Annotated in this window: 51 protein-coding genes and 1 tRNA gene (2 of these 52 running past the window's edge); 21 read left to right on the forward strand and 31 right to left on the reverse strand. The window is 70.7% G+C overall.

Going from position 1 to position 57,024, the window contains the following annotated elements; translation table 11 throughout:
* Positions 1-2,208 carry the 3' portion of an AAA domain-containing protein gene (locus tag UA75_RS24650; protein ID WP_198044204.1) on the forward strand. It extends 2,493 nt beyond the left edge of the window, so only the last 2,208 of its 4,701 coding nucleotides appear in the window; its start codon lies beyond the left edge, outside the window; the stop codon is at positions 2,206-2,208.
* A 112-nt stretch (positions 2,209-2,320) separates the two neighbouring features.
* On the opposite strand, the gene UA75_RS24655 is transcribed toward UA75_RS24650, so the two are convergent.
* Complete coding sequence (locus tag UA75_RS24655) at positions 2,321-2,800, reverse strand: winged helix-turn-helix transcriptional regulator (protein WP_269466408.1); 480 nt, start codon at positions 2,798-2,800, stop codon at positions 2,321-2,323.
* Positions 2,801-2,873: 73 nt separating this feature from the next.
* On the opposite strand from UA75_RS24655, the gene UA75_RS24660 reads away from it, so the two are divergent.
* A complete protein-coding gene (locus UA75_RS24660) occupies positions 2,874-3,734 on the forward strand; it encodes an SDR family NAD(P)-dependent oxidoreductase (RefSeq protein ID WP_198044205.1) in 861 nt (286 codons plus the stop codon).
* Between the two features lie 134 nt (positions 3,735-3,868).
* A complete protein-coding gene (locus UA75_RS24665) occupies positions 3,869-5,392 on the forward strand; it encodes a multicopper oxidase family protein (RefSeq protein WP_157434419.1) in 1,524 nt (507 codons plus the stop codon).
* 65 nt (positions 5,393-5,457) lie between these two features.
* Here UA75_RS24665 and UA75_RS34120 read toward each other — a convergent pair whose 3' ends face one another.
* From UA75_RS34120 to UA75_RS24680, 3 genes are all read right to left on the reverse strand, one after another.
* Positions 5,458-5,754: a hypothetical protein gene (locus tag UA75_RS34120; RefSeq protein WP_083690893.1), complete on the reverse strand. Its 297-nt coding sequence runs from the start codon at positions 5,752-5,754 to the stop codon at positions 5,458-5,460.
* Positions 5,687-6,166, reverse strand: coding sequence for a hypothetical protein (locus UA75_RS32175; protein WP_157434420.1), 480 nt, complete (start codon positions 6,164-6,166; stop codon positions 5,687-5,689). Before UA75_RS32175 ends, UA75_RS34120 begins: the two co-directional genes overlap by 68 nt.
* Positions 6,167-6,275: 109 nt before the next feature.
* The gene (locus tag UA75_RS24680; RefSeq protein ID WP_075742297.1) at positions 6,276-6,572 is read right to left on the reverse strand and encodes a hypothetical protein; all 297 of its coding nucleotides are present in this window, start codon (positions 6,570-6,572) and stop codon (positions 6,276-6,278) included.
* Positions 6,573-6,921: 349 nt separating this feature from the next.
* On the opposite strand from UA75_RS24680, the gene UA75_RS24685 reads away from it, so the two are divergent.
* Positions 6,922-7,842: a hypothetical protein gene (locus tag UA75_RS24685; RefSeq protein ID WP_075742298.1), complete on the forward strand. Its 921-nt coding sequence runs from the start codon at positions 6,922-6,924 to the stop codon at positions 7,840-7,842.
* Between the two features lie 317 nt (positions 7,843-8,159).
* Entirely contained in the window at positions 8,160-9,614 is a 1,455-nt protein-coding gene (locus UA75_RS24690; protein ID WP_075742299.1) for a WGR domain-containing protein, read from the forward strand.
* A gap of 98 nt (positions 9,615-9,712) precedes the next feature.
* On the opposite strand, the gene UA75_RS24695 is transcribed toward UA75_RS24690, so the two are convergent.
* From UA75_RS24695 to UA75_RS24710, 4 genes are all read right to left on the reverse strand, one after another.
* Entirely contained in the window at positions 9,713-10,078 is a 366-nt protein-coding gene (locus UA75_RS24695) for a hypothetical protein (RefSeq protein ID WP_075742300.1), read from the reverse strand.
* 1,480 nt (positions 10,079-11,558) lie between these two features.
* Entirely contained in the window at positions 11,559-12,869 is a 1,311-nt protein-coding gene (locus UA75_RS24700) for a cytochrome P450 (RefSeq protein WP_075742301.1), read from the reverse strand.
* A 432-nt stretch (positions 12,870-13,301) separates the two neighbouring features.
* On the reverse strand, positions 13,302-13,898 hold the full coding sequence (locus UA75_RS24705) for a TetR/AcrR family transcriptional regulator (protein ID WP_232251119.1): 597 nt from the start codon (positions 13,896-13,898) through the stop codon (positions 13,302-13,304).
* A 108-nt stretch (positions 13,899-14,006) separates the two neighbouring features.
* Positions 14,007-15,323 carry a serine hydrolase domain-containing protein gene (locus UA75_RS24710; RefSeq protein WP_198042851.1) on the reverse strand — a complete coding sequence of 439 codons (1,317 nt, stop codon included), beginning with the start codon at positions 15,321-15,323 and terminating at the stop codon, positions 14,007-14,009.
* 172 nt (positions 15,324-15,495) lie between these two features.
* Between UA75_RS24710 and UA75_RS24715 the strand changes: the two genes are divergently transcribed.
* Entirely contained in the window at positions 15,496-16,398 is a 903-nt protein-coding gene (locus UA75_RS24715; protein ID WP_075742303.1) for a LysR family transcriptional regulator, read from the forward strand.
* A gap of 98 nt (positions 16,399-16,496) precedes the next feature.
* Here UA75_RS24715 and UA75_RS24720 read toward each other — a convergent pair whose 3' ends face one another.
* Both UA75_RS24720 and UA75_RS24725 read right to left on the reverse strand, forming a co-directional pair.
* Positions 16,497-17,750, reverse strand: a complete 1,254-nt coding sequence (locus UA75_RS24720; protein WP_075744172.1) for an Nramp family divalent metal transporter — start codon at positions 17,748-17,750, stop codon at positions 16,497-16,499.
* A gap of 64 nt (positions 17,751-17,814) precedes the next feature.
* Positions 17,815-18,735, reverse strand: a complete 921-nt coding sequence (locus tag UA75_RS24725) for a dihydrodipicolinate synthase family protein (RefSeq protein ID WP_075742304.1) — start codon at positions 18,733-18,735, stop codon at positions 17,815-17,817.
* A gap of 330 nt (positions 18,736-19,065) precedes the next feature.
* Here UA75_RS24725 and UA75_RS24730 point away from each other — a divergent pair, with 330 nt between their 5' ends.
* Both UA75_RS24730 and UA75_RS24735 read left to right on the forward strand, forming a co-directional pair.
* Positions 19,066-20,118, forward strand: coding sequence for a LacI family DNA-binding transcriptional regulator (locus UA75_RS24730; RefSeq protein WP_075742305.1), 1,053 nt, complete (start codon positions 19,066-19,068; stop codon positions 20,116-20,118).
* A 275-nt stretch (positions 20,119-20,393) separates the two neighbouring features.
* Positions 20,394-21,146: an SDR family NAD(P)-dependent oxidoreductase gene (locus UA75_RS24735; protein ID WP_075742306.1), complete on the forward strand. Its 753-nt coding sequence runs from the start codon at positions 20,394-20,396 to the stop codon at positions 21,144-21,146.
* Between the two features lie 158 nt (positions 21,147-21,304).
* Here the strand turns inward: UA75_RS24735 and UA75_RS24740 are convergent, their stop codons facing one another.
* The 5 genes from UA75_RS24740 to UA75_RS24760 form a co-directional block, all read right to left on the reverse strand.
* Positions 21,305-22,129 carry a tryptophan-rich sensory protein gene (locus UA75_RS24740; RefSeq protein ID WP_232237409.1) on the reverse strand — a complete coding sequence of 275 codons (825 nt, stop codon included), beginning with the start codon at positions 22,127-22,129 and terminating at the stop codon, positions 21,305-21,307.
* Between the two features lie 60 nt (positions 22,130-22,189).
* Complete coding sequence (locus UA75_RS24745; protein ID WP_075742307.1) at positions 22,190-23,167, reverse strand: SDR family NAD(P)-dependent oxidoreductase; 978 nt, start codon at positions 23,165-23,167, stop codon at positions 22,190-22,192.
* A gap of 209 nt (positions 23,168-23,376) precedes the next feature.
* A complete protein-coding gene (locus UA75_RS24750; RefSeq protein WP_075744174.1) occupies positions 23,377-23,778 on the reverse strand; it encodes a VOC family protein in 402 nt (133 codons plus the stop codon).
* A gap of 693 nt (positions 23,779-24,471) precedes the next feature.
* Positions 24,472-25,362, reverse strand: a complete 891-nt coding sequence (locus tag UA75_RS24755; RefSeq protein ID WP_075742308.1) for an alpha/beta fold hydrolase — start codon at positions 25,360-25,362, stop codon at positions 24,472-24,474.
* Positions 25,359-26,048, reverse strand: coding sequence for a TetR/AcrR family transcriptional regulator (locus UA75_RS24760; RefSeq protein ID WP_075742309.1), 690 nt, complete (start codon positions 26,046-26,048; stop codon positions 25,359-25,361). Before UA75_RS24760 ends, UA75_RS24755 begins: the two co-directional genes overlap by 4 nt.
* A gap of 240 nt (positions 26,049-26,288) precedes the next feature.
* On the opposite strand from UA75_RS24760, the gene UA75_RS24765 reads away from it, so the two are divergent.
* On the forward strand, positions 26,289-26,717 hold the full coding sequence (locus UA75_RS24765) for a PPOX class F420-dependent oxidoreductase (RefSeq protein ID WP_075744175.1): 429 nt from the start codon (positions 26,289-26,291) through the stop codon (positions 26,715-26,717).
* 248 nt (positions 26,718-26,965) lie between these two features.
* Positions 26,966-27,958: a LacI family DNA-binding transcriptional regulator gene (locus UA75_RS24770; protein ID WP_075744176.1), complete on the forward strand. Its 993-nt coding sequence runs from the start codon at positions 26,966-26,968 to the stop codon at positions 27,956-27,958.
* Between the two features lie 349 nt (positions 27,959-28,307).
* On the opposite strand, the gene UA75_RS24775 is transcribed toward UA75_RS24770, so the two are convergent.
* Both UA75_RS24775 and UA75_RS34755 read right to left on the reverse strand, forming a co-directional pair.
* A complete protein-coding gene (locus UA75_RS24775; protein ID WP_075742310.1) occupies positions 28,308-29,399 on the reverse strand; it encodes a substrate-binding domain-containing protein in 1,092 nt (363 codons plus the stop codon).
* Positions 29,396-31,546 carry a heparinase II/III family protein gene (locus UA75_RS34755; protein WP_232237413.1) on the reverse strand — a complete coding sequence of 717 codons (2,151 nt, stop codon included), beginning with the start codon at positions 31,544-31,546 and terminating at the stop codon, positions 29,396-29,398. Before UA75_RS34755 ends, UA75_RS24775 begins: the two co-directional genes overlap by 4 nt.
* A gap of 102 nt (positions 31,547-31,648) precedes the next feature.
* Between UA75_RS34755 and UA75_RS24790 the strand changes: the two genes are divergently transcribed.
* From UA75_RS24790 to UA75_RS24810, 5 genes are read left to right on the forward strand one after another with little or no spacing between them, the layout of a single operon-like run.
* Positions 31,649-32,974 carry an ABC transporter substrate-binding protein gene (locus UA75_RS24790; RefSeq protein WP_075742311.1) on the forward strand — a complete coding sequence of 442 codons (1,326 nt, stop codon included), beginning with the start codon at positions 31,649-31,651 and terminating at the stop codon, positions 32,972-32,974.
* Positions 32,971-33,903, forward strand: a complete 933-nt coding sequence (locus UA75_RS24795; RefSeq protein ID WP_075742312.1) for a carbohydrate ABC transporter permease — start codon at positions 32,971-32,973, stop codon at positions 33,901-33,903. Before UA75_RS24790 ends, UA75_RS24795 begins: the two co-directional genes overlap by 4 nt.
* Positions 33,900-34,754 (forward strand): carbohydrate ABC transporter permease, encoded by an 855-nt coding sequence (locus tag UA75_RS24800; RefSeq protein WP_075742313.1) that lies wholly within the window; start codon positions 33,900-33,902, stop codon positions 34,752-34,754. The genes UA75_RS24795 and UA75_RS24800 overlap by 4 nt, the downstream gene beginning before the upstream one ends.
* Positions 34,751-35,767, forward strand: a complete 1,017-nt coding sequence (locus tag UA75_RS24805; protein WP_232237415.1) for a hydroxyacid dehydrogenase — start codon at positions 34,751-34,753, stop codon at positions 35,765-35,767. The genes UA75_RS24800 and UA75_RS24805 overlap by 4 nt, the downstream gene beginning before the upstream one ends.
* The gene (locus tag UA75_RS24810) at positions 35,764-37,806 is read left to right on the forward strand and encodes a DUF2264 domain-containing protein (RefSeq protein WP_075742314.1); all 2,043 of its coding nucleotides are present in this window, start codon (positions 35,764-35,766) and stop codon (positions 37,804-37,806) included. The genes UA75_RS24805 and UA75_RS24810 overlap by 4 nt, the downstream gene beginning before the upstream one ends.
* A 276-nt stretch (positions 37,807-38,082) precedes the next feature.
* On the opposite strand, the gene UA75_RS24815 is transcribed toward UA75_RS24810, so the two are convergent.
* The 7 genes from UA75_RS24815 to ggt all read right to left on the reverse strand — a co-directional run bounded on the left by UA75_RS24815 (position 38,083) and on the right by ggt (position 47,684).
* Entirely contained in the window at positions 38,083-38,790 is a 708-nt protein-coding gene (locus UA75_RS24815; RefSeq protein WP_075742315.1) for an RICIN domain-containing protein, read from the reverse strand.
* Positions 38,791-39,084: 294 nt separating this feature from the next.
* Positions 39,085-39,528, reverse strand: a complete 444-nt coding sequence (locus UA75_RS24820) for a hypothetical protein (protein WP_198044206.1) — start codon at positions 39,526-39,528, stop codon at positions 39,085-39,087.
* A gap of 112 nt (positions 39,529-39,640) precedes the next feature.
* A complete protein-coding gene (locus UA75_RS24825; protein WP_075742316.1) occupies positions 39,641-41,713 on the reverse strand; it encodes a beta-galactosidase in 2,073 nt (690 codons plus the stop codon).
* A 217-nt stretch (positions 41,714-41,930) separates the two neighbouring features.
* Entirely contained in the window at positions 41,931-43,262 is a 1,332-nt protein-coding gene (locus tag UA75_RS24830) for an ABC transporter substrate-binding protein (protein WP_075742317.1), read from the reverse strand.
* A 100-nt stretch (positions 43,263-43,362) separates the two neighbouring features.
* Entirely contained in the window at positions 43,363-44,292 is a 930-nt protein-coding gene (locus tag UA75_RS24835; RefSeq protein ID WP_075742318.1) for a carbohydrate ABC transporter permease, read from the reverse strand.
* Positions 44,293-44,296: 4 nt separating this feature from the next.
* On the reverse strand, positions 44,297-45,226 hold the full coding sequence (locus UA75_RS24840; protein WP_075742319.1) for a carbohydrate ABC transporter permease: 930 nt from the start codon (positions 45,224-45,226) through the stop codon (positions 44,297-44,299).
* Positions 45,227-45,854: 628 nt separating this feature from the next.
* Positions 45,855-47,684, reverse strand: coding sequence for a gamma-glutamyltransferase (gene ggt / locus UA75_RS24845; protein WP_075742320.1), 1,830 nt, complete (start codon positions 47,682-47,684; stop codon positions 45,855-45,857).
* 504 nt (positions 47,685-48,188) lie between these two features.
* On the opposite strand from ggt, the gene UA75_RS24850 reads away from it, so the two are divergent.
* Both UA75_RS24850 and xerC read left to right on the forward strand, forming a co-directional pair.
* Positions 48,189-48,262: transfer RNA gene (locus tag UA75_RS24850), tRNA-Ile, on the forward strand.
* 151 nt (positions 48,263-48,413) lie between these two features.
* Positions 48,414-49,655: a tyrosine recombinase XerC gene (xerC, locus tag UA75_RS24855; RefSeq protein WP_232251120.1), complete on the forward strand. Its 1,242-nt coding sequence runs from the start codon at positions 48,414-48,416 to the stop codon at positions 49,653-49,655.
* On the opposite strand, the gene UA75_RS24860 is transcribed toward xerC, so the two are convergent.
* Positions 49,629-50,873 (reverse strand): helix-turn-helix domain-containing protein, encoded by a 1,245-nt coding sequence (locus tag UA75_RS24860; RefSeq protein WP_075742322.1) that lies wholly within the window; start codon positions 50,871-50,873, stop codon positions 49,629-49,631. The two genes, xerC and UA75_RS24860, sit on opposite strands and share 27 nt — an antisense overlap.
* A gap of 234 nt (positions 50,874-51,107) precedes the next feature.
* On the opposite strand from UA75_RS24860, the gene UA75_RS34130 reads away from it, so the two are divergent.
* From UA75_RS34130 to UA75_RS24875, 3 genes are read left to right on the forward strand one after another with little or no spacing between them, the layout of a single operon-like run.
* Positions 51,108-51,650 (forward strand): bifunctional DNA primase/polymerase, encoded by a 543-nt coding sequence (locus UA75_RS34130; protein WP_075742323.1) that lies wholly within the window; start codon positions 51,108-51,110, stop codon positions 51,648-51,650.
* A complete protein-coding gene (locus UA75_RS24870) occupies positions 51,647-51,847 on the forward strand; it encodes a hypothetical protein (protein ID WP_075742324.1) in 201 nt (66 codons plus the stop codon). Before UA75_RS34130 ends, UA75_RS24870 begins: the two co-directional genes overlap by 4 nt.
* A 10-nt stretch (positions 51,848-51,857) precedes the next feature.
* Positions 51,858-52,223 carry a hypothetical protein gene (locus tag UA75_RS24875; protein ID WP_075742325.1) on the forward strand — a complete coding sequence of 122 codons (366 nt, stop codon included), beginning with the start codon at positions 51,858-51,860 and terminating at the stop codon, positions 52,221-52,223.
* Positions 52,224-52,486: 263 nt separating this feature from the next.
* Here the strand turns inward: UA75_RS24875 and UA75_RS24880 are convergent, their stop codons facing one another.
* The 6 genes from UA75_RS24880 to UA75_RS24905 form a co-directional block, all read right to left on the reverse strand.
* On the reverse strand, positions 52,487-54,259 hold the full coding sequence (locus UA75_RS24880) for an FtsK/SpoIIIE domain-containing protein (RefSeq protein WP_075742326.1): 1,773 nt from the start codon (positions 54,257-54,259) through the stop codon (positions 52,487-52,489).
* 127 nt (positions 54,260-54,386) lie between these two features.
* A complete protein-coding gene (locus tag UA75_RS24885) occupies positions 54,387-55,007 on the reverse strand; it encodes a hypothetical protein (RefSeq protein WP_075742327.1) in 621 nt (206 codons plus the stop codon).
* Positions 55,004-55,711 carry a DUF2637 domain-containing protein gene (locus UA75_RS24890; RefSeq protein WP_075742328.1) on the reverse strand — a complete coding sequence of 236 codons (708 nt, stop codon included), beginning with the start codon at positions 55,709-55,711 and terminating at the stop codon, positions 55,004-55,006. Before UA75_RS24890 ends, UA75_RS24885 begins: the two co-directional genes overlap by 4 nt.
* Positions 55,712-55,713: 2 nt before the next feature.
* Positions 55,714-55,920 carry a hypothetical protein gene (locus tag UA75_RS24895; RefSeq protein ID WP_075742329.1) on the reverse strand — a complete coding sequence of 69 codons (207 nt, stop codon included), beginning with the start codon at positions 55,918-55,920 and terminating at the stop codon, positions 55,714-55,716.
* Positions 55,917-56,270 (reverse strand): WhiB family transcriptional regulator, encoded by a 354-nt coding sequence (locus UA75_RS24900; protein WP_075742330.1) that lies wholly within the window; start codon positions 56,268-56,270, stop codon positions 55,917-55,919. The genes UA75_RS24895 and UA75_RS24900 overlap by 4 nt, the downstream gene beginning before the upstream one ends.
* A complete protein-coding gene (locus UA75_RS24905; protein WP_075742331.1) occupies positions 56,267-56,548 on the reverse strand; it encodes a helix-turn-helix domain-containing protein in 282 nt (93 codons plus the stop codon). Before UA75_RS24905 ends, UA75_RS24900 begins: the two co-directional genes overlap by 4 nt.
* Positions 56,549-56,720: 172 nt before the next feature.
* Here UA75_RS24905 and UA75_RS24910 point away from each other — a divergent pair, with 172 nt between their 5' ends.
* Positions 56,721-57,024 carry the 5' portion of a transcriptional regulator gene (locus UA75_RS24910; protein ID WP_075742332.1) on the forward strand. The gene runs 83 nt beyond the window's last position, so 304 of the gene's 387 nt are visible here — the first part of the coding sequence; it begins with the start codon at positions 56,721-56,723; the stop codon falls past the right edge of the window.

Raw genomic sequence — 57,024 nt, forward strand, 5'->3', positions numbered from 1 at the left:
CGTGGGGCGGCCGCCCGGCTCGAACTCGACGAGGCGGTGGAGCGACTCGCGGCCGCCGTCCCGGCCGATCAGCGCCCGCCGGAGCTGACCAGGCTGGGCCGGGCGCTCTCCGATGTCGACGCCGAGGGCTATGCCGTCGCCAGGCGGGCGCTGTCGGCGGCGCGGGAGCAGCAGGCCGCCCAGCTCCGCTGCGACGAGCTGTCCCACCGGCTGCGCGACTCCGCACCGGTGCTCTTCACCCGGTTGCGCGACGCGCCGCGCGACCCCGCCTGGACCGATCGGCTGTCGAGTTGGGAGCCGGGTTGGGCGCGGGCGTGCGCGCGGAGCTGGATCGACCGGCAGACCACCCCCGGCAGAGAGACCGAGCTGGAGAACGGGCTCACCGCCGCCGACCAGGACCTCGCCCTGGTGACCACCCGGCTGGTCGCCGCCCGCGCCTGGCAGGCCTGTCTCGGTCGGATGACCGAACACCAGGCACAGGCGCTGCGGTCGTATCGATCGGCGATGGGCAGCGTGGGTAGGGGGACCGGCAGGTACACCGAGCGGTATCGCCGGTCGGCGCGCGAGGCCATGCAGATCTCGCAGGCCGCCGTGCCCGCCTGGGTGATGCCGATCCGGCAGGTCCTCGACTCGGTGCCCGCGCAGCCGGACTCCTTCGACGTGGTGATCATCGACGAGGCCAGTCAGGTGAGCATCACCAGTCTCTTCCTGCTGTGGCTGGCGCCCAGGGTGATCGTGGTCGGCGACGACCGGCAGTGCACGCCGTCGGAGGTCGGCAGCGGCGCGCTGGACGCCGTCTTCGAGCGGCTGGACGCCGAGCTGCCGGATCTCCCGCACTACCTCCGTACCGAGTTCACGCCGCGCTCGAGTGCGTTCTCCCTGCTGCGGACTCGCTTCAGCCAGGTCATCCGGCTGCGGGAGCACTTCCGCTCCATGCCGGAGATCGTCGACTGGTCGTCGAACGAGTTCTACCAGGACGCCCCGCTGGAGCCGGTGCGGCAGTTCGGCGCCGACCGACTTCCGCCGCTGCGGTCCACCCACGTGGAGAACGGACAGGTCGAGGGCACCGGTCAGCGCCTGATCAACCGGCCGGAGGCCGAGGCGGTCGTGGACTCGGTGGTGGCGTGTCTGCAGGACCCCGCCTACGCGGGGCGGACCTTCGGCGTCATCGCGTTGCAGGGTCACGCGCAGGCCGAGCTGATCAACACGATGCTGCTGGACCGGGTCGACGCCGAGGACTTCGAGGAGCGACAGCTCCGAGTGGGCACTCCGCCGGACTTCCAGGGCGACGAACGTCATGTCGTCTGGCTGTCGATGGTGGTCGCGCCGGAGCAGCGGTTCAAGGCACTGACCCGTCGGGAGTTCCAGCAGCGGTTCAACGTGGCCGCGACGAGGGCGCAGGACCAGCTCTGGCTGTTCCACTCCGTCACCTCGGAGCGGCTGCGGAGCGTCGACCTGCGACGCTCCCTGTTGACCTACGTGGAGTCGACGGGATCGGTGCCGCTGCAGGAGATGCTCGCCGACGTCGACCGGACCGATCGACATCGCGCCTTCGACTCGCTTTTCGAGCAGCGCGTGTATCTCGACCTCGCGGCCAGGGGCTTCCACGTCACCCCACAGGTGGAGACCAACGGGAAGCGGATCGATCTGGTCGTGACCGGTCCCGCAGGCAGGCTCGCGGTGGAGTGCGACGGCGACGCCTTCCACTCGACACCGGAGCAGCGCCGGTCCGACCTGCATCGGGAACAGGAGTTGAAGCGCTGCGGCTGGCGGTTCTGGCGGGTCAGGGAGTCCACTTACCATCTCGATCCGGTGGTCGCCCTGCAACCGCTGTGGGCGAAGCTGGAGCGGCTCGGGATCACCCCGTTCGGGCCGGTCCCGTCGGACGGCGCGAGCGGCGAACCCGCCCCCGCCGCAGGCACGGAGTCCGACCGGAGCGCAAGCGCCGAAGCAGACCCCGAGCTGGATTCGGCCGCTCACCAGGACGCCGCCGCCCGGGCCGCGCAGGAACCGGGCGGCGCCCAGAAGACCGCGCCGAACGTGGGGCCGAGGGCGCGGTCCGGGCCCGGCGGCACCACCTGGCGACGGGCCAGGGAGCGGGACGAGCCCGAGGACGTCGGCGCCTGGGAGACGGAGATCGACGAGCCGCCCCGAATCGTGGAGGGGCAGGTCGTCGAGAGCCGGGTCGTCAGGGTCGTCGAGACCTGAGCGGACACCCCTCCGGTGCGGTTGTCACCGTCGGCCCGTCGCCCCCGCGAAGGGCGCGGACGAGGGGCCCGGCCTGCGGGGCGACCGGACGTCAGGCCGAGGGCGCGGCCGGTCAGCCCTCGTCGTCGACGCCTCGGCTGCGCGCCGCCGCGATCTCCGGGCCGTGCTCGAAGGCCCAGTCCGCCAGCGCCGACAGCGGGACGAGCAGGGTGCGACCCAGCGGGGTGAGGCTGTACTCGACGCTCGGCGGCACCGTGGGGGTCACCTCGCGGTGCACCAGCCCGTCTTGGACGAGGGTGCGCAGGGTACGGGTCAGCATCCGCTGGCTGATGCCGTCGACGGCACGGTGCAGCTCGTTGAACCGCCGAGGCCGATCGCCGAGCAGGACGATGACGAGGACGCTCCACTTCTCGCCGATCCGCCGCAGCACGTCGCCCACCGGACACACCGCGGGCTCCACCGGGCCCATCGGGACCGTCAACCCGCCGACCCACGGGAGCGGCGCGGCGCCCGTCGCGTCAGCCGCCGACATCGCGTCCTCGGCAGGCACATATCGCTCGTGAGCAGGCACATCGGTGTGCGTTACTGACATCAGAATGCCTTCTTCCCTGGTCGTCGACGATTGCCGATGATGCGATCACATCAGAATTCCTCAGGAGGATCTCGTGGTCGCACCGACCGGCAAGACCGTCGTCGTCAGCGGAGGCACCGACGGAATGGGGCGTGCCGTGGCGCTGGACCGGCTCCGCCGCAGTGACACCGTGGTGGTGTTGGGAAGCAACGAGGCGAAGGGCCGGACTCTCCAGGAGACCGCAGGCGCCGACGCGAGCAGGCTGCGCTTCCTTCGGGCCGATCTGAGCCTGATCGCCGAGAACGAACGGGTGATCGCGAACATCGCCGACCATCATCGGCGAGTCGACGCGCTGGTCCTGTGCGCGAACCGGCAGAGCCCACGACGGCAGGAGACCGCCGAGGGCCTGGAGTTCGTCTTCGCGCTCTACTACCTGAGCCGCTATCTGCTCTCCTACGGCCTGCGCCCCCAGTTCGAGCAGGCGGAGGCCCCGGTGATCGTCAGCATCGCCGGGGTTGGGCTCACCGCAGGCTCGATCGACTTCTCTGACCTGCAGCAGACCAGCAAGTACAACGCGATCAAGGCTCAGCTGCAGGCAGGTCGGGCGAACGACCTGTTGGGCGTCGCCTTCGCAGAGCAGGCGGAGAGCCGCGCACGTTTCGTCATGTATCACCCGGGCTTCACCCGAAGCGGCGATGTCTCGGTGCTCGGACCGGTGACCAGGACGGCGATTCGAGTGCTCGCCATGGTCGGGGCCCGCTCCGTCGACAAGGCGATCGCCCCGGTGCTGGGCTTCCTGGACGAGCCGCCGCAGGCGCCGCTCACCGCGCGCGACCGGCACAAGACGGTGCCGTCGAGCCTGCCGACGCTCGATCCGGAACGAGCCCGCAGGCTCGCGGCCCACACCGAGGCACTGCTCGGCCGAGTACGCGGGTCCGGGGAGGCCCTGAGCTGATCAGCCTGCCGTCTCAGGGTCGTCTGGGGGACACTCCCCGTGGTCGCCGAGCGGATCGTTCGGGAAGATAGTCCATACCGATTAATCCGTTCTACCGTGATCCAGGAGTGACTCGACGAGATGAAGGTCGATCGATGAACGCACGCGTGAGACGGCGCCGGTTTCGCATTCTCAAGATCCTCATCGGATTGAGCCTGGTAACGGGCCTCGTGGTGGGCGCGGGGGCCCTTGTCCTGTGGTCCACCGCCGTGGTCGACACCGCAGACGAGATGGAGTTCGACACGCCGTTGTCGGTGCCGCCGCTGGCGGAGTCCACGGTGGACGGCGAGGGGCGCCGGGTATTCGACCTGGAGGTTCGCGAGGGCAGCCACGAGTTCACCGCAGGCCGATCGACACCCACCTGGGGAGTGAACGGCGATTACCTCGGCCCCACGCTGCGGGCGAGCCGGGGCGAGGAGGTGCTCGTCAACGTCACCAACGACGTCGGCGAGCCCACGACCCTGCACTGGCACGGGATGCACCTGCCCGCGCGGATGGACGGCGGGCCGCACCAGATGATCGACCCTGGTGAGACGTGGTCGCCGACCTGGCGGATCGAACAGCCCGCCGCCTCGCTCTGGTACCACCCGCACCTGCACGGCTCCACCCAGGAGCACGTGTACCGGGGCGTCGCGGGGATGTTCCTGCTCGACGACGAGCGGTCGGGTCAGGTCGGCCTGCCCGACGAGTACGGCGTCGACGACTTCCCGCTCGTCGTCCAGGACAAGAAGTTCGCGGCCGACGGCACGCTGGACACCGACGAGGGCATGGTCGCGCCCAGCGGGCTCCTCGGCGACACCGTCGCGGTGAACGGCACCGTCGGCGGCTATCTCGACGTGACCACGGAGAAGGTGCGGCTGCGGCTGCTCAACGGCTCCGGCGGCCGGTTCTACGACTTCGGCCTCGCCGACGGCGGCACGGTGACCATGGTCGCCTCCGACGGCGGGCTGCTGCCCGCTCCACTGGAGATCGATCGGGTGCTGCTCTCCCCCGGTGAACGCGCCGAGATCGTCGTCGAGATGGCGCCCGGCGAGGAGAAGGTGCTGCGCAGCCACCCGACCGACCTGGGTCTGGGCGCCTGGGACAGCCGATTCACCGGGGCCGAGGACACGTTCGACCTCGTGCAGCTTCGGGCGGCCGAGTCGCTGGCACCCTCGGCGGAGATCGCCGCCGAGCTGGCGCCCGCACCCGATCTCCGTGCGGAGGACGCGAGCGAGACCAGGCGGTTCCGGCTCAGTGGGAACAACATCAACGGGCGGCGGATGGACATGGACCGGATCGACGAGGTCGTCACGGTCGGCGACACCGAGATCTGGGAGGTCAGCAACTCCAACGGTGGGACCCCGCACAACTTCCACGTGCACGACGTGCAGTTCCGAGTGCTCGACCTCGAAGGGACACCGCCCCCACCCGAACTGAGCGGCTGGAAGGACACCCTCTACATCAGGCCGAACACCACGGCCCGGATCGTGATGCGCTTCGAGGACTACACCGATCCGGACTATCCCTACATGTTCCACTGTCACCTGCTCCAGCACGAGGACCGGGGCATGATGGGCCAGTTCGTGGTGGTGGAGGAGGGCGGCTCGGCGGGCACCCCGCCCGCCCACGACCACTGACCGCAGGCAGGTGGCGCCGCGCCGGGTCTCGACAGGTTCACGAGGTCGAGCCCGGCGAAACGCCGTCACCGCCGCGAGCGAGCCGCGTTCCGTGCCTGGACCACCAACGACAGGCCCTCCTCCGCGGTGCGCTCCGCGAGCCGGAACTCCTCGGTGCTCGACGCCGTGGCCAGGATCGCGCCGGTGCTGTTCCAGCGTTCCCGTGCTCGGCGGGCCTGCACGGCACCCGCCGAGGCGCGGTCCGCACCGCTCGTCTCAGCGGCGGCCAGCAGGTCGACCTGGTGGCCGAGCCGCTCATAGCGCGATCGAGCACGGGCCTCGGCGCCCGCCGTGCTCCGGCCTGCCCACCAGCGGCCCGCCACGGGCGCGACCGCGCCGAGCAGCAGCAGGACACCACCCGACACCCACACCAGCAGGTCCATCAGTGCCGCCCGCCGCGACGGCTGCGTCGGCGAGCAGCCGAGTCCCGGCGGCGTCCCGCGCGGCGATCTCGACGGTGACCAGCAGGGCACTGAGGCGGGTGATCTCCGCCAGTGCCTCGGCCCGCAGCGCCCGCAAGGCGCTCGCCTCGGATCGGCGACGGCGCATCGCGGCCCGTGCCCACCACAGCAGCGAGCCGCCGCCCAACGCGAGGGCACTGAGTCCGAAGACCCCCGGCGCGAGCCGCTCGAACACCTCCCTGGTCAGGGCCGGCTGCACCTGCGGCCTGCCGAAGGGCTCGCCGACCCGGAGTTCGCCGAGCCGCAGCAGGAACTGATGGAGCAGCCCGTCCATGGGGGCGCCCAGAGCGCGAAGCCGCTCTCCCACTGACCGAGGGCGTAGTACCGGGCGGCGTCGACCTCCGCCTGTTCGGGACCCGCTGCCTCCAGCCAACGGCCGTAGATCACCACCACCAGACCTGCCCCGCGCCGATGAGCAACAGGCAGGCGACGAGCAGCGAACCGCCGGATCGCCGTAAGCCGCGCCGCATGGCGAAACACCCCCGGGCATCGTGACCAGCACGGACGCTGACCGCCAAGGAGAGTAGGCGGTCGGCGGCGGTGCCACGGGCGCGGAGTCCGAGTCGTGACGTGCCGAGAGTGAGGCGTCGACCCTTGATCGCCGTCGTGGTGTGCGGGATCTGCCCGTCGAGGAGACCTCGTGACCGTGCCGCCTCGGTGTCGGCGAGTCCTCGGCCCACCCCCTCACTCCTGGTCGGCGCGCCGTCCGTTCCCGACGGGAGGTCATCCGGTCAGGGATGAAGTTCACCGGTTCGTCGGGGGCAGCCGCTGCGTTCGGCGGGTCGTTCTCCCGGCGGCGGTCGCCACGGGCCTGAGTCGCGTGCCGGTCGGCAGGCGGGGCGGCCCTCCGTGCGACCGGGCCGCAGACCCCGGCCCACCAGCGGACATCTCGGATACGCGCGGCGTCAGCGGGTCGGGACGTCCCGTCGAACCGGGCGGCCGCGCGCACCGAAGCTCGCGCAAGCCGGCGACGCGGCGGCCGGACCGACTCGACCGGCGACGACGACGGCCCGACACGAGGCTGAACAGATGAGACGACGGTTCCTGCTCGTCGGAGCGCTGCTCATGCTCGCGGTCACAGGCATCGAGGTTCCGCCTGTCGCCGCGCAGACCGCTTCCGGCCACACGGCAGACATCACGGTGAGCCCCACCGGCATCACCGCGCCCGACACGCTGCCCACCGGCAGCGTCACCCTCGACGTCAGCACGAACGATCCCGACGGCGCCTGGCTGGTCCTCGTCCGGCTCAATCCGGACATGCCGTTGGAGACCTACCTCGACAACCTGCGGACGGCCTACGGAGACGACGAGGAGGCCGCCCTGGTCGCCAGGCGATCGATCGCGGCGGGGGTGCAGATGCTGGGCGGGGCGATCCTGTCCGACATCCCGGCGTCGGTGACCACGATCGTGACCCCGGGCGTCCACTACCTGGTGGACATCCAGGACGCCACCGAACCCGACCTCGCCGAGCGAGTGCGCCCGGTGCGCGTCGTGCCGGTGCGGGCGGAGGACGTTTCCCAGCCCCAGCAGGCCCCCGCGCTGCTCACCATGGTCGACACCGAGGACGGCCCACGATTCCGGGTGCCGGAACGGCTGGTCGCGAACCGGCCGATCATCATGCTGAACCGGGGTGATCAGCCTTACGAGGCGATTCTGGCTCCAGTGCGCCCCGGCACCACGCCGGAGGACCTCGACGAGTTCTTCGGGAGCCTCGACGACAGCCGGCCTGCGCAGACACAGCCGCCCTTCATCGGTGACGGGACCGGATCGTCGCCGCTTTCCCCCGACCGACTGATGACCTTCGAAGCGGAGCTGCCGCCGGGCGACTACGCGATCATCAGCTGGGTAGCGGACCTCGCGACCGGCCGGATCTCCTCGGCGCTGGGCCTGCACGCCCTGGTCACCATCGTCGATCCCGCAGCCGAGGCCGCTGCGGAGTCTGCCCCGTAGCCCTCCGGCGGCCGACCGAGGACGGCCGAGGCGCGTGACCGCGACGACCGGCCGTCGGTCCCGTCCGGACGAGAAGAGTCCCGTACGGAAAGGACGGGCCTGCTCGGACCGCCTCGACGACACGTAGGACACCGCCGCACCCGACACCCTCGTGTGATCACCACGCGCGAGGGTGTCGGCACGTGGGCATCCGTTCGGGTTCACTCGAACTGATCACCGCTGTCGGTCACCAGACCTACTCTCTTGCCACATCGACCGCGAGGGGGTGGGAAGTCAGCCGACCTCGCCGGAACGACAGCAGCGAGGGAGCATCCATCATGCCCAGCAGTGCCGCGCACGCCGACCAGGTCACCTACCTGGAACTGTCCGAGGACGGCGGCGGCGCACACAAGTTCTACGAGGTGCGCGTCGCGGGTACCGAGGTGACGATCACCTACGGGCGGATCGGGGACACGGGTCAGATCCGGTCCAGCTCCTTCCCCTCCCACGAGAAGGCCCTGGCCGCAGCGGCCCGCAAACTCGCCGAGAAGAAGCGGAAGGGCTACGGGCCTGCGGTGCGCGGTGTCCGGCAGCGCCGCGCGGTCACCCGACGCGAGATCGTCAGCACCAGGTCATCGGCCAACCAGGCGCCGGTCCTGTGGCGGTTCGACTCCGGAGCGGCCGCCTTCGGCATCTACGTCGACGACGATCACGCCTGGGTCGGCAACCAGTCCGGCGACGTCTACACCCTCGCCCACGACGGGACCGTGACCGGCCGGTTCGGCCTGCCCGACGGTGTGAAGTGCATCGTCTCCGACGACTTCTGGATCTACGCGGGCTGTGACGACGGTCGGGTCTACGACCTCGGCGGCAAGGTGCCGCACGTCGCCTACGAGATCGCCGACGACGTCGACATCTACTGGCTCGACATCAACGACGGGGTGCTCGGCGTGTCCGACCGGCTCGGCGGTATCACCACCGTCGACCACGAGGACGAGTTCCAGTGGCGTCGCCGGAGCCTCGGCAGCGGCGGCTGGATGGTGCGCTGCGACGACGACGGCGTCTACCACGGCCATGAGAAGGGCGTCACGCGCTACGGATCGCGCGACGGCGAGCAGATCTGGCACACCTCGACCGTCGGACAGGTGCTGTTCGGCTGGCAGGAGGAGACCGAGGTGTTCGCGGGCACCTCACGCGGCTGGGTGCACGCCATCGCCAAGCATGACGGCGCCGAGCGCACCCGATACCGCTGCGACGCCGCCGTCTACTCCTGCGCGACCTCACCAGACGGTCGCTTCGTCTTCGCAGGCGACAATCACTCCTCCATCTACTGTTTCGCCGCCGACGGCACCCGCCTGTGGAAGCTGGGCACCGGCTGCGGTTCGGCGTTCTCCATGCAGTACCACCAGGAACGTCTCTACGTCGTCACCACCCACGGCACGCTGGCCTGTATCGACGCCGCCGAAAGTGCCATCAGCGACGCAGAGGACGGCCACCTGCCGATGGCCGCCGACATCAAGGCGACCGGCTGGGAACGGGTCACCCCGGCAGCGCAGGTCGAGACGGTGACCGTGGCGCAGGCCCGCGGCGCGGGCGGTGTCGAGGTCGAGTGCGTGCAGGACGGCAGCCGCACGCGAATCCGGGTGACCTCCCCGGGATTCGACCCCACCTGGCGCGTCCAGTTCCCCAAGAACATCCGGGTTCCCGGCGCTCGTTACCTGGTCACCGAGGTGCTGCCCTCGGATCGAGGCGGCTTCTACCGCGCGAGGGGCGAGATCCGGCGGCTGCTCTGACGTCGATCGGCCGCGCCGGGGCCACCATCCGGCGCGGCGGCCGGACGCGGGTCCGTCCCTGCTCCTCGGCGGGGCGGCCGAGCGCACCACAACGGGGCTCACCATCGCCCGCCTCGCGTCCGTGGCGGCCGATACTGGCCTGGCAGGTACACGCCGTCATGCGCACGGGTCGGTTGGCGGGGCGCGCCCCTGGTCCTCGGATCGGGCAGCGAGAGCAGTTCCAGCACCGCGTCCTGGAAAGTGCCGTCGAAACTCCAGATCACCCGTCCGATTCCGCCCTGGGCGGCGTCCTCGGATCGCCAGGCCGTGGCGTCGTCCTCTGATCGGACATGTAGTGCGTCGATATGACCGGGCCAGCCGAAGGTGGCGACCAATGTGAAGGGAACGGCGGCGTCCCCCGGTGCACGCGAGAACTGGAAACCGCGTTTCATCAGTTGATCGAGAAGATCATCTACCGGAGCCATGCGAACTCCTGAATATCGTGACGCGGGGTCGGATAAGCAGCCACGTTCATCGACCGAGTGCTCGGCACACGGGCACGATGAATCGCGACAGGTACTCCGAAGCGGCCTCGACAACGGTCGATCAGTCGTTTCATCAGAACATCGTCGCTGGTCACAGACGTGACCGGCTCGCTGATGAAAGTAAGGTCGACTCGTGCGAGACTGCCGGGAGCGCTACTCGACGACCGGCGAAGACTTTACCGATAAACGGCGGCACTCAGTTCTGGAGCACCCACACCGTACGCGGGAAGGGGCAGCAAGCAGCGACCCTGGACGAGGGCGGCCGGGCACCGGGACGTCCGGCCCTCGAGATGCCGACAATGCGGCGGTGTCACAAAGCTGAGGAGGGCCTACGACGATCACCCGGCGAGAGACCGCTCTCGGCGGGATCGCTCTTCATCGCCACGGGGTTCACGCGAGGAAGGGCACACCAGAGAGCACGGAGAAGTCTGACCGGAATCGAGCACCCCGAGTATGCCCTATCAACCGGCCGATGGTCTACACCTGCGAAGTGAAATGCACCGAATTCGTGGTTCACCAGCAGATTCTCGGTCCGACTGGAACGCGGACATCGGGAGAATCGGGGGCCCGCGTTTCCATTGCAATCGACAGACCTGCGTTCGATCGATTGTGGAGCACCGGACACCTGGCCCGCCGATGAGATCACCTACGACCGGCCGCAGGCGGTCCCGCACTGGTCACCAAGGCCCTCCACCAGCGAATAACGGCACGTGATCACGCCGGTCGACGGGTTCGGGCGAAGACCGAGTACGACCGACTTCCGCCCGCCGCACTCGTCCGCCGAGAGATGAACACAATCGCGATCGCATACATTCGCCGCAGTGATCGGTCGCCACGGTGATCGAACCCGCAGTGATCGAACCCGCAGTGATCGGCCATAGCAGGCCGAGAGAGCCCCCATCGACCGGGCCGCGGCGATCGGCCTGCCGCCGACCGTCGAGCGGCACCGCGACGCGGCCTCATCGACCGTCGAGCCCGACACGCGGAGATCGCGACGAAGACTCGTCTGCCGCCGCAGGACAACGCGAGACGGTCGATACCGGGCACCGAGGAGCGGCGTCCCGGGCGGCCCGAGGCGGCAGGCCCTCCTCCTGCCGTGGCGACGCGGCGGAGTCCAGGCCGTCGGGCCCGGCCCGGCCGACCAGCCGCGTCGACCCGCCTCGGGCCGCCACTCCCCCTTGGAGCCTGTTTCTCATCCCCGCTTTCGGAGTTGCGCGGGGCCTGCGTGGCGATCTGCGGCGTCGTCGTCGCCTCACCATGACTGGAGTCATGGCTCGCGCCTGTCGCCTGGCAGCTCGTCCACGCCGATCCCCGCTCACGGCGGAGGATGAAGAACAGGCTCTCAGCCGGCGACGCGATCCCACCCCGTCGGCGCCCTTCCGGGGTGTCCGTCCCCTGCGGGTCGCGTCGCCCGATGCCGTCAACTCCTGGTGAGCACCTCGACCGGGATGCCGTCCCTGGGGCGCAGTGCCGCGAAGCTGACGGGGCGCACGCGGCCTGCGACGGGACGCAGGGTCGTCCTGGCCAGCAGCCGAGCGAGCATGACCGTCAGCTCGGTGGTGGCCATCGTGGAGCCGAGGCAGCGGTGTGCACCGCCGCCGAAGGGCAGGAACTCGTGCGGTCCCGGCTTGCGGTGTCCCGGTTCCGCGGGGTCCCACCGCTGCGGACGAAAACTCAGCGGCTCCGCCCACACCTCGGGCAGCCGGTGCGTCACGTACGGGCTGAAGATCATCAGCGGGCCCGCGTGCACCGTGCGTCCGGCGAACTCGAAGTCTTGAACGATCTTGCGCGCCGAGATGACGGCGGGCGGCCACAACCGCAGCGTCTCCTGGACGACACCACCGAGGTAGGTCAGCCTGCGCAGGTCGTCACGGGTGGGGACGCGGTCGCCGAGCACCGAGCGCACCTCCTCGGCGGCCCGTTCCCAGACGCCGGGCACGGTCAGCATGGCGTGCACCGCCCAGCCGAACACGCCGCTGGTGGTCTCGTAGCCCGCCGCGATCAGCGAGGCCGTCTGATCGCGGATCTCGACGTCGCTCAGCGCGTCGCCGTCCTCGCCTCGGCCGTTGACGAGGGTGGCCAGCACGTTGTCGTCACCGTCGACCTCGCCGCGCCGGGTCCGGGCGATCTCGGCGTAGATGCGCTCGTCGACCACCGCACGGTCGACGACCGCCCGGCGCCACGCCGCCGTCCGAAACCGGCGCCGCAGGGCCAGCACGGTCGGCAGGTCGTTCATCAGCGACAGCAGCGACTGGAGATGCCGACCGAAGAAGTCGGCGTCGGCGGCGAGCCTGCGGCCGAAGAGCGACTCGATCGTGGTGCGCCGGATCGCCGCGCGGAACTCCTGGTAGGCGTCCACGGTCTGGCCGGGATTCCAGGCGTCCAGCGTCGCGTCCGCATGGGCCGCCATGATCGACAGGTAGCCGTCGATCTGCCGGTGGTGCAGCGCGGGCGCCATCAGTCGGCGACGACGGCGGTGGACGTCACCGTCACTGAGCAGCAGCGAACTCTCGCCGTTGACCGGCACGAGCACCTCGAACGCCTCCCGCGTCCGGAAGAGCCCGGCGTTGGCGAAGATGAAGGAGTTCGCCTCCGGTCCCATCAGATACACGAATCCCCGCCGACCGACGCCCGCCCGCATCAGCGGTCCGAAGCGCCGATGCATGGCCGCCAGTGTGTCTCCCGGCCGGTAGCCGATCGTCGGCCCCGACGCCCCCGTGATCTCCGACATCACGCATTCCCCCAGCCCGTTCCGCTACAGATGTAGCAATCACGATACGGGAGGGCGCCCGCGCCGAGGACGGGAACCCGAGTTTCACCGGTGGACTCCGCCGTGCGGCCGATCGCCGGGGAGTGCTGGCGGCCGGGCCGACGCGTTGGCCCGGCCCGGTCCGGAACGCACTGCGGTCTCGGTTGCGCTCAGCCCTGAGCGGGCTGTCCTCTTCGGAGCTGTGCGTCGATCGGCCGGGCAGTCGGGGTCAGGAGCGAGCGCCTCCCGGCGCCGAGTCGATCAGCGCCTGCCCGACGCCGGCAGGCCGTGCCCCTGCCTGCGGCAGCGCGGGAGACCCGATCGGCGACGCACGGAGCAGGGCGCCTGCGTGGCGAACTCCCGCCGAATGAGCCGGGGACGCCCGAGACCGGCCTGGTCGGGTCGCCCTCGCCATCAGGGCACGAATCCTCGCAGCATCACCTCCACCGAACGGCGCAGGCCGGCTCGTTCGGCGCCGCCGAGGAACGGCCGGGCCAGTGCGGAGTAGAGGATTCCGTCGAGGCCCGCGAGCAGCACCCGCGCCGCCTCCTCCGGCTCGGTGACCCCCACCTCCCGCATCCCGGCGGCGGCGCGGACCACGAATCGACGGCTGGCCGCCTCCAACTCGGTGGACAGCTCGCTTCGTCGCATCGCGTCCAGATACAGCTCCATCCTGGCGAGCGTGCGGGATCGCGCCGGACCCAGCCAGTGCGCGAGCAGGTCGGTGTAGACGTCGACGATGCGGGCCTGGTCCTCGGCCGTGGCGACGCTCCACCCGGTGGTCGGGATCTGCTCCGCCCAGGCCTCGTCCAGCTCGACCAACCGGTCCAGCACCCCCGACAGCAGGGCCAGCCGAGTGCGAAAACAACTGCTGGTGCTGCCGACGGGCAGCCCCGCCTTCGCATCGACGGCCCGATGGGTCAGCCCGCGCAGCCCGTCCGCGGCGATCACCTCGATCGCCGCGTCCGCGGCACGCTGTCTTCGTGGTCGGTTCCTCGTGGTGCTCGTCACCGGCATCACGATGCTGCCGCGTGCCCGTCGAGGGCAAGTCCGGCCGGGCGCCGGCTGCCGCATACCTCGCGGCGACCAGCCGAGGCGGACGGAGCCGACCGGCCGTGCTCAGTCCAGCGCGGCGAGGACGAGACTCCGGATCGCCCGGTGACACCGCGTCTGGAGCGGCTCCGACAGCGTGTGGGTGAAGAAGACCACGCCCAGATCCTCGCGCGGGTCCGCCCACCAGGTGGTGCCCGCCGCTCCCGGCCAGCTGACCTCGCCGACCGAGCCGAGTCCCGCCGCCCCGCCCGAGGCGGTCCGCACCGCCAAGCCGAGGCCGAAGCGGTGTCCTGGACTCCATCCCGGCTGTTGGAGCTGCCGCACGTCGGTCGTCTCGTCGAGCTGATCGGACAGCATGTGCTCGACGGTCTTGCGACCCAGCAGGCGTCGCCCATCGACCTGCCCACCGCCCAACAGCAGCCGGATGAACCGCAGATAGTCCCCGGCGGAACCGACCAGGCCCGCGCCGCCGGAGTCGAACCGGGCAATCGACAGATCGGGCAGTTCCTGCGGCCTTCCCGTCAGCGGGTCCAGCGGCGCGGCCGCCGCGTAGCGCTCGCGCTGCCCGGCAGGCACGCCGAAGGTCGTCGACCGCATGGCCAGCGGGTCCAGGATGCTCTCGTGGAGGAAGTCGCCGAGCGACATCCCGGTGACGGACTCGATGACGAAGCCGGTGAGGTCCAGCCCCCACCCGTAGTGCCAGCGACGTCCCGGCTCGTGCAGCAGCGGCAACGCCGCCAGGCGATCGGCGAACTCTTCTCCGGTGAGGTCGGTCATCCCGCCGCCGACCGCTTCGGCGTAGAGGGCGTGCACCGGAGTGTCGTCGAGCAGTCCCTCCGGAATCCCCGCCGTGTGTCGCAGCAGGTCACGCACGGTCGGTTGGCGTTCGGCCCGCCGGGTCGGGATCGGCATGCCCTCGGCCCGGCCGCCGGGCGTGGCAGCCGAGTCGGGAAGGTCCGCGACTCGCCGATCGCGGAACTGCGGCAGGTACGTCCCGACCTCCGCGTCCAGATCGAGCCGACCCTGCTCGACGAGGGTCAGTGCCGCCGCCGTGGTGAGCGGCTTGGTCATCGAGGCGATCCAGAACAGCGCGTCGGTCGTCATCGGGATGCGGCGAACCGGGTCGCGGTGGCCGACCGCAGCCGACCAGACCAGTCCCTCGCTGCGGACGATGCCGACGACCGCACCGGGAATCCGGCCCGCCGCCACCTCGGCCGCCAGGAAGCTCTCGATTCGCGCGAGCCGGGACGGCGAGAAGCCTGCGGAGGCCGCGTCGAGGCGCGGCGGTTCGACGCCATGTGGTTCGACGCCATGTGGTTCGACGCCGCGTGATTCGACGCCGCGTGATTCGACGGCCGAGGCGCCGTCCGGTGCCCGGGTCATGACCGGTCCCTTCGATGATCCGCTGACGGCGATCGAGACCCGATCGGCAACGCTCGCCGGTCGGCGGCGCAGGCCCTGGCTCTCGGCTTCGCACTCCCTTCGCCGCCCATGCTGCGGGCCTCGTGACATCATGTCCAACGATGGATTCCGATCGAGTGGATCGAGGATGTCGATGGAGACGCGACTGTTGCGGAGCTTCCTCGCGGTCGTCCGCACCGGGGGCATCACGGCGGCGGCGGCCGAACTGTCCTTCGTGCAGTCCACCGTCACCGCCCACGTTCAGTCGCTGGAACGACTGCTCGGGGTGCCGCTGTTCGAACGACTGCCCGGCGGAACGCTGCCCACGGATGCGGGCCGCCGACTCGCCGGGCACGCCGCCGACATCCTCGACCGAGAGGATCGAATGCTCGCCGAGTTCGGCCCGGCGGGGCTCCGACCCGCCGGCATCGTGCGGCTCTGCGCGCCCGAGTCGATCTGCGCCTACTGCCTGCCGCCCGTCCTGCGGCTGCTCGGCAGGCGGTACCCGGACGTCCGGCTCTCGCTCGTGCCTGCGACGACCAAGGCGGCGCTGACGGCGGTCCTGGACCGCCGGGCCGATCTCGCCCTGGTCATGGAACCGGCGGTGGCCGCAGCGGGCATCGACGTCGTCGGACTCGCACCGCAGCGGCTCTCCGTCATCGCTCCGCCGGACACCGCGCTGCCGCGCGATCGCGCTCCGACGATCGCCGAACTCGCCGCTGAGGGCGTTCTGCTGCTGGAAGAGGGCTGCGGATACAGCGACGAGCTGGCCGCGCTCCTCGCCGCCGTCGACCCGACCACCAGTCCGCCCCGCTACGGCAGCGTCGAGACGGTGAAGCGCTGCGTGGAAGCAGGCCTCGGGGTGGCCCTGCTGCCCGCGCTCACCGTCGAGACGGAGTCGGCGCAGGCGCGGCTCGTCGAACTCGAACCGCCGCCGATGGCGGCCCAGCAGCTCTGGCTGGCGCGCCAGGCGAGCCGCTGGGCCTCCCCCGCCGTCCAGGCGGTGTGCACCCTGCTCGTCGAGGAGTGCGGCATCGACGGGGCTGCGCGGGCCTGAAAGCCTGTCTGTGATCCCCACTTTCCTGTTGCGCGGGGCCCAGTGGGATCAAGGACAGGCTCTGAGTGCGCCGCCCCGTGGATCGGCGGCCCCTCGGCTCAGCTGAACGTGGTGATCAGCCGCAGGCAGGTCGCCGCGATCGAGAGGAGACCGATCGTCGCGACGATGTTCTGCCACCACCGATTGCGCAGGTCGCCCATCAGTCGTCTGGTGTTGGCCAGCAGGAAGAGCAGCACGCCGAGGAACGGCGCGACCAGGACCGTCAGCGCCTGGGCCAGGATGATCAACTCGACCGGGGAGCCCTGCGCGAGCACCGCGACCAGGGCGCCGAAGGCGAGCACCACCAGGATCATGGCCCGCACTCGCCGGGACGAGAGTCGGTTGCCCCAGCCCAGGCCGTCGGAGAGCAGGGTGCCGCCCGCCGTTGCGTTGGCCACCATCGAGGAGAAGGCCGCGCCGAAGAAGCCGAGGGCGAAGATGATCCGGCCTGCCGGACCCGCGACCGGTTCGAGCACCTCCGCGAGTTGTTGCAGGGTCCCGCCGCTGCTCCCGCCCAGTGCCGCGGCACCCGCGACGATCACCAGGATCGTCATGATGCCGGGCGCGACGATGCCGGGGATGGTGTCCGAGATCGTCACGTCGCGGTACTGCGAGCGGGTCAGTCCGCGTTCCCGCGTGGCATAACCGGTGTAGAAGGCGGCGTTGATCGAGAAGTTGGTCCCGACCAGCGCGATGAGGAGCAGGCCTACGCCCGGCGGGAGGTTGGGAATGAAGCCTGCCGCCACGTCGCCCCAGTCGGGCCGGGTGAGGACCGCGCTGGCGATGAAGCCGACGGCCATCAGCGCCACGATGGCGAGCAGCAGCCGTTCCACCACCGTGTAGAAGTCGCGCGCGAGCACGACGACCGCCACCACCACGGTGCAGACCAGGGTCCAGATCACCGGCGAACCGCCGAAGACCAGCGACAGACCGAGCCCCGACCCCACCGCGTTGCCCACGGAGAACATCAGGCTGATCCCGAAGACGCCGATCCCGGCCAGGACACCGGTCACCTTGCCGAGCACTCGTTTGACCGTCTCGACCATGGACTCGCCGGAGGACAGCGCGATCCGCACGCTCATGTCGGTGAACATGATCATGAGTGCCGTGGACACGACGATGACCCAGATCAGTCGATAGCCGAAGAGGCCGCCCGCCTGGACGGCCGAGGTGAGATTGCCTGGACCGAACTGCCAGGCGCCGACCACGAAGGCCGGGCCGATCAGTGCCAGTCGGCGCAGCAGCCGGGACCGGCGGTTGCCGCCTCCCGGCTCGGCCGCCGCGTCGGCCGTGGTGCGGGCGTCGTCGTGCATCGCGACACCTCCTTCATCTCCCGAGGCCACTCTGCGCTCGGAAGGTCGACGGGGCCTGCGAGAGTCAGATCAGGTCGGCGTGCTTCAGCGCGATGGTGATCTCGTCCGCCGCGGAGGCGACCAGGGGAAGCAGGGGCGACCGGACGGTGGCACTCGGCAGCACACCTCGTGCGACCAGGCCCAGCTTGAGTGCCACGGTGCCCTCCATGTGCGAGCCGCGGTGGTAGACGGCCTTGGTCAGCGGCAGCAGTTGGTCGTGGATGCGCCGCGCGGCGGGGTAGTCGCCTGCCATACCTGCCGCGATGAGCCGGACGAGCGGCTCGGGGGCGAGACTGCCGTACCCGACGAGGGCGCCGTCGACGTCGAACATCGTGTGCAGCAGATACTCGTCGTGGCAGGTGAGGATCTGCAGCTCGGGATTCTCCCGCCGGAGCACCGGGATCTCGGTGTCCCAGCGCCGCATGTTGCGCACCCCGTTCTTGGTGGCGAACACGCCGGGCTGCGCGGCGATCTCCAGCTGGGTCTCGAGGTCGTAGGAGGCCTTGGTGACGTCCGGGTACTGGAAGAGGATCAGCGGCAGACCCGACTCCTCGTGCAGCACGCGATAGCGCTCCTGGGGAGCGCCTGCCTGGAAGCCGAACCGCAGCCAGCCGTGTGAGGGATAGACCAACCCTGCCGACGCACCCGCCGCGACCGCACGCCTGGACTCCTCGACCGAGACGTGCGTGCCCTCGCCGGTGATGCCCGCGATGATCGGGATCGCCCCGTCCACCGCCGTCACCAGCGTGCGAATGACGGCCTGCTGCTCCGCCGAGGTCAGGTACGTGCCCTCGCCCGCGTGTCCGAGGCAGACCAGTCCCTTGACTCCCGCAACGCCCGCGAGCCATCGGCCCAGGTCGGCGAGGGCGGCGTGGTCGACGGCGCCGTCGGGTGTGAAGGGCGTGACGGGAGCGGGCACCAGGCCGCGAAGGTCGATCGAAGACATCCGTGATCCTTCCAATAACGATTGCGGGAACGTTCCCGTAGTGTGCGGCGTGTCGTGGCTCACGTCAAGGAGGTCCGGCTGGGCGAGGGCAGGCAGCGGCGTTGCCGGCCTTCAAGCGGTGCGTCGGCCCGACCGCTCACCGGACGCGTGCGCGAACGGCGCAGGCGGATCGGCGGCAGCAGGCGACGTGCGGCGCAGCCGGGCGGCTCGGCGCGAACGCGGCGGGCCCGGACGGCCCCTGCGACGCGCGGGGACAGGGCCGCACCGCGTGACGACGCCGAGCGTCGCGAGAGGCCTAGGCTACGGAGCAGTCGGGGAAGGGATCACACGATGGACGGCACCGCCGGGGCAGCGGGCGGCTCCTCGGGGCGGCCCGCGCGACCCGTCACGATCCACGACGTGGCACGAGCCGCAGGCGTGAGCACCTCGACGGTCTCCCGCGTACTCGACGAACGCCTGCCCCCCTCCCGCAGCGCCGCCGCGCAGCGAGTCCGCGAGGCCGCCACCACCCTCGGCTACACCCGCGACGTCTACGCCGCCAGTCTGCGGCGACAGGGGACCAACACCATCGGCGTCCTCGTCCCCCGGCTCAGCGACACCGTCATGGCGATCCTGTACGAGGAGCTAGCGACGGCGTGCGAACAGCGCTCCCGATTCGCGGTCGTGGCCACCACCCAGGAGGACCGCGCGGCGGAACGCGCCGCCGCCGAGAGCCTGCTGCGCAGACGGGTCGACGGCCTGGTGATGACCACCGCCCGTTCCGACGACGACTTCCCCGCCGAGCTGCGGGCCAGGGGCGTGCCCCACGTGCTGGCGCTGCGCACCGACGGCGTCAGCGCCTCCTCGGTCGGGGACGACGAACTCGGCGGCTATCTCGCCACCCGGCATCTGCTGGACCTCGGACATCGACGTGTCGCCCTGGTCGCGGGTCCCGATTACGCCTCCAGCGCCCGCAATCGGCGGGCCGGGTACCACCGCGCCATGGCCGAGCAGGGCGTGGACGCCGGTCCCGAACTGGTCCGCGAGTCGGGTTTCAGCATCGACGCGGGCGAGGACACCGGTCACGCCCTGCTCACCCACGCACCGCGTCCCACCGCGATCTTTGCCGTCAACGACAACACCGCCATCGGCGTGATGGCCGCCGCCCACCGGCTGAACCTGCGCGTTCCCGAGGACCTCTCCGTCGTCGGATACAACGACATCCCGCTGGTCAGCAGGCTTCCCGTGCCGTTGACCAGCGTCAAGGTCCCGTTCCACCTCATCGCGGCCGAGGCGTTGAACCTGCTGCTCGCGCCCCCGCGCGCCGGGGAGCAGGCCGTCCACGTCTGCACGCCGACGCTGATCCCCCGCGCGTCCACCACGCGCCCGGCCGCCGGGACCTGAGCAGGCACGCTCGGGCCATACCGACCGCGAGAGCGCGAAATCCGCCTCGGAGGCCGGAGTCGCAGGCCGCACCCACGGCGGTGCCCCGCCGTTCCGCCGTGACTCCGGCAGGCGATTCATCTCGCCACGGAGTACGTCGACCCGAGAACTGACGGTCATCGACGCTAGGTTCGCCAGTGATCGGCGGACTTGCCGACAACCCGGGCTTCGCGTGTGCTCCGATCAGCGGCGAGCGGTGCCGGGGCCGGTTCTCGGATGTCGGATAGGGGCAGCAGATGTCGTTGTTGGAGAACAAGGTCGCCGTGGTCTACGGCGGCGGCGGAGCGATCGGCGGCGCGGTGGCACGCGCATTCGCTCGGAACGGCGCCCAGGTCTTCCTGGCCGGACGGACCGCCGACCCGATGGCGAAGGTCGTCGCCGACATCCGGACGGCAGGCGGCACGGCGGAGTCGGTCGAGATGGACGCGCTCGACGAGACCGCCGTCGACTCCTTCGTGGACAGCGTGGTCGCGCGGACGGGCCGGGTCGACGTCTCGTTCAATCTCATCGGTCTCGGCGACGTCCAGCAGCCCCTCACCGAGATCTCGGTGGACGACTTCCTCACGCCGATCAGCACGGCGATGCGGTCCCACTTCCTCACGACCAGGGCCGCCGCCCGCCACATGATCCCGCAGGGATCCGGCGTGGTCCTGGCCTTCGGCGGCTCCGGCCCCCAGACCCTGCCGGGCCTGGGCGGCTTCAAGATCGCGCTGGACGCGCTGGAGGGTCTCCGCAGGCAGTGGGCCTGCGAACTGGGCAGACACGGCATCCGCGTCGTCACCCTCACCACCGGCGGAGTGCCGGAGTCGATCCCAGTCGACTTCGCGGTGCGGGCGGAGATCACCGAGGGCATCGTCCAGTCCGGCCTGCTCGACCGGGCCGCGACGCTGTCCGACGTCGGCGAGGTCGCCGTCTTCGTGGCCTCGGACCGGGCCAGGACGATCACCTCCGCCGCCGTCAACATGTCCTGCGGGGCGATCGTGGACTGACGGGCTGCGCTGACGGTCCGGGCCGGGCGGGCCCGGGGCTCGACCAGGTGACGTGCCCGGCGCCGAGGCCCGGTCCTTCGAGGTCGGTCTCGCCGCCCGCACCGGCTCCAGACGGGCGAGGGCCTGGCCGGGCGCAGCACCCGACCTGCGAATCGTCCTCAGCCCCAGCCGATCCGCAGGCGCCGCCCGGCGGCCGCGCTGCCCTTGTACCGCACAGCGACCGCCGAGAGCGTCACGACGATGCCGACCAGCGCCGCGACCGCGACCAGCCCCGTCGACGTGGTGAGCACGATCCAGGCCAGCGCCCAGGTCACCGAGGCGACGAAGCCGAACACCGCGAAGGCGTTGATCACCACGAGCGTGACGACGGCGGTCGTCGCCAGGACAGCGGCCACGGCCACCGACGCCGTGAGCCCGGCGGACAGCCGAAGGCCCAGCGCCGTGACCGTGGTGGCGGCCCCCACCACCGTCGCCATCGTCACCCAGCCCGCGTAGAACGTCACCGGGGTGTACAGCAGCAGTCGGTCGCCCCAGTCGCGTGCCGGAGTCTCCGTGAGCCGGACCCACGCCATGATCAGGCAGATCAGCAGCGCCACGATCACGACCTCGGCGAACGCGATCCAGCGTTGACCGAACACGAGCACCCAGCCCGCGTTGAGCACGCCCGCTGCCACGAGCCACCAGCCCGCCCTGCGATACACCCGACGGCCGCGCTGGGCAGGCAGCGCGGCCCGCACGGCCAGCGCCAGGGTCGAGACGTAGATCAGCGACCAGATCGCGAAGGCGCCGCCGCCCGGCAGCAGCGGCGTGGGATACGAGTTCGCGACCGTGCCGATCTGCTCGCCCCACACCCCGATCCCGCCGACAGCCCCCGCCGCGACCTGCGCGACCATCGCGATCAGCAGTGCGACCGAGCGCACCGAGTCGGCCGGTCGTGGCGCGGCGCCGTCAGTGACGTCCGTGGTGCTCGTCTCACTCATCATCCGCTCCTGTCGATCGGCGGTCCGTCCCGACCGCGTGCTCGGCGGTCCGTCCGCTGGTGATCAGGGTTCGAGATCCACCGCCCGAGCGCAGAACTCCCACAGCGACTGCCGTTGCGCCGCCGTCTCCCTCGTCCACGGCAGCAGCGACACCGGACGGGCCCGCCGGTCATGCCAGAACCGGCCCAGGACCGGCCGTGGCTCCACCGCAGCCAGCCAGACCGTCGTGTCGGCGCCCTGCTCGGCGGTGCGCAGCACTCGCAGGGTGCGTCGGTGGAAGCCCGGCAGCGCCGAGGCGATGCCGGGGGTGTCCACCCAGCCCGGATGCATCGCATAGACCGCGATGCCGTCCGCCGACCATCGCCGAGCCAGCACGGGCAGCAGGGTCACCTGGATGCGCTTGCTGCGCGCGTAGGCGGCAGCTCCCCGATAACGGCCCCGGTTGTACTCCGGATCGACCACCGGCGACGGCTGCGCGTACATCCCGCCGGAGGACACCCAGATCACCCGGGCGGCCCCCGCCGCACGCAGTTCCGGACGCAGCGACTCGGTCATCAGCAGCGGTCCGAGGACGTGCGTGGCCAGTGTCAGCTCGTCACCACGCTCGGTGGTCCGCCGATGCTCCGGCAGTACGCCCGCGTTGTGCACCAGTATGTCGAGCGTCGACTCGGTCCGGCGGAACTCTTCGACGAAGCGTCGGACGTCGTCGAGGTCGGCCACGTCGCACCGCCAGACCCGCAGCCGGGCGGTCGGGTCGGCGGCGGCCAGGTCGGCACGGGTCCGCTCTCCCTTGGCCGGGTCGCGGACCAGCAGATGGACTCGCGCGCCGAGCCGGGTCAGCCCGGCGGCGGTGGCCTTGCCGAGCCCAGAGTTCGCCCCGGTGACGATCGCGGAGCGGCCCGCCAAGGCGTCCGGGGCCGGGTCGGGCTGCCAACCGGGCAGGCGACGGCGCAGTGCGAGGCCCCACCGGGGATAGCCGCCGAGCACGGTCCGATCCAGCAGTGTGTCCAGCAGCAGGCCGCTCCGTTCCGCCACGGTCATCTCGACAGCTCCCCTCGACGCACGTCCTCGGTCCCTTGCAGGCATTCCCGGCCGTCGGCCGCGTCCCGACCGAAGGCCCTATGAGGTTCGTACCCGGCGGCGGTCCGGTTCTCCCCTTTTCGGCGCGAGTTCCGGAGATCTCCGCCTGCTCGACCGATGTCGGGGACCGCGCGGAGGGCGAAATCGCAGCCGAGGAGCCGTTCGCGTCGCTACTGCGCCGCGCTCATGTCCATCCAGGTGACCTCCCACTGGTGACCGTCGAGGTCCTGGAAGCCGCGCAGATACATCGAGCCCTCATCCATCGTCTCGGTGTCGGACACCCCGCCTGCGGCCAGGGCCGCGTCGGCCAACCGGTCCACCGCGGCTCGGTCCTCGGCGCTCAACGCCAGGATCGTCTCGGTGCTTCGGGTGGCGTCCGCGACGGGCTTGGTGGTGAAGGTCGAGAAGAAGGGCTCGACGAGCAGCATCACGTAGATGGCGTCGCTGATCACCATGCAGGAGGCGTTCTCGTCGGAGAACTGCGGATTCCGGGTGAAGCCCAGCTCCTGATAGAACGTGGTCGCCCGCCCGAGATCCTTGACGGGCAGGTTCACGAAGATCATCGGGTTCATCGACCACTCATCTCTCTCGGGTAGCGGAATCGGGCGGACGAGGCCGGACGGGATCAGGGCATCGACCGGGACCGAGGCGAGCCTCGAAGCCACCCTGGCACCTCCCCACGCCGATCGGTCGCGACGCGCCCGCCCCGAAAGGAGTGCCTTTCCGGCCTGCCCTGCCCGATGCCGCAACACCGCGCAAGCCGTCGCGGGACGACCGCACGCCGCTTTCGCTCCTCGATGCGGCGGCCTGATCCGGCCGACGGGCCGCGCCTGCCCTCGTGCCCGACGACGCAGGCAGGATCATCCGGTCGATTCGCGCGGGCGGGCCGACTGGTCAGCCCCGGCCGTGCGCCTCATTCCCCGGCCGGTTCCCCGGTCGCGGTCCTCGTCGACCGGTCCGGTTCGTACGTGGGCGTTGGAGCGGCCGTCGACGTTGCGGGGAGTTGGCGGCCCGGAGGACTCGCAGCGCGCTCAGCGTGATCCAGCAGTGCTCATTCCGGTGCGCCTGCCGCCGAGCACGAGGCCCGGTCGACGGTCCACCCGCCGTCGTCACGTCGTCGGGCAGCGAGCCGGTCGGAGGTCCTGCTCGATCGCGGCGGCGGAGTAAGCGCTCGGGTGCGAGACCGATCTCCTCGATCGTGCGCGGCGGCCTCGAACCCGACCGTAACCGGTCTCGGTCTTCGACCGGTTGCGGTGGGGAGGCCGTCAGCCCGCCGCCTTGCCGTACTTCGCTCGGTCGGCGGCGAGGAAGTCGATGATCAGGCCGTTGACCCGCTCCGGCGACTGGCGATTGGACCAGTGACCATTGCCCGCCAGCATCTCCAGTCGCGCGCCCGGCACCTTGGCCGCCGCCGCCACCGTGTGCTTCGGCCGGATGCCCACGTCCTTGTCACCCTGGATGAAGAGCGTCGGGCAGGAGATCTCCGCCAGTCTCGGCCGCAGATCGAGCTTCATCTTCAGGAAGCCGATCGAGCCGTTCTGCCAGTCCGACGACCCGGCGCCGCCGTCGAGGACCAGCTGGTGGACCTCGTCGACGATCTCCTCGAAGTCGTCGACCGGGCCGGGGATCAGGGTGTTCCTGACCAGGGAGGCGACCGCCTTGCGTTTGCGGAACATCATCGTCGACAGGCCGTGGCTCAGCAGCGGCAGCTTGGCGATCAGCCACAACAGCTGGTGCACGCCGGGCGGGAAGGAGATGATGCCCCCCGGCGCGATGGGAACGATGTTGCGCACCCGCTCCGGGTGCTCGATGGCGTAGGCCAGGGTCATCCCGCCGCCCTGGGACATGCCGACGAGGTTCACCGTCTCCAGGCCGAAGTGATCGAGGACGCCGGTGATGCAGCGCAGCATCGTCGAGTGATCGGCGATTCCCGCCCAGTCCCGACTGCCGCCCTGCTTCGGCCAGTCCAGCGCGAACACCCGGTGCTCGGCGGCGAGCGCGGGGATGAGGTGTCGCCAGCTGAGCATCGCGTTGTCCAGGCCCGCGCCGCTCAACAACAGCACCGGCGGCCCGTGGTCGCCCGCCGTGATGACGCGGAGGCGGCCCTCCGGGAACTCGACGTAGGTGCTCTCGTACAGATCCTGCTGGTCGGTCATGCCGATCCTCTCTCTGGTGCCTGCAACTGGGTCGCCACCCGATCGAGCAGCCGGAGCTGCGCCGCCTGCGTCTCCTGCCGGTCCGCGTCCGCCTCGGACCGGTCCAGCCCCCGCTCGACCAGTTCGGTGATCACGTCCAGCGCGCCGTCGAGCTGCTTCTCGCTCAACCCGCCCATCAGCGGGCCGACGGACAGGAAGCCGACGGTCACGGCGCTCAGGGCGAGGGCGACGGCGTCGGAGTCGATGTCGGCGCGAATCGCGCCCGCCCGCTGGAGTTCGGCGAGGTACTCGGTGAGCCAGGCGAGACGCAGGGCGTAGCGGTCGTCGGTTCGATCGCGGGCGTAGGAACCGAGTACGTCGGAGGTGCCGTAGAGGAAGGCGTACACGAGCGGCTCGCCCCGCAGCGCCTGGATGCCGAACCGGTACACGGCCGCCAGTCCCATCGGCTCGGCGTCCTCCTCCACTCGAGCGCGCACGTCGGCGACGAGCCTGCCGACGCTGCGGACGAGCAGGGCGTCGAGCACCGCCTCCTTGCTCGGGTACTCCCGGTACACCGCTCCCTTCGCGATCCCGGCGCGCTCGGCGATGTCGGCGACCGTCGTGCGGTCGTAGCCACGCGTCCGGATCAGGTCCTCCGCGGTGTCGAGGATGACGGCGGAGCGATTCGGGATCAGCGGTCTCGGCATGGGCGCCCCCCTTCGTAGTGACCAGATTATCAGATTGGGTCACTACGAGGCGATCCTCCACATCTCCCCTGTTCAGAGACTCGGTTTTCGCCGTTGCGGCCTCGGGCACCCCTCCGGTGTGCGGGTGACAGCGCATCGGTGGCAGCCCCCGTCGACGGGCCGACGACCACCGCGACCGCACCCCGCGCACGCAACGACATCCGACGCCGGACACACCCGGCCAGCGACGAGGAGGCGGCGATGACCACGATGACCACTGCCGAGTACGAGAGCTTCATCCAGGACGGCACCCGCACGGCGAAGGTCGCCACGGTGCGTGCCGACGGACGCCCGCACGTCACGCCGGTGTGGTTCGTCCTAGACGGCTCGGACCTCGTGTTCACCACGAGTGCGCACTCCGCCAAGGGCCATGACCTGATCCGCACCGCACAGGCGGCCGTGTGTGTCGAGGACGACGACCCGCCGTTCTCCTTCGCCGTCGTGGAGGGCACCGTCGCGACCGAGGACGAGCCCGCCGACGTCCTGCACTGGTCGACGCGCAACGCCGCCCGCTACATGGGCGAGGAGCTGGCCGAGGAGTACGGGCGGCTCAATGCGGGCGAGGGCATGATGACGGTGCGTCTCACGCCCACCAAGATCATCGCGGAGAAGGACCTGACGAACGGCTGAGCCGCCCCGGGGCGCCCTGCGAGATACCCGGCCCGTCCTGGCTGATCGCAGCCGCCCTCCGCCGCCTCCGCCCGCACCCTGGGCAGGCGGCCACCCTGGGCAGGCGGCTTCCGACTCGAGCTCCGACAGGTTCTCGCCGTCGAGGCCCGCCGCTTACAGTGTTCGTCGGCGATGGCCGGACAGGTTCTTCGGCGGCAGCCGGATGGCGAGGGGGCAGGCGGTTGGTCGAGGGCGTACGACGGGTGTCGATGGCCGACGTCGCGCGGCTGGCGGGCGTGTCCTCGCAGACGGTGTCCAGGGTGTCCAACGGACATCCCAGCGTCATGGAGTCGACCCGGCGCCAGGTGGTGCTGGCGATGCAGGAGCTGGGCTACCGGCCCAACAGCGCGGCCCGTGCCCTCAAGCGCGGCGAGTTCCGCACGATCGGCGTCATCCTGTTCACCCTGTCCAGCACCGGCAACGTCCGCACGCTGGAGGCGATCTCCGTATCGGCCGCCAACGAGGGCTATGCCGTGACCCTGTTGCCGGTGAGCGTGCCGACGCAGGCGGGGATGCACGGTGCCTTCACCCGGCTCGGCGAGCTGGCGGTGGACGCGATCATCGTCATCATGGAGGTGCATCTGCTGGATGCGACGACGGTGGACCTGCCGCGCAACGTGCCGATCGTGGTCGCCCAGTCCGGTGAGGACGACCTCTACAGCATCGTCGACACCGATCAGGTCGGCGGCACCCGGGACGCGGTGCGGCACCTGCTCGACCTGGGACATCGCACCGTCTGGCATCTCGCGGGGCCGGACGAGTCCTTCGCGGCCCGGCGCAGGGCCGCCGCCTGGGAGCAGGTGCTGCGCGAGCAGGGGCGCGAGGTCCCGCCGCCGGTCCGAGGCGACTGGTCGGCCGACTCCGGCCACCGCGCGGGCCTGCTGCTCGCGGCGGAACCCGACTGCACGGCGATCTTCGCGGCCAACGACCAAATGGCCCTCGGCCTGCTCCGCGCCCTGCACGAGGCGGGCCGCGCGGTGCCTGCGGACGTCAGCGTCGTCGGCTTCGACGACATTCCGGACGCAGGCTCGTTCCTGCCGCCGCTGACCACGATCCACCAGGACTTCACCGAGGTCGGTCGTCGACTCGTCGCCGGAGTGCTGCATCAGATGCGCGGCGAGGCCGTCGAACGAGGCCGGACGCTGGTACCCACCCGTCTCGTACTACGCGAGAGCACCGCGCCGCCCCATGATCGGCGCTGATCGCGGCCAATCCGCAGCACGACACGCTCGAGGGCTGGACCGCCGCATCGGAATGGGCCGGTCACCGACAGCCGAGCACCCTCGCATCGGGACCTCCCTCGCATCGCGACATTTCGCGCGCCCCGACACCGCATACCGCCGTCAGTAAACATACCGATCGGTATACCTAGGAGAATGTCATGCGGGCCGTGCAGCTCGCCGGCTTCGGCGGGCCGGATCGATTCGTCTACCGCGACGACGTCGCCGACCCGGTGGCAGGCCCCGGCGAAATCCGCGTCGACGTCGGCGCTGCCGCGATCGACATAAGCGACACCGGCGGAGACGACGAGCCCGCGACGAGCGCACGTCGTCAGAAGGCCAGTCCCCCGCAGGATTCCCGGACCTCCAGCGTCGGCCACAGCTCGACCCGATGGACCGGGCGCATCCCGCCCTCAGCCGCGCGGGCCAGCGCCAGCTCGGCAGCGAGGCGACCGAGCCGATGCTTCTGCGGCCGGACGGCCGTCAGCGGTGGATCGGACGCGGCGGCGACCTCGTCGTCATAGGACACCACCGCGAGGTCGCCCGGCACGTCGATCCCCAGGTCACGGGCGCGTTCCAGCATCCCGACGGCCTCCCGATCGGAGTGCACCAGCATGGCGCGGACGCCGTCCCGTCGACAACTGAGCAGCACGTCGTCGTAGGTGGCTGGCCAGCCTGCCGTGCCGTAGGCGGGGACCTCGACGTCGATCCGGTCGGACCTCGGCAGCCCGAGTTCGGCCGTGGTGTCCCGCCAGCCGGTGCGCAGGGCTCGGCTGGTGGGGCTGGATCGCGAGGTCACCAGCGCCACGGATCGGTGCCCCAGCGTGACGAGATGCCGGACGGCGAGCCCGGCGCCCATGGCGTGCGCGGTGGTGGCGGCGTCGAGCGCCAGCATCGGCAGTTCCGGCGGGGGACGACGCTCGACGAGCACGACCGATGCGGCCAGTCCGCCCAGCCAGCGCAGCAGTTCGCGCCCCGCGTCGCCGGAGACGACCGGGGCGACCAGCAGGGTCTTCACTCCCCGATCGAGGAGATCGTTGATCTGTCGGCGGTCCTCGCCGGGCTGGTAGTGGGTCACGCGCATCACGAGGCGACCGTCGGCGGCGGCAACGGCGGCCTGCGCACCTTGGATGACGTGCGGCCAGTAGTACTCCACCGAGGGAACGACCATGCCGACGGCGGTGCGCAGCACCGTCGCGCCGAAGACGGAGCCGCGCGGCCCGGCGTCCTGGGCGCCGCGCCGAGGCAGGGTGATCCCGCCGTGCACTCGGACCACCAGCCCGCGATCGGCCAGGGCCGTGACGTCGCGCCGCACGGTGACGGCGGAGACGCGCAGCAGCGTCACCAGCTCGGAGAGCCGGGCGCCGCCGCAGCGGCGGACGAACGCGAGGATGGCGTCCTGTCGCTGAGCTGCCAGGGTCACGGCGCGGCCTCCAGTCGAACGCGGGCGGCGGTCACCGTCGGGGAGACGGCGGCGAGGGTGAGCCTGGTGAGCTGCGCACCCCAGGAGCCGCGCAGCAGCGGATCGGTCAGTGGACGGTGTTCGAGTTCGGCGACGAGCGAGGTCGGGTCCCAGCTCACCAGCAGCGACCGCCCCGAGGCCGGGGTCACGAGTGCCCGCCCGGAGGCCAGTTCGACGGTGCCGGTGAGGACATGTCGCACGAGCACCGGCGTCGCGTCGCCGCGAGCCCGGGAATCGCCGAGAGCCCAGGAGTCGTCGATGAGGACGTGGGCCGGTTCCCATTCGGCGGCCCGGACCAGCCGCACGGTCCGCGACCACCGGGTGAGCAGGCCTGCGGGATAGGCGTCGGTCAGCTCGGCGTGCAGCGCGGTGGTCTGGTCGGCCTGCTCGACGGAGACCTCGCGCGCGGCGTGGGCGGCCCCGGGCAGCTGGCCCGCACCGGGCTCGGGGACGTTGTGCCATTCACTGCGCAGCGGCCAGGCCGCGTAGCGGTCCGCACCGAAGCTGCCCGAGGTGTAGGTGGGCTGGCCGACATCCACGACCAGCGGTGTTCCGTCGAGCGCGACCCAGTAGGAGCCGACGTCGAGGTGGTTGTGTCGTTCGCCGTTGTGGCCCGCCTTCGCGGCCAGGGTGAGGCCGTGTGTGGTGCCCGCCGTCTCGCGGGCGACGAGCACCTGCACGCGGGGCAGCCAGCCATCGCGGCTCAGCCAGGAGCCCTGCTCCTCGTCGGCGGCGGCGGCCGGAGCGGTGGGCCGCTCGGCGCCGACGGACGGGCCGCCGGGCGCGGCGCGGCAGGCAGCGGACCGCTCGACGTCGGGGCCGGCCGACTCGACGTCGGCACGGTCCACGCCGGACCGAACCGACCCGGCCCGTCCTGCGGCGGCACGGGCGGCCGTGTGGGCAGCACGCCAGTCCGCATCGACGAGCCCGGTCAGCGCGCTGCCGAGCCCGGACTCCGGCCGGACCGCGAACGGGTCCCGCCCGCCTCGGGCGGCCGCATGCTCGCAGACGGCCTGCTCGGACAGTGCCCGTCCCCAGCGATGAGCGACGTGCCAGGGCTGGGCGCCGGACAGCCGGGCCGGGCCGTCGCCCGCGTTGACGTACCAGAGCCCGCCGAGATGCATGCGGTGCGGAAAGCGGGCCAGGCTCGCGAAGATCGGCAGTCCCCTGGCGTCCAGCGCCGGACCGCCCACCGTGGCGAGCAGGTCGAGCGACTCCCACAGCCGCCCCGCGCCGTGCCACCAGTACGCCACGCCCTCGTCGATCCCGCCGTCGTCCGGCAGCGCGGCGAGGAACCGATCGAGTCCGGCAGGCACCAGCCGGATCACGGCGGCCTGCTCGGCGGGATCGTCGAGCAGCGCCAGTGCGGCGATCAGCACGGCACTGTGAATCCACGGGTTCCAGTTGTCGGCGGGCCGGTCCAGCCCCAGCCAGGGCCAGTCCCGCCGGGTGGTGAACGGCGTGAGGAGCCGAGCCCGCACCTCGCGTCGAATCCGGCGGCGCAGGCCGGGCACGCGGCGGTCCAGGTGCGGACCGAGAACGTGATCCGCCCAGGCCAGCAGGCCGCCGACCTCGGCGGCACCGAGGTCGAGATAGGGGTCGTCCGGATCGGGCAGCACCTCGCGACGCGCTGCGGTGTGCGAGTCATGGGGCGCCCAGCACCACGTGCTCATCTCGCACAGGGCCACGATTCCGTCCGCTGCGGCGTCGAGATCGGGCACGACGCCGGGCGGCGCATCGGCCTCGGCGTGTTCGCCGGACAGCACTGCGGCGAGGACGAACCCGGCGGTGCGCGTCCGGAGCAGACGCGCGGCGTCCTCGTGCGCGGTGCGGTTGCCGTCGCGGAAGGCACGGGCCCAGTCCGAGGCATGCAGCGGCGGCGCGGAGCGGGCTCGCTGCTCCGCCGCGAGCCGAAGCAGCCCGTCCCGAGTCCGCGGATCGACCGCGTCCCAGACGCTGCGATCGGTCACCGGAGGAACGGGCAGCCGAGTCCTGGCATCACGCAGAGCGAGCACGACAGGATCGGGGTCACCGGGCTCCCGCATGCCTCCGTCACCGAGAATCGCCTGCTCTCCGGCGAGCAGGCCTGCGAGAAGACCGTCTGCCACTTTCGCTCCTGATCGATTGTGATCGGTTCTGGCCACAATGATTGACCACGAACGATTTCACACGATGGAGTGACGCAGGTAACTGCCAGAAGGGAATCAGCAATGGGGCTTGATACCGGCTGGTCGCGCCGCGCCTTCCTCCGCGCCTCGGCCTGCACCGCCGTCGCCGTCTCGGGCGGGTCACTGCTCGCGGGCTGCGCCACCTCGACGAGCGCGCCGCCCGGAGCCACCACGGTCCGGCTGTGGTCCTGGTTGACCGGGATGGATCGCTATGTCGCGGCGTTCAACGCGTCCCAGCGCGAGGTCCACGTGGAGCTGAGTGTGCTGGCCGCCGGGCTCTCCGGCGGCTATGCGCAGCAGACGAACGCGATCCGCGCACACAACGCGCCCGACATCATGCACGTCGAGTACCAGGGTCTGATCCAGATCCTCGCCACGGGCGGCCTGCGCGACATCACCGAGGAGACCGCCGATCTGGCCGACGGCTACTCGCCTGCCGCCTGGCAGGCCGTGCGGCCGGACGGTCGTACCTGGGCGGTGCCGATGGACATGGCGCCGATGGCCTTCTACTACCGCAAAGACCTCTTCGACGAGGCCGGGCTTCCCGTGCCGCGCACCTGGGAGGAGTTCCGCGGAGCCGCCGAGACGATCCGCACGCTGGACTCCGACGCGCGCATCACGACGTTCCCGCTGAACGACGGCTCCTTCTTCGCGGGGATGTCCTGGCAGGCGGGCGACCCGTGGTGGGAGATCGACGGAGACACCTGGGTGGTCGACGTCGCGGGCGAGGGCACGCTGCGCACCGGCGAGTACTGGCAGGACCTGATCAGCGCCGACCTGGTGGGCAGCGGATCGACCGGCACCCAGGACTGGATCGCCGCCATGCACGACGGGCGGCTGTGGGGGCTGCTGGGCGCATCGTGGAGCGTCGGGACGCTGCAGAAGTCGATTCCCGACGACCGAGGCCGCTGGGCCGTGACCACCATGCCCACCTGGGGCGGCGAGCCCGCCAACGGGATTCAGGGCGGCACGGCGTTCGGCGTCTCACGGGAGAGCGAGGTGCCGGAGGCGGCGCTGACATTCCTGCGGTGGCTGAGCACCGATCCCGAGGTGCCGCGCATCGGCTCCGAGTTCACCTCGCCGTTCCCCGCCTACCTGCCCAACCGGGAGGTGGCGCGCGGGCTGGCCCCGAGCGACTACTTCGTCGGCGATCCGGTCTACGACGTGCTGGACGAGGCCGACTCCCGAGTGCCGGACTGGACATGGGGCCCCAATGCCCTCGGTCTCTTCTCGACGGTCGCCGACGCCTTCGGCGGCGTCACCGGCGGGCGCACCACCATTCCGGAGGCGCTGGCGGGCGTACAGGCCGCCGCCGTGGCGGGAATGCGCGACCGGGGCCTGTCGGTGCGCGAGCGGAGGCAGTCATGACCGTCGTCGCGCCGTCCGGCGAGCCCACCGCGTCGAAGAGGTCGACGGGACCGCAACCGCGACGCCGAGGCAGGCTGCGCCTGGCACCGCTGGTGCTGGCGGCGCCGTTCGCGCTGCTGCTGACGGGCACGGTCCTCGTCCCGATCGGCTATGCCCTCTACCTGAGCCTGTTCACCGAACGACTCACCGGCCTCGGCTTCGCCGGGCCGCAGGAGGTCTTCGTCTGGCTGGCCAACTACGCCGAGGTGCTCGGCGATCCCGCCTTCCTGACGAGTCTGGTCAACGTGGCGGTCTACGCCCTGGTCCACGTCCCGCTGATGCTGGGCTGCGCACTGGTGCTGGCCCTGCTGCTGGACGGCGCGGTGAAGCGCCTTCGCCAGATGTGGTCGCTGATGGTGTTCCTGCCGTACGCCGTGCCCGGCGTGATCGCGGGCCTGATCTGGTCCTACCTGTTCAGCCCCGGCATCGGACCGCTCAACGACGTGCTGCCGTGGAATCCCCTCGGAGCCGACGGCGTGCTGCCCTCGATCGTCGTGATGGCCACCTGGCAGTGGATGGGCTACAACATGATCATCTTCTACACGGCGTTGCGGACCGTGCCGCGCGACGTGCTGGAGGCGGCCAAGGTCGACGGCGCCGGGCCGATCCGCACCGCACTGTCGATCAAAGTGCCGATGATCCGGCCGACGATCTTCGTGGCGCTGGTCTTCACCGTCATCGGCTCCCTCCAGCTGTTCACCGAGCCGCTCATCCTCAGCTCGTTTACCAACTCCGTGACCAGCACCTGGACCCCGAGCCTCTACGTGTACGAGGCGGCGTTCATCACCAACGACTACGGCCGGGCCGCCGCAGCCTCCCTCGTGCTGGCCATCGCCTCGGCAGTGTTGTCGGCGCTGGTCATGCGACTGTCCACCCGGAGGGCTCGATGACCACGACCAGACCGACCTCCCGCTGGACCTCGCGGGGCGCCGTCCACGCGCTGCTGCTGCTGGCCGCCCTCTACAGCGTGCTGCCGCTGATCTGGCTGCTGACCTCGGCCACGAAGAACGTCGGCGACTTCTCCACGACCGGCGCGTTCGAGCTGGGCGAGTGGAATCTCATGGGCAACATGCGCGACCTGTTCGCCGAGGAGAACGGCATCTTCCTCGACTGGGCTCGCAACTCCCTGCTGTACGCGGGAGCAGGCGCGCTGCTGGGCGCGCTGATCTGCACGGCCTGCGGATACGCCATCGCCCGGCTGGACTTCCCCGGCCGCAGGCTGCTGTTCGCCGTCACGCTGGCGGGCGTCCTGGTCCCCACCACCGCACTGGCCCTCCCGCTCTATCTGCTGGCCACGGAACTGCGCATCGTCGACACGTTCTGGGCGGTGTTCATCCCGCTGCTGACCAACCCCTTCGGCGTCTATCTCGCGCGCGCCTATGCCGAGGCAGCCGTGCCGAACGAGCTGCTGGAGGCCGCACGCATCGACGGCGCGGGCGAACTGCGGACCTTCGTCACCGTCGCGCTGCCGCTGCTGCGGCCCGGCGTGGTCACCATCCTGCTGTTCCAGTTCGTCGGCATCTGGAACAACTTCTTCCTGCCCCTGGTCATGCTCACCGATCCGAAGCTGTTCCCCGTCACCCTCGGCCTCTTCCAATGGAGTTCCCGCGTGTCGCAGTTCCCGTACTACAACCCGCTGGTCATCACCGGGTCCCTGCTGGCCGTGGTGCCGCTGGTGCTCGCGTTCGTCGTCCTGCAACGACAGTGGCGGTCCGGCCTGGCCGCCGGGAGCGTGAAGTGACGCCGCACCGGCCGGAGACGATGCTGGTGATGGGCGCCGAGGCGTTCGCAGCCCAGTTCGGCCCCGCCGAGCACGACCGCCTGCGGACGCTGGCGAGCCTCGGCGATCCGGTGCACACCGAGGAGCTGACCTCCCCGGCGGCGCGGCGCAGGCTCGCCGAGGTCGAGGTGCTGATCACCTCCTGGGGAGCCCCGCCGCTGGACGCGGAGGTGCTGCGGGCAGCGCCCGGTCTGCGGGCCGTCCTGCACGCGGCGGGCAGCGTCCGAGGTCACGTCGGCGATGAGGTCTTCGATCGGGACATCCTGGTGACCACGGCCGCGGCGGCCAACGCCGAGCCGGTCGCCCAGTTCACCCTGGCCTCGGTGCTGTGGGCGTTCAAGAAGGTGCCGTTCCTGGCGGCCGACGCCCGCGTGCACCGAGCCGACTGGAGCTACCGAGACGGGCGCGGGCCGCTCTCCGGCCGCGACCGCACGGTGGTCGTCCTCGGCTACTCACGCGTGGGACGCCGCGTCGTCGACCTGCTCGTGTCGCTGGCGGTGGCACGGGTCCTGGTGGTGGACCCGGTCGTCGATCCCGCCGTGATCACCGCCGCCGGAGCCGAGCCCGTGAGCCTGGCCGAGGCACTGCCGCAGGCGGACGTGCTGAGCCTGCACGCCCCGTCACTCCCCGAGACCCGACATCTCATCGGCGCCGCCGAGCTGGCCGCCCTGCCCCCGGGATCGGTGCTGATCAACACGGCTCGGGGCGCGCTGGTCGACACCGCCGCGCTCACCTCGGCCTGTCAGCGGGACGGGCTGCACGCGATCCTGGACGTCACCGAGCCGGAGCCGCTGCCCGCCGACTCCCCGCTGTACGACCTGCCGAACGTGGTGATCACCCCGCACATCGCGGGCTCGCTCGACTCCGAGACCCGCAGACTCACGGCGGCGGCCCTGACCGAGCTGGAACGCCTCGGCGCCGGTCTGCCCGCCCTGGACGAGGTCACCCGAGAGACCAGGGCGGCGCAGGCATGACACCACCGACGGATCATCGGCTCTCCCCGTACACCGGCTGGACCAGGACGCACTGGGCCGACCTCGCCGACTCGATGCTGGCGGCGGTGCAGCGGCACCGCTCGCCCCTGGGCGCCCGCTACGACCTGCCGGGTCCCGCCAGCCGCAACGGCCGGGTCTCCGACGGCTTGGAAGGCTTCGCCAGGACCTTCCTGCTGGCGGGCTTCCGCATCGCGGGCGAGCGCGGCGCCGACCCGACGGGCCTGCTGGACCGCTATGCCGAGGGGCTGCGGGCGGGCACTGATCCCGCCTCTCCGGAGTACTGGCCGCGCCCGGACGAACTCGGGCAGGCCAAGGTCGAGGCCGCCTCCCTCGCGCTGATCCTTCAACTCACCCGGCCCTGGTTGTGGGACCGACTGGACGACGGCGTGCGAGAGCGGACGCTGGACTGGCTGGCCGGGGTGGTCGGACAGCCGTATCCCCCGATCAACTGGGTGTGGTTCCGGATCATCGTCGAGTCGTTCCTGCGCGAGGCGGGCGGCGCGTGGTCGGCCGAGGATGTCGAAGGGGACCTCGCGGTGCACGCCGCCCTGCGCAGACCCGGCGGCTGGTTGTCCGACGGCGCGGACGAGCGGGCCTACGACCACTACACGGGCTGGGCGCTGCACGTCTACCCGCTGCTGTGGACCGAGTGGTTCGACGTGACGGGCTCGTTGTGCCCGCCGGAGCTGCGCGCTCAGTGGGCCGAGGACCTGTCCCGCTATCTGGCCGACGCCCTGGTGCTCACCGGGTCGGACGGATCGCCGCTGATGCAGGGCCGCAGCCTGATCTATCGCTTCGCCGCCGCCGCGCCGCTGTGGACCGGCGCGATCACCGGCGTGGGCGGGCTACCGCCCGGACAGGTGAGGCGGGCGGCGAGCGGCATCATCGCCCACTTCCTCGACCGAGGCGCCCGCGACGACGACGGTCTGCTGACGCTCGGCTGGCACGGGCCGTGGCCCGCGATGCGGCAGGACTACTCCGGCCCCGCCTCGCCGTACTGGGCGGCCAAGGGAATGCTCGGCCTGGCCCTGCCCGCCGACCATCCGGTGTGGACGAATCGTGAGGTCGGCCTGCCGGTGGAGACCGAGGACGTGTCTCGGGTGATCGCCGCGCCCGGCTGGCTGGTCTCCGCTCGCCGCCGCGACGGCATCGCCGTGGTGCTCAATCACGGCACGGATCACGCCCGGCCCGGTGCGCAGATCACCGACTCGCCGTTGTACGCCCGTCTCGGTTACTCCACCGCCACCGTGCCGCCGCTGGTCGGGCCGAGCGTGACCGATCCGCTGGACAACGCCGTGGTGCTCCTCGACCACGAGGGGCGGGCGACGCACCGCAGCGGCTTCACCACCCTCGTCACCCGCCGCGAGCCGGACGGGGTGCTCGTCGGAGCCTCGACGGGCCGGGTGAACTGGGTCGACGCGGGTTCGGACGCCTCGGCCGACCATGGCTCCGGGCGCACCGGGACGGTCACCGAGGGGCCGGTGATCACCGTGGCCTCGGTGGTCCGCGACGGCGTCGAGGTGCGCATCGCGCGGGTCGGCCCGCACCTCGACACGGCGCGGGCCCACACCCTGCGACTGGGCGGCTGGCCGGTGTCGGCGGCGGCGGAGCCGCGCGTCGGGCCCGGCGCCCACGCGTCCATCGCGGGACTGCGCTCGTCGCTGCGGGCGGCGCGGGTGGAGGTGATGACGACGGCGCCCGGTGTCGCGCGCGGACGGTCCCTCCCCGTCACGGCCGAGGACGTCGCACTGGACCGAGACGTGAGCCCGCTGGGAGTCTGGACGGCGATTCCGTGGCTCGCCTTCGACGTCTCGTCCGCCGCCGACGGACGCGCCGAGCCAGGCCCCACGGCCGATCCCGATCACGCCGTCGTGGTGGCCGTGGTGGTGCGCCTGGACGACGGCACCGAGGAACTCGGCCCCGACCCGACCGTGACGGTCGCAGGCACGACGGTCGTCGTCCGCTGGCCCGACGAGGTGGAGACCGAAGTCGAGCTGACCCCGCAGGCAGGCGGCTGACCCGTCCCCGTCCGGCGGCGACGAAGTAGGGCGGCGACGCCGAACGGGGCCGTCCAGGGCACGGGTCGGGGCAGCCCTACGCCACGGACGGGGCCCCCGCGATGCCGCCGAGTAGGCAGGCGCACCGGCCAGGCCCGCTCAGACGGAGCCGCCCGACGCCGGTAGGCGGACAGCCGACGGCTCGCCGAGGATTCGGCGACGAACAGGCGGGCACCGCTCCCCCACGGGGCTCGGGGCCCGCCTGTCTCGGTGCCTGCCTGCGATCCGCCTACCCGATCACGACCCGGCGGGATCGGTCTCGTCGATCACCTGCCAGCGCTGGTGCGCGCCGGAGTTCGGCGTCCAGACCGAGACCTCGGCGCCGTCGTGCGTCGCCTCCCCGCTCACCTCCAGGAGCAGACCTGCCTCGGCGTTGATCAGCGTCCAGGTCCCGTCGCCGGTGGTCGAGCCGATCCACTGCGCGGCGGCGTCCGCCTGTCCCTGCGCGTCCTCGAGGCCGACCTCGCCGTCCCGCAGCGCAGGCCGCCGATCGGTGTCGGCGGTGGTGACGACGTAACGGGCCCGGTTGCTGAGGTCCTCGGCCGAATCGGCGACCCTGGTCAGCCGCCACGCCTGCGCGGCGTTCCCGTCGACCGGGGTGCGGATCTCCGTGCCCGTGCCGTCGGCGGCGACCGTCAGGGATCGGCCGCTGCCGACCCCGGTAAGCCGGTAGTCCCGGCCGTCCCGAATCGTCGCGGCGTCCTCGGCCACCCCGGACACGCCGCTCACCGCCAGCGTGGCGACCGACCGGGCGGGGACCTCCACCGTGGCCGTGCCCGTGGCGGCGTCCACGGGCTCCTGCGGGACGAGCCCGCCGTCTGCGCTGGTCGCCACCGGGGTCACCGTGGCATCGGCGGCGACGTCGGCGAACCGGATGCCGTGCGCCGCCTCCAGACGTTCCACCGCGCCCACCAGGTCCGCGGCGAAGTCCTCGACGTCGTCCACCTTGAGCTGATCCTGCTGCGCGTCGAACCCGCCGGAGACATACCCGCTCAGAGCCTGTCGTTGATCCCTGCCTTCGGAGTTGCGCGGGGCCGGCGCGGCGATCTGCGGCGTTGTCGTCGGTCACCATGACTCCGCCATGGCTCCCTCCTGTCGCCTGGCAGCTCATCCACGCCGATCCCCGCTCACGACGGAGAGGAATCAAAGACAGACTCTCAGTCATGAACCACGGCGGCGAGTTGCTGAAGGCCTCCCAGTGATCGATCTGTCCCTTGATCCGGTCGACCCACCATCGCTTTAGTCTGATCCGCGTCCGGGTTCCCGTGCGCCGGATCGTCTGCCGACCACCAGTCGACGTCCTCGCGAGTCGTGCCCTCGGGCGCCTGCCACCAGCCCGGCACCGCAGCCCCGGCGCGCAGGTAGTCCGGCACGTCGGGGGCGTTCCCGCCGCCGATGTTGTAGCGGGCGAGGTTCAGGGCCAGCCCCTCGGCGGGCGAAGACCAGCTCGGCGAGTTCCTCGCGGATCTCGTCGGGATAGCCCCCGGTGGCGCTGGCGAACCAGACCAGGCTGGTGCCCCAGCCCTCGAAATCCGGCCCCTGGTAGGAGGGGTCGGGGGTGATGGTGACCGCCGAGGCGGGCTTCACCGCGACGGCGGGCCCGGCCCCCGCTGCGGCGGAGCCGGTCGCCATCGCGATGACGCCCAGGCCTGCAACCAGGCGCTGCGTACGTGGTCGTCTCATTCCGGTGTCCTCTCGAGTCCTTGACGAGCGGTGCGGAGATGAACTCGTGGCCGAGACGACTTCGGCGGTGAGCGCCGGGCCTCGGCGGTCGATCCGGATCAGCGGGTCTCGATCAGGCGGTCTCCTCCGGGGAGCGGCTCAGCACCAGGACGTCCCTCGGCCCCAGCACCAGCGGCGACGGCCCCGAGTCCTCGGCCCCGCGCTGCGTCCCGGTCCCGGCGAGGACCTCGCCGAGCACGCCGGGCAGTTCGACGGGTTCGTCCGTGCGATTGACCAGGAACCAGTAGACGGCGTCCGCCGAGCGGCGCACCGTCAGCTCGACGCTGCCGCGCGCGGACTCGGGCAGCTCGCTGGCCACGCCCGCCGCGCCGAGGAGTCGGGCCAGCACGCCGCGCAGACCGTCGGGCCCCAGCCGGGTCGACACGTAGGAGGCCGAGCCCGCGCCGACCACGCGCCGCGTCACGGCGGGCAGACCGGCCAGGTCGCCGTCGGCGTAGCGGGTCAGCACCTCCACGTCGGACTCGACGCGGCTGATCCGGTCGGTCCACAGCGTCCCGATCCCGCCGTCGTCGAGCACGGCCTGCCGACCGTCCAGCAGCGGCTCGAACTCCTCGATCCGGATGCCGAGCAGCTCACGCAGCGCCCCCGGATATCCGCCGAGCCAGGCGTGGTCGTTCTCGTCGACGATCCCGGAGAAGTAGGTGGTGACCAGGTGTCCGCCGCCCTGGACGTAGTCGGCGAGCCGGTCGCGCAGCTCTGCGGTGACCACGTGCAGCACGGGCGCGATGACGACGTCGTAGCCTGCCAGCTCAGCCGCCACCGGGACGACGTCGACCCGGACGCCCTCGGCGAGGAAGGCCGAGTACCAGTCCAGCGCCTCACGGTGGTACCGCAGCAGCGAGGTCGGGTGCGAGTCCTGCTCGCTGGCCCACCACGACTGCCAGTCGAAGACGATGGCGGCCCGGGCGGGCTCGCGGGCGGAACCGGCGATCGGCGCGAGGTCGCGCAGCAGTCCGCCGAGCCGAGTGACCGAGCGGAACACCTCGCTGTCGGCCCCGGCGTGCGGCACCATCGCCGAGTGGTACTTCTCGGCCCCGGCTGCGGACTGCCGCCACTGGAAGTAGCAGACCGCGTCGGCCCCGTGGGCGACGTGCACCAGCGAGTCCCGCGCGAGTTCGCCTGCCCGCTTGGCCAGGTTCACCGGCTGCCAGTTCACCGCACTCGTCGAGTGCTCCATGAGGAACCACGGGCTGCCTCCCGCGATGCCGCTGGTGAGGTTCGCCGAGAAGGACAGCTCGTCGCGGGCCTGTGGACCGGGAATGACGTAGTGGTCGTTGGAGACGAAGTCGACCTCGCTCGCCCAGTCCGCGTAGTCCATCCGCTTCGTGCCGCCCATGACCATGAAGTTCGTGGTGACCGGCACCTCCGGCGTGATCCGGCGCAGGATCTCGCGCTCGGCCACCAGGTAGTCCTTGAGCGCGTCGGAGGAGAAGCGGGCGAAGTCGAGCTGCTGGGTCGGATTGGGATGCGAGGCCGCGAGTCGGGGCGGCAGGATCTGGTCCCACTCGGAGTAACGCTGGGCCCAGAAGGCCGTTCCCCAGGCGTGGTTGAGGCCGTCGAGCGTGGTGTAGCGGGCCCGCAGCCACTGGCGGAAGGCGCGCGCGGCGTCGTCGGAGTAGTCGTAGACGTTGTGGCAGCCCAGCTCGTTGGACACGTGCCAGGCGACCAGCGCCGGATGGTCCCGATACCGCTCGGCCAGCGCGGTGACCAGTCGCAGGGCGTGTTCCCGGAACACCGGCGAGGTCGGTCGCCAGTGCTGGCGGGCGCCCGGCGAGAGGACCTCGCCGGTTCGCGTGACGGGCAGGATCTCGGGGTGTTCGGCAGCCAGCCACGGCGGCGGCGACGCGGTGGCCGTGGCCAGGTCGACGGCGATCCCGTTGGCGTGCAGCAGGTCCATCGCCTCGTCGAGCCAGGCGAAGTCCCACTCCTCGCGCCGAGGCTGGATGCGGGCCCAGGAGAAGATGCCGAGCGACACGATCGTGACGCCCGCCTGGCGCATCAGGGCGACGTCGTCGTCCCACACCGATCGCGGCCACTGTTCCGGGTTGTAGTCGGCCCCGAAGGCCAGCCCCCTCGGGGAGCCGGTCGGCATTCGCAGCCAGCGCGGGGAGGTGGGGGAAGACATGTCGATCCTCTCGATGCGTGGGCGGGGGTCGTGTCGTTCGTGTGCGGCGGTCTCGGACAGCCGAGCGCTGCGGTGGTTCGCCGACGGGCTTCGTCGGGTCTGTCGAGTTCGCGACGTGGCAGGCCCTCCCGTCGTCGGGGTGGTCACGGCGTCCGCGCGGCGAGCTCGGACGCGCGACCTGCGGACGGACTCGGCCGTGCCGGACCGCCCGCCGTGCTCAGCCGACGTCGAAGCCCTGGTCGACGCCGTAGGCCGACACGCTGTCCTCCCAACGGCCCAACGCGTCGGCCAGCGGTAAGTCCGAGACGTAGGCCTGACCGACGGTGTCGTTGAAGATCGAGTTCGCATACGCCTGATAGGGCAGGTAGGACCAGTCGTCGGCGACACCGGCCGCCGCGTCGGCGAAGATCTGGTTCGCCTGCTGGCCGCCGAAGTACGGCAGCTCGGCCGAGAGGAACTCCTCGGACTCCAGCTCGGCGACGGTCGCCGGGAAGGCCCCGGCGTCCAGGCGGGTGACCACGCCCTCTCCGGTCGTCACGTAGTCGATGAAGGCGTAGGCGAGCAGCTTGTTCCCGCTCGCCGTCGGCACGGCCAGCCCGCTGCCGCCGTTCTCCGCCTCGGCGGACTCGCCCGCCGCCCACTGCGGCAGCGGCGCCACCCGCCACGATCCCGCGCCGGAGGGGACACCGGAGGAGAGGTTGGCGGGCATCCAGGCCCCGGTCGCGAGACTGGCGATGCTGCCGTCCGCCATCCCCTGGTACCACTCGTCGGTCCAGGAGTTGATCGGCGAGACCAGGTCCTCGTCGATGAGCTGCTGCCAGATCTCGGTGTAGCGGGCGGTGCCCTCATCGGAGAAGTCGATCTCCACGCTGGTGCCGTCCACGGTGAAGGGGCGCCCGCCCGCCTGCCAGATGAGGCTGGTGGTCAGGCCCGCCTCGCCGTTGTCGCTGGTGATGTAGACGTCCGGGTCCGCAGCCTGCAGCGCACGCGCCGCGTCGAGATACTCCTCCCAGGTGGTCGGCACCTCGACGCCGTGTTCCTCGAAGAGGTCCTGGTTGTAGAACAGTGCCATCGGCCCGGAGTCCATCGGCAGGGCGTGCACTCCCCCGCCGCCGGTCACCGAGTTCCACGGCCCCGGCGAGAAGAGGTCTTCGAGATCGCCCGCCCCGAAGCCCGCCAGGTCCGACACCGCTCCGGAGACGGAGAACTGTCCCAGCGCGAAGTACTCGATCTGTGCCACGTCGGGACCGCCGTTGCCCGCGGAATGGGCGTTCTGCAGGGCGGCGTACTGGTCGTCGCCGGTGCCGACGTTGACGATCTCGACCTCCACGCCCGGATGCAGCTCCTGGAAGTCGACGGCGGTCTGGGCCAGCGTCGGCTCCCAGGCCCACACGGTGATCGAGCCGCCCTCGTCGAGCGCGGCCTGGATCTCGGCCGCCGAGGCCGAGGTGGGACCGTCGTCGCCACCGGAGCCGCAGGCGGTCAGGCCGAGGACGACGACGAGAGCGGTTCCGATGCCACGCGCGAGGCGGCGGGGACTCGTGTTCATGATCGACTCAGCTCGCTTCGCTGTCGGTGTCGAACGTGGACGATGGGCAGCAGGCCCGCCTGGGCGGCGAGGACCGGCGGCTGCCGAGGGGCGTCGGCGCTCACTCCTTGACGCTCCCGGCGGCCAGACCCGACTGCCAGTAGCGCTGAAGCAGCAGGAATGCGGCGATCAACGGCAGGATGGTGATCAGCGAACCGGTGATCACCAGGTGGAACACCACCTCGCCGCCCGCCGTCGCCGCCTGGGCGTTCCAGGCGTTGAGCCCCAGGGTCAGCGGGAACCAGTCGGGATCCCTGATCATGATCAGCGGCAGGAAGTAGTTGTTCCAGGTGGCGACCATGCTGAACAGCAGGACGGTGACCGTGCCGGGCACCAGCAGCGGGAGGCTGATGCGGAAGAAGCTCCTGATCTCCCCCGCACCGTCGATCCGCGCCGACTCCAGCAGCTCCCGAGGGATCGCCTGCGCCGCGAAGACCCACATCAGGTAGAGGCCGAACGGGGTGATCAGCGAGGGGATGATCACCGCCCACGGCGTGTTCGTCAGCCCCATCCGGCTGAACATCAGGAACGTCGGGACGGCCAGCGCGGTGCCCGGCACGGCGACCGCGCCGATGACGACGGCGAAGACGGCGCGCTTGCCGGGGAAGTCGAAGATCGCGAGCGCGTAGCCGCCGAGCACCGCGAGGAAGGTCGCGCCGCCCGCGCCCACGACGACGTAGAGCAGCGTGTTGGCCAGCCAGCGGGCGAAGACGCCGCCGTCGTAGGTGAAGGTGGCGACGATGTTGTCCCAGAGCGCGAAGTCCTCGGCGAACCACAGGCCGAAGGAGTCGAACAGCCCGCCCGGCGTCTTGGTCGCGTTGATGAGCAGCCAGCCGAGCGGCAGGAGGCTGTAGACGAGGATGAGGCCGGTGAGCACGGTGAGCAGCACGCTGCGACGCGGGCGGGTGACCGTGCTCGGCCGTCGCGGCGTCCGCAGCCGGGCGTATCCGGGCCCCTTGCTCCGAGGGGCGGTGGTGACCGGGGTGCTCATCGACTCACACGTCCTTTCGCATGCCGCGAAGCTGCACCGCGTAGGCGATGACCATCGTGACGAGCCCCATGAGGATCGCGACCGTCGCCGCGTAGTTGTGCTGCTGCGCGGCGAACGAGAGCGAGAAGGTGTACAGGTTCGGCGTGAAGTAGGTGCTGATCGCGTTCGGCGCGAGATTCTGCAGGATGCTGGGCTCGTTGAAGAGCTGGAAGCTCCCGATGATCGAGAAGATCGTGGCGATCACCATCGCGCCTCGGATCGCGGGCAGCTTCACCGAGGTGATGACCCGCAGTTGCCCGGCTCCGTCGATCTCCGCCGCCTCGTAGAGCGAGTGCGGGATGACGCGCAGCGCCGAGTAGAAGATCAGCATGTTGTACCCGATGAACTCCCAGGTCACGATGTTGCCGATCGAGGCGAGTACGAGATCCGGCGACAGCGGGTTGGGCAGGGTGATGCCGAAGGCGTCGTTGATGTTGCCGACGAGCCCGAAGCGCGTGCCGTACATGAAGCCCCACATCAGCGTGGCGACCACGGCGGGCACCGCGTAGGGCAGGAAGATCGAGATCCGGAAGAAACTCCGGCCGTAGAGCCTGCCGCTGTCGATCGCCAGCGCGACCAGCAGCGCGATGCCCAGCATGATCGGCACCTGCACGGCCAGGAACAGTCCCACCCGGCCTAAAGCCTGCCAGAACTGCGGGTCGGCCATGGCCCGCTGGTAGTTCTCCAGGCCGACGAAGGAGTTGCCGCCGACCAGCTTGTCCCGGAAGAAGCTCAGATAGATCGAATACGCGATCGGCGCGAGGAACACCAGGGCGAAGACGACCATGAACGGTCCCATGAAGCCCCAGCCGACCCAGGATCGACGATCGGCCTGACCGGCTCCGGAGGCCGAGCGTCTCGACCGCCCTACCGGCGGCGATGACAGCGCTGTCATGTGGCTCCCTAGCTCCCACCACCGGAGGCTCCATCGCCTTCGGGGGCCGATGTTTACGTAACCATCGAGGTGCGCGAAATGCTGTCACCGCTGGGTGAAGGTCGTCAAGAGAGCGCGCGGCGGCCTCAATCGATGAAGGGGGCTCTGAGTCGAACCGCACGCCTGACGCCGAGCGCGTGCGCTGCCTGGACAGGCGCCAGTGCCCGGATGCCCGCCGTCCCCGATCGCGGCAGCAGAGGCCGTTCGACCCCGTGCAGCGCGGCGGCCTGACCACCCAGGCACCCGAGGCGCACCGGGGTGCCCGCCCAGGCGATCGGTGACCTCCGCAGGCCGTCCGGCCCCCGCAGTCAGGCCGGATCCGGCCATCTGCGCAGCCGGCGGCCGAGGCCGACGGGTCTCCTGCGCCTGAACCGCGAAGACAGCCGGCCTCGTCGAGCCTGCGTGGCATGTCCCGATCGGGACACCGTTACCACCGCAGGGCCGCCGCAGGCCGGTCTGCCCGGCGGTGCCGAAGCACATCGGTCCGCAGTGCCCTGCTTCCGACGGCATCCCGGCCGTCGCCTGCCCGCCGCCGTCGCCTACCCGCCGGCTCCGCCTGCCCGCAGGCACAGCCCGTCCGCACCGGTCCTCAACCGGTCTGATCCGCAGGCGTTGGCCGCACGACCGCAGCCGCGCCACCGCCCCGGCGCACCGGTTCGGCGGCGGCCAGCCACCGTCCGTCCGGCAGCCGCTCCACCCCGGTGACCGCACCGATCGACGAGGGTTGCGTGGCGAACCCCTGGCCTCGGTCCCGCAGCTCGGCGACGGCGGGCAGGTCGAGGAACGCCTGCTCGACCCCGGCCGTGGCGGCATTGCGCTGCGAGACGCGTGGCGCGGCGACGGCCGCAGGCAGCGAGAGGCCTCGGTCCAACCGCTGGAGCAGCACCCCGAGGATCGTGGTGATGATCGTGGTGCCACCCGGAGACCCGACGGCCAGCAGCGGCTCGCCGTCGCGGAGCACGATGGTCGGTGTCATCGAGGAGCGCGGCCGCTTGCCCGCATCGGGAAGGTTCGGGTCCGGAACGCCGGGCGTGACCGGCGTGAACGAGAAATCGGTCAGCTCGTTGTTCAACAGGAAGCCGCGACCGGGCACCACCATGCCGCTGCCGCCCTCCTGCTCGATAGTCAGTGTGTAGGCCACCACGTTGCCCCAGCGATCGGCCACGGTCAGGTGGGTGGTGCTCTCCCCCTCGTAAGGCGTCGGCGCAGGCGGGCCGTGGCTGCCACAGGCCTCCGGACTGCGCGGATCGCCGGGGGCGACGGGACTGGTCAACGCCTGCCCGGCCTCGAGGTCGATCAGGCAGCTCCGGCTGTCGGCGAACTCCTGTCCGGCGAACTCGACGGCGGGCACGTCGGCGAAGTCCGGGTCGCCGATCCACCGGTTCCGATCGGCGAAGGAGATCCGACTGGCCTCCAGATAGCCGTGCAGGTAGTCGGTCTCCGAGGCGTTCGCAAGGTCGAAGCGCTCCAGCATGTTCAGCGCCAGCCCCACGGTGAGCCCGCCGGAGGAGGGGGCAGGCATGCCGTAGACGTCCAGCCCCCGGTAGTCGACATGCGTGGGATCACGCGGCACGACGCGATACCCGGCAAGGTCGTCCACCGTCATCGCGCCAGGGCGGACGTTGCGGTCCGAAGCCGGGTCGACCCGCGGTTCTTGCACCGTCGCGGCGACGTCCGCGCCGATCTCCCCGCGATACAACGCGTCCACTCCGGAGCGGGCGAGCAGCCGATAGGTGTCGGCGAGATCGGGGTTGCGGAAGACCGAGCCGACTGCGGGAGCGTGGCCGTCGGGCAGGAACAGGTCGCGAGTGGCCGGGAAGACGGAGAACCGGTCCGCGTTGTTGGCGATCTGCCCGTGGAACGTCGAGTCCACGACGAACCCGTGCTCGGCGAGCCGCGTCGCGGGCCGCAGCAGGGCGGCGAGCGAACGCGTGCCCCACCGCTCGACGGCGTCCCGCCAGGTCGCAGGAGTGCCCGGGACCCCGACCGACAACCCGCTGGTGACAGCCTCGGAGAACGGCAACGGAGCACCGTCCTCAAGGAACAGGTTCTCGTCGACGGCGGCGGGCGCCGTCTCCCGGCCGTCCAGGGTGTGCACCCGCCCGGAGGCTGCGTCGAAATACATGATGAAGCCGCCGCCCCCGATGCCCGCGGAGAACGGATCGGTGACGCCCAGCGCGGCGGCGGTGGCCACGGCGGCGTCCACCGCGTTGCCCCCGCGCCGCAGCACGTCGATCCCGATCGCCGTGGCGTCCGCGTCCACGCTGGACACCGCACCGAAGTCGCCAACGGCCACCGGCTGTTTCGCGGTCGGCGGCGTATCTCCGACCGCGTGCGGCAGAGTCAGCGGGATAGCGGGACCGAGCAGTACCGTAGCGGCGGCGACGGCCAGGACCCGATGAGCGCGGCGAAGACGCATCGTGCAAGTCTCGCGACATTCCGTGCGCGGCCGCAATACTTCGGCTCAGGCCCGCTGTCGGTGATTTTCGGTCGGGCGAGGTCGCGGATTCTCCGGGACTGCGTGAGAGAGCCCGTCAGAGACCCCGGTTACCAGGCACATCAGCGGGGGCCGGTCGAGGAACACGCGGCACTACCGGCGGCCTCGCCGGCTTCCGACCGCGGCAGCCGTCCTCGCCATGCGACGGTCGGTCGCCCCACGAGGGTGGATTCTGGGTTGCTTCGCAGGTGTCGGTTCTTCTCCTGTCGATGTGTGGTGCGGTCGGCCGGGTCGGCGCGGTCGCCCGCATCCGATCAACCACAGCTGCGGAATCGTTCAGAATTCAACCACCGCAACCCGGCCCGCCGAGCCGTTGACCGACTCCGACCGGTCACCGAACCCGCGCCTCCCGAGACTCGCTAGGATCACGATCGCCCGATCCGCGCGACGAGGTTCCCCCTCCGAACGCGCAGGTCGACGGCGCCGGGGGCGGTAGCTCAGTCGGTTAGAGCAGGGGACTCATAATCCCTTGGCCGTGGGTTCGAGCCCCACCCGCCCCACACAGCCTGACCAGCCAAAACAGCCCGACCACGTTCCAGATGTTGATCTATGGGTGCCGTTGCGGGTGCGAGTAGCGTCGCTGACATGGCTACCGCACGGACCGACGGCCGGGCTCGCGGCCGGATCGAGACCAGGGGCGACACGCTTCGCGTGGTCGTCTACGCCGGGCTGGACCCTGTCACGGGCCGACGCACCTACCTCCGCGAGAAGATCGACGGCACCGACAAGGCCGCGCACCGCCGCGCACAGAAGGCGTTGACCCAACTCGCCGCCGAAGTCGACCGCGCTCGAACGCCCACCACGGCAGTGAGCTTCGCCCACACGCTCGACGAATGGATGCGCACGGCGGACTTAGAGCAGAGCACCAGAGACGGCTACCAGGGCTATATCGACCGCACCATCAAACCCGCGCTCGGGGACGTCGCGGTCAACAAGCTGAACGCGCGGAACCTGGAGACGCTCTACTCGGAACTGCGGCGCTGCCGGAAGCGATGTGACGGCTCGCCGTCGATCGACCACCGCCGGAAGGCCGAACACGACTGCCAGAAGGCAAAGTGCAGGCAACATGAATGCACTCCGATGGCGGCATCGACCATCCGGCAGGTGCACTCCATCATCGCTCGCGCACTGAACACCGCCGTCCGATGGGACTGGATCGCCACGAACCCCGCCGCCGTCGCTGCCAAACCACGCCAGACGGCACCCGAACCCAAGCCGCCGTCGCCGGCAGAGGCAGCGAAGCTGATCGATCGGGCGTTCGAGCTGGACTCGGCCTGGGGCGTGCTCGTCTGGCTCGTCATGACAACCGGTATGCGGCGAGCAGAAGTGGCCGCGCTCCGGTGGTCCCGCATCGACTTCGACGGAGAAATGATCGAGATTCGGCGAAGCTACGTCATGAGCAGGGGCGAAGGGCGGGAGAAAGACACCAAGACACACCAGATTCGCCGTCTGGCTTTGGACAGCGAGACCGTGGCGGTGTTGCGCGAGCACCTCGCGGCCTGCGAAGCACGGTGCGCAGAGTTGGGCGTCAAGTTCGACCCCGAACACTTCGTCTTCAGCAGCGCCCGCAACCCTGACCCGCGACGGCCCTACTCACCCGACGCGATCTCGCATCGCTACAAGAAAATGGCTGCCGGTCTGGGCATCGACACCCATATTCACGCGCTGCGGCACTACTCCGCGACAGAGCTTCTGACAGCGGGGATCGACCTGCGGACCGTCGCAGGCCGACTCGGACATGGCGGCGGCGGAGCAACGACCCTGCGGGTCTACGCGGCCTGGGTCGCTGCTGCGGACCGGAAGGCGGCGGAGTTGTTGGGCAGCCGGATGCCGAAGCGGGTCCGCAAGCCGGCCGGTCAGAAAAAGTCAGCCGGAAAGCGCAAGGCGAGCTAGCCGCCGTTGCTGCCGAGTCGAGCCGACCTGCCGAGCGAGCGTCCGCGCCTGGGTGGCCTGCTCGACGGCTGAGTCTCGTTCTCCGGCGTGCAGCAGTGCGTGGGTGAGGTCGACCCGCAGGGCCGTCTCGGCGCGGGTGAATGAGGGATCGAGGGCCTGTAGCGCATCGCTGAGGACGGTGACGGCGGAGCGTTCGCCGCAACGGGCCAGTGCGTGGCCGCGCCACCGGGTCAGATGGACGTCGTTCATCGCGACGTAGGGCGTCTCGGCGTGGACGGTGTCGGCGGGTAGTGCACGTGCCGCCCGGTCGAAGGCGCGGAGACTCTGGGCGGATTGGTCGTCGGCGGCGAGTGCCTCGCCGTGGGCTGCGGCAAGCCAGGCAAGCAGGATCGTCGGTGCGGACTGGCGGGCTGCGGCCAGTGCGTGGCCGGTGACCTCGCCGGCGTCGGCGGTGCGGCCGATGTCGATGAGCACGAAGGCCTGTTCGGCGATCACATGAGCGAACAGGGCCGCATTGCCGGATTCGCGGGCTGCGGCCTTGGCGTTCTCATAGTGCTGCCATGCCTCGCCGAGCAGACCGCCGTCCAGGCATTGCCAGCCGGCAAGGGTGCAGTACTCGGTGAGGACGGTGGCGAGGCTGCGTCGTATCGCCGGATCGACGCTGTGGCGCATCAACGGTTCGATCTGGGCGATCTTGGCGCGGACCTCATCGCGTAGCAGTCCGGCGCCCAATCGGCGGTCGAGGGTCCGAATCTGTGCCAGTTGAGCGGCGAACAAGGCGACGACGTCGGGGCCGACTCGCCGGGCGGAGTGGAGCGCGGCGGCGAGTTCCTGTGCCTGATCGTCCGGCGAGGCGTTCAGGTCTGTGACGGTCCCGCCGGTGTCCTCGGCGAGTGCGGCGTGACCGCGTTGTGCGCGGCTGCGGAAGGCGGCCTGTTCGTGTTCTCGCTCCGCGCGGTCGGATTCGCCGATAGCGGTGCGGAGTCGGTCGAAGTGATCGAGCAACGCGCCCTCGGCGCCCACAGCGTCGTCGGCGTCCGACCAGAACTGGCGGGTGGGGAGGTGTCGGCCTGCTTCGGCGTGGCTCACGGCGGTGCGGGTGTAGTGGACGCGGTGGGCGATCTCTCGTTGGGAGAGTCCGGCGGCTCGGCGGTGATCGGCGAGGGTGCGGCCGAGGGTTCGTTTGAGTTCTCGGATGGCGTCGGTCTCGCGTGCCATTGCCTGCGTCTCCCCGGTTCACCGTGGCCCGATACGGACGGCAGGGCCTATATCAGCGTACCGATCCGCGTTGTCGGCAAGATTTCACCTCCTTTTTCACCTGTGCTCTCACCTCTTCTGCTGTCTCCCACACCCGGAACGACACGCGGGTGTTCGTCACGGAGGGAGCCTGAGGTGCCACGCCGAGGTAGACGTCGGAAGCCGCCGGTTGCCATTGCGTTGAAACGTGCTGCGGTGGCGTATGCCGGGTACGGGTGGCGCGTGCTGCCGGGTGCCCGGTGGAACGGGAGAATGTACTACCGGCCGGACAGCGGCCTGCGGGTGCCCGGACTCCTCCCGGTCGTTCCTCGGATCGAGGCGACCGCCCGGCACGGTCAGATCGAGCGGTGGTGGACGGCTGCGCCGTTCTCCGTTCTGTTGGCCGCCGGAGGTGGATTTGCGGCGATCTCGGTGCCCGCCGAACTGGGTGTGGCGGCAGCGCGGTTCTCGGTATTCCGTGACGCGCCCACTCCGACGCTGGTTCATCCCGAGGGACGAATTCTGTTCCTGATAGAACCGATCACCGTCCTACGTCTGGAGCTGCGGAGTTTCCGCAGCGTGTTTCTCCTAGAACCGGGTGCGGTGTTTCCCGCTCCGCCGACTACGACCGGTACCGGCCCGGTGCGGTGGTGGTTTCCGCCGGATGCGTGCCCGATCGGCCTGGGGAGTTCGCGAGTAGTGCAAGAGGCGCTGTGTCAGGCGATCTCCGCCGTTCGCTACTCGCAGATGTCGCGATGACGGTGATGTCTGTGGTGTCGAATGCGGTGGACGTCTATGACGTCGCGTGGTCGCTGTTACTCGGTGCGGTGATCGCCGAAGCGGTCATCGCGCTGCGCTTCCTTCCGATACTGGATCTGTTCTGGCTGTTGTTCGCCGAATGGCGTTGGCGTCGGTGGTGGCGAATCAGGAGAAGTGTTTTTCGACGACGACATTAGCGGGTGAGCTATGAAATCCGTCGATCGCGTGTACTCGGACCTGCTGCGCCGAGGGTTCACGTTCAGTCTCGCGCCCGGTGATCACGAGGTGCGTTACACGGTGCTCGCCACCTACGGGTGGCCGGGACACGTCGACTCCCTCCATATCCGCGCGGAGGACGACGCGACCGCGAGTCGCGTGCGGGACCGCGACGACGGACACGGGTTGTTCTCGGATCAGCGGGTGGTCTGGAGCTATGAGGGCACGTTCCTGGCCGCAGCGGCGGAGTTGTTGCATCTGCCCGCGCCGGGTGAGCGGGGGGCACCGGATCTCACGGGCCGGACGCCGAGCGGTCTGTGGCTGCCGCGTTCGCTGCGGTTGATCCGGCCCGCCTGAGGGACTTCGAGTGAGGGGAGGTGAGGCCATGACGCGAGGCTGACGGATGCCTCTTCCGCGTCTGATTCGTCAGTCGATCTCATCGTTCATCATCTCGGCGCGGCCGGTCCTGGGCTGTCACCTACGGACCGGCCGCGCTGTGGTGTGTCTGAGCTGTTCCGCGCGTCGCCGATCGGCGGCCTGACGCGCAGGCGCGCGCGTACGCGCGTAAGGGAAGTTCCGCGCAGCTCGCGGAACTTCCCCGGAACGCGACGTCTCCACGCCTACTCGGCGGGCTCGTTCCGCAGACGCGGAGTCCCTCGGTAGTAGCCGTGTCTGCCGGTGCGCTCGGCCAGCCGGGCGGTCTCCAGTGCATCCAGCTCGCGGTAGATCCACGTCTTGCGTCGGTCACACTCCGCGCCGAGTGCCTCCACCGTCGTGCCCTCCTCCCCCGCACCCGACAGTGCCGCGCGGAGGGCCGTGCGGGCCTGCTCGTTGTCGAGTCGTTTCTTGGCCGGTGAGCGGGTGGCCGGTCCGCGCTCGGCGAGTGCGGCCAACGGCGCGGCAGGTTCCTCGGCGGCCGAGTCGGTCTGCCGTGCTGCCGGGATGTTCGGTGGTGCGTCCCGTTCGTCGTCCGCGTCTGCCGGGAACGTTGAGACGACGTCGGCGGTCGCGGGATCGAGCGCCGGTTGCCTGCCACGCCACGTCTCGACGACCTCGGACACGAGATCGTCGGTGACCCAGTAGCAGCGGACCAACGCGGGACGCTCGGCCCCGGCGGCTTCCACGTAGCCGCAGCCGGGCCGGTCCTTGCGGATCACCGCCGGATCGGTCCCGGCGGTGTCCCGCAGCACGGTGGAAGCCTCGCCGGTCTTGAGGAACCGGAACGCCACCCGCGTGCGGAGCTGGGCACGCACCTGTGCCGAACCGACCGCGTTCACCGTCGGGTACTGCGTGGCGAGCACCAGGGCGACGCCGAGCGCCCGACCACGTCGGGCGACGGACTCCAGATCGGGCACGCACTCCACGGGCAGTTCGGCGGCCTCGTCGATCAGCACCACGATCACCGGCTGTTCTGGGCTCGCCTGCCACACCCGGTTCGTCGCGTGCCTGCCGCGCACGTCGATGACCTCCCGCAACGCACCCAGCATCGTGCGCGCGGACTCCGCCGTGGTGGACAGCCAGTCGGTCACCGGCCACCACGGACGCAGCTCGATCCCGCCCTTGAGATCGATCGCCCACAGCACCGCATCGGGCGCGGTGACGGCGTGACAGGCCATGAGGTTGAGCAGGCCGGACTTGCCGGACCCGTTCGTGCCGGCGATGAGCGCGTGGTGCGTCCCGCTCTGCCGGTCGTACAGCGGGACGCGGCAGACGTCGCCGTCGTCGTAGGGACCGACCGGCATCGGATCGGCGATCGAGGCCGCCGGACTGCCCGCCCAGTACACCGGATCGGAATGCGGGTCGGACTCGATCACCCGCATGACCGCGACGTCCGCCCGGTCCGGCCACGGTTCGGCACGGACCGAACCGACCGGGAGTTGCAGCGCGCTCTCGACGGTGCGGAGTCTCCCGGTGACGTCGCGCGCGGTCTGCCCGGCGGCGAGCCGTAGCCGCCCGGTCCATCCCCACGTGGTGACGAGAACCCCGGTCAGCCGGGACCGGGCGAGTCCGGCCGTCTCGGCGACACGCGGCCACGCCGCAATGGTGCGTTCGACACGGACCTGTGCACGAACTCGGCGATGCAGCCACCACGGGATCGCGCACAGCAGCCCGCCGACGGCGAGCACCCGCAACAGCACGGGGTGATCCGCGCCGAGCATCGATGCCGCCACGGCCCAGGCTGCGGCGAAACCGGCCACCGTACGGGCATAGGCGCGCTCGATCTTCCGATCGAGAACCTGTCCCGACCAGATCGCGAACACCGCTGTCAGGAACAGACAAATCAGTGCCGTGGTGATCGGGCTGAGCCAGTGGAAGGCGATCATTCCGGCCGCCCACGTGGCGAATGCGACGTAGAGCGGGGCGAGTCGGTGCCGGTGTCGCCAAAGGATCACGAAGAGGGATTCTCGGTGTTCTGATCGTTGACGTTGCCTGATTGCGGCCATGGCGATGCCCCTTCCGAATCCGGGCGTGCGGCATCGCCACACGCCCGGCAGACGTGAGTGAGAAGGTTTCGGAGGATCAGCTTTCGGTGAAGAACTCCGGTCGCGGAATCGGCGTTCCGGACTCGATCAGTTCGAGGTAGGCGCGGTACACGACCTTGAGGGCTTCCTGTGCGTCACGGAAACACTCGCTGCTCTCCGCGAATCGGTCGCCAGCCTCGGCGAACTGCGCGGTGATGCGTTGATCGATGTGGTGATCGGCCGTCCATCGCTCGCCGAGATCGGCGAGGTGATTCCCGGCGAGCACCACCGCCCGTTGAAAGGCGGTCAGGATGCGTTCGAACTCGGTGACATTCGCGGGTTCGAGTCCGGCAAGTGCTTCGGTCGCCGACACCCAGGCATCAATCTGGCTGACGCCGGTTCCCGACCGGTTCGGCCGGGTGCCCGCCGTCGGCTTCCGCCGAGCAGGACGGGCTGTGCGGGTACGGCGCACCGGCACCCGCGCGGCCCGCTTCCGGTGTTCGGTGCGGTGGGTGGCGAAGTGCCGGGCGGCCTGTCCCGCCGGATAGCTGCTCCCGCAGGAACACCGCACCTGCCGTACTCCGGTCTGTCGGCGGGTGGTCTGCCGCAGCCACCGGCCGCCCCGGCGCAGGGCGGTTCGCGTGGTGGCAAGGCTGCGTCGTCGTCTCGGCGTGCTCATCGGTTCGTCTCCTCTCGCTTGAGCACGCGGACCACGCGCCTGCCGTACTCACGGGTGCCGAAGTGCCGATCAAGCTCGGCACCGGAGAGCACTCGGCCCCGTTCTCGCTCGGCGAGCCAGTGCGCGGCCATGCGTTCCTTGAGATCGCTCGGCGACTCCGCGTCGGCGGGCTCGCCGACCGGCGCCACGGACTCACTCGGTTCGGGCATCGCGATCGGCGTCGCGTCGGGCGTGGCGACGGTCGTGCGGTCGGCGGCGACCCGTGCCGCGAGATGCGCGACAGAGGCCAACAGCACGGGCAGCACCACCGACAACGCGATAGCCGCACCCACCGCCAACCAATTCCCGTCACGGTGGGCATCGACGGCGTGATAGACGCCGTTGAACACCACCGACAACCCCACCGCCCCGTACGCCTGCCTGCGGGCGGTGTCGCGGGTGGCCGCACTCGCGTTGGACGAGCGCAGCCACACCCGCGTGGCCACCACGGCGTAGGCGTCCAAGGCCACCGGCAGCAGCCACGCCAACGGCAACCCCTCGGCGAGGAACGGCAACGGCAACGACTGCCGAAATCCGGCCAACTCGGCGAAGCCGGTCAGCCCATCAAAGGACAGCACCGCGACCGCCCCGCCCACCGCGAGCAGTCCGGCCGTAGTCGCACCGTCCTGCCGGGGAGCTACCTCGCTTTTCACTGTGGTGGCCATGCTCAGCTCACCACCTGGGAGACGGCGTTGATCAGACCGTGGACGACGTCGGTGGTGATGTCGATCAACGCGACGCCCCACGACGTGCCGCCGAGGAACAGCCCGGCAAGCAGGATCGGCAGCCCGTAGACCAACGGCATCTCCCGACGGACGAGCAGCCACCCGCCCCACACCACGAAGATCACGGTCAACGACAAGGTGACGTTCACAGGTCCGACTCCTCTCCGCCCACGGCGGACCGCCGAGCGACCCACAGCGGCAACAGCGCCCGCCGGTCGTCCTCGGCGAGCCCGCCCCACACACCGGCCGTCCGCTCACCGGCGGTGCGCAGCTCCAGTTCGAGGCAGGGACCGGCCACCGGACAGCCCGCGCAGAGCCGCTGAGCAAGCTCCCGATCCGCGTCCCCGTCTCCGCTCGGTGCGGGTGCGTCGCCCTCGGTGAAGACCCACACACACCGGCCGTCGCGCATCACCGCATCGGCCAAGACGTCATCCGGGGTGTCTCGCCACCGGTCCAGCCCGGCGGCAACCCCGGCGAGGTGCTCGCGATCGACGCTCATCGGAGACCACCGCCGAGCGCCCGCGCCACGTCGCGTTCCTGCCGCCGTCGCGTGGCCATGGCCGCGACGTCGACACAGCCACCGTGCTCGGCGGCCTCGTCGATCAGCTCCTCGAGTGCCGCGACCGGCACCACGTACCGGGTCCGCACCTTCACCGAGGGGAAGGCGTCCTCCCGGATCGCCCGATAGATCGTCGCCGTGTCGACTCGGAGGATCTCGGCGGTCTCCCGCACCGTGAAGAACAACGGGGCCAGTTCCGTACTTCGCTGTGCTCGCATGAGTTGTGCCCTTCCGCGCACACACCACCGGCCGATATCTCACCAATTGTGCGCCAGTATTGGCGCAATCAACGGCATAGTGAGCCGATATAGGCGTGCACGCTGTGAGTGATCCTGCGCATTTCCGGGTCCGCGCTAATGTCGGCGCTCAAGGCGGAGCGCGGAGGAGTACGTGGCGGAAGACTGGGCGGCAGTCGCGCAAGCGATCGACGACCGCATTCACGAGCTGGGCATCAAACAACGGGAGGTGGCGGAGCGTTCGCAGGTCTCGCAGGCGATCGTCCGCGAACTCCAGTACGACACCACCCGCCGCAAGCGCAGCGCCCGCACCCTCGAAGCACTGTCGGTCGCCCTGGAGTGGCACCCGCACCACCTCGCCGCCGTCCTCGCAGACACGCGCCCGCCAGACGTCAACGACGCAGGTAGACCGCTCACGGTGGACGAACGCCTTGCCGCCATCGAAGACGGTCTGACCG

Origin of the sequence: Actinoalloteichus sp. GBA129-24 (assembly GCF_001941645.1) — a bacterium.
GTDB classification, from domain to species: Bacteria; Actinomycetota; Actinomycetes; order Mycobacteriales; family Pseudonocardiaceae; genus Actinoalloteichus_A; species Actinoalloteichus_A fjordicus.

Excerpts from the sequence above, each read along its gene's own strand:
- UA75_RS24840 (WP_075742319.1), bottom strand. The coding sequence starts at position 45,226 with ATGACAGCGCTGTCATCGCCGCCGGTAGGGCGGTCGAGACGCTCGGCC.
- UA75_RS24665 (WP_157434419.1), top strand. The coding sequence starts at position 3,869 with ATGAACGCACGCGTGAGACGGCGCCGGTTTCGCATTCTCAAGATCCTC.
- UA75_RS24790 (WP_075742311.1), top strand. The coding sequence starts at position 31,649 with ATGGGGCTTGATACCGGCTGGTCGCGCCGCGCCTTCCTCCGCGCCTCG.
- UA75_RS24765 (WP_075744175.1), top strand. The coding sequence starts at position 26,289 with ATGACCACGATGACCACTGCCGAGTACGAGAGCTTCATCCAGGACGGC.
- UA75_RS32175 (WP_157434420.1), bottom strand. The coding sequence starts at position 6,166 with ATGGACGGGCTGCTCCATCAGTTCCTGCTGCGGCTCGGCGAACTCCGG.
- UA75_RS24760 (WP_075742309.1), bottom strand. The coding sequence starts at position 26,048 with ATGCCGAGACCGCTGATCCCGAATCGCTCCGCCGTCATCCTCGACACC.
- UA75_RS24830 (WP_075742317.1), bottom strand. The coding sequence starts at position 43,262 with ATGAACACGAGTCCCCGCCGCCTCGCGCGTGGCATCGGAACCGCTCTC.
- UA75_RS24715 (WP_075742303.1), top strand. The coding sequence starts at position 15,496 with ATGGAGACGCGACTGTTGCGGAGCTTCCTCGCGGTCGTCCGCACCGGG.
- UA75_RS24870 (WP_075742324.1), top strand. The coding sequence starts at position 51,647 with ATGACGGTGATGTCTGTGGTGTCGAATGCGGTGGACGTCTATGACGTC.
- UA75_RS24770 (WP_075744176.1), top strand. The coding sequence starts at position 26,966 with ATGGCCGACGTCGCGCGGCTGGCGGGCGTGTCCTCGCAGACGGTGTCC.
- UA75_RS24825 (WP_075742316.1), bottom strand. The coding sequence starts at position 41,713 with ATGTCTTCCCCCACCTCCCCGCGCTGGCTGCGAATGCCGACCGGCTCC.
- ggt (WP_075742320.1), bottom strand. The coding sequence starts at position 47,684 with ATGCGTCTTCGCCGCGCTCATCGGGTCCTGGCCGTCGCCGCCGCTACG.
- UA75_RS24690 (WP_075742299.1), top strand. The coding sequence starts at position 8,160 with ATGCCCAGCAGTGCCGCGCACGCCGACCAGGTCACCTACCTGGAACTG.
- UA75_RS24795 (WP_075742312.1), top strand. The coding sequence starts at position 32,971 with ATGACCGTCGTCGCGCCGTCCGGCGAGCCCACCGCGTCGAAGAGGTCG.
- UA75_RS24810 (WP_075742314.1), top strand. The coding sequence starts at position 35,764 with ATGACACCACCGACGGATCATCGGCTCTCCCCGTACACCGGCTGGACC.
- UA75_RS24750 (WP_075744174.1), bottom strand. The coding sequence starts at position 23,778 with ATGAACCCGATGATCTTCGTGAACCTGCCCGTCAAGGATCTCGGGCGG.
- UA75_RS24835 (WP_075742318.1), bottom strand. The coding sequence starts at position 44,292 with ATGAGCACCCCGGTCACCACCGCCCCTCGGAGCAAGGGGCCCGGATAC.
- UA75_RS24710 (WP_198042851.1), bottom strand. The coding sequence starts at position 15,323 with ATGACCCGGGCACCGGACGGCGCCTCGGCCGTCGAATCACGCGGCGTC.
- UA75_RS24755 (WP_075742308.1), bottom strand. The coding sequence starts at position 25,362 with ATGACCGACCAGCAGGATCTGTACGAGAGCACCTACGTCGAGTTCCCG.
- UA75_RS24890 (WP_075742328.1), bottom strand. The coding sequence starts at position 55,711 with ATGGCCACCACAGTGAAAAGCGAGGTAGCTCCCCGGCAGGACGGTGCG.
- UA75_RS24700 (WP_075742301.1), bottom strand. The coding sequence starts at position 12,869 with ATGTCGGAGATCACGGGGGCGTCGGGGCCGACGATCGGCTACCGGCCG.
- UA75_RS24820 (WP_198044206.1), bottom strand. The coding sequence starts at position 39,528 with ATGAGACGACCACGTACGCAGCGCCTGGTTGCAGGCCTGGGCGTCATC.
- UA75_RS24730 (WP_075742305.1), top strand. The coding sequence starts at position 19,066 with ATGGACGGCACCGCCGGGGCAGCGGGCGGCTCCTCGGGGCGGCCCGCG.
- UA75_RS24875 (WP_075742325.1), top strand. The coding sequence starts at position 51,858 with ATGAAATCCGTCGATCGCGTGTACTCGGACCTGCTGCGCCGAGGGTTC.
- UA75_RS24860 (WP_075742322.1), bottom strand. The coding sequence starts at position 50,873 with ATGGCACGCGAGACCGACGCCATCCGAGAACTCAAACGAACCCTCGGC.
- UA75_RS24885 (WP_075742327.1), bottom strand. The coding sequence starts at position 55,007 with ATGAGCACGCCGAGACGACGACGCAGCCTTGCCACCACGCGAACCGCC.
- UA75_RS24695 (WP_075742300.1), bottom strand. The coding sequence starts at position 10,078 with ATGGCTCCGGTAGATGATCTTCTCGATCAACTGATGAAACGCGGTTTC.
- UA75_RS24735 (WP_075742306.1), top strand. The coding sequence starts at position 20,394 with ATGTCGTTGTTGGAGAACAAGGTCGCCGTGGTCTACGGCGGCGGCGGA.
- UA75_RS24745 (WP_075742307.1), bottom strand. The coding sequence starts at position 23,167 with ATGACCGTGGCGGAACGGAGCGGCCTGCTGCTGGACACACTGCTGGAT.
- UA75_RS24725 (WP_075742304.1), bottom strand. The coding sequence starts at position 18,735 with ATGTCTTCGATCGACCTTCGCGGCCTGGTGCCCGCTCCCGTCACGCCC.
- UA75_RS24905 (WP_075742331.1), bottom strand. The coding sequence starts at position 56,548 with ATGCGAGCACAGCGAAGTACGGAACTGGCCCCGTTGTTCTTCACGGTG.
- UA75_RS24720 (WP_075744172.1), bottom strand. The coding sequence starts at position 17,750 with ATGCACGACGACGCCCGCACCACGGCCGACGCGGCGGCCGAGCCGGGA.
- UA75_RS24655 (WP_269466408.1), bottom strand. The coding sequence starts at position 2,800 with ATGTCAGTAACGCACACCGATGTGCCTGCTCACGAGCGATATGTGCCT.
- UA75_RS24900 (WP_075742330.1), bottom strand. The coding sequence starts at position 56,270 with ATGAGCGTCGATCGCGAGCACCTCGCCGGGGTTGCCGCCGGGCTGGAC.
- UA75_RS24740 (WP_232237409.1), bottom strand. The coding sequence starts at position 22,129 with ATGATGAGTGAGACGAGCACCACGGACGTCACTGACGGCGCCGCGCCA.
- UA75_RS24800 (WP_075742313.1), top strand. The coding sequence starts at position 33,900 with ATGACCACGACCAGACCGACCTCCCGCTGGACCTCGCGGGGCGCCGTC.
- UA75_RS24685 (WP_075742298.1), top strand. The coding sequence starts at position 6,922 with ATGAGACGACGGTTCCTGCTCGTCGGAGCGCTGCTCATGCTCGCGGTC.